This window comes from Luteimonas sp. FCS-9 (assembly GCF_001014645.1).
Lineage (GTDB): Bacteria > Pseudomonadota > Gammaproteobacteria > Xanthomonadales > Xanthomonadaceae > Luteimonas.
The window spans coordinates 1-57671 of the sequence record NZ_LASZ01000010.1; the positions used below are offsets into that span (position 1 = coordinate 1).

Genomic DNA, 57671 nt, shown 5'->3' on the forward strand with positions numbered 1-57671 from the left:
CCTGGCGTCGCGTGCGGCACGGCCGCGGGGGCCGTGGAAGTAATCCTGGATCCACGGGTGGTCGACCCGTTCGATCTCCTCGACCGGCGCCACCGCGACCACCCGCTTGTCGGCCAGCACCGCGATACGGTCACAGATAGCGTACAGAGTGTCGAGGTCGTGTGTGATGAGGAACACGGTCAGTCCGAGCGCCTCCTGCAGCGTGCGGATCAGCCGGTCGAAGGCGGCCGCGCCGATCGGGTCGAGGCCCGCGGTGGGTTCGTCCAGGAACAGCAGCGGCGGGTCGAGCGCCAGCGCGCGGGCCAGGCCGGCGCGCTTGCGCATGCCGCCCGAGAGCTGGGACGGGAGCTTGCCGACCGCATCGGCCGGCAGGCCGGCGAGCTTGACCTTCAGCAGCGCCAGTTCGTAGCGCAGCTTCTCGGACAGGTCCCCGTGGTGTTCCTTCAGCGGCACCTCGACGTTCTCGCCGACGGTCAGCGACGAGAACAGCGCGCCGTCCTGGAACAGCACGCCGGTGTGGCGTTCGATGTGGCTGCGGCTCTCCGGGTCGCGCGACAGCGCATCGGTGCCCAGGACCTCGATGCTGCCGTCCTGCGGTGCGCGCAGGCCCAGGATCGCCCGCATCAGCACCGATTTGCCGGTGCCCGAACCGCCGACCACGCCGAGGATCTCGCCGCGCCGAACGTCCAGGTCCAGCCCTTCGTGCACGACCTGCTCGCCGAATCGGTTGACCAGACCGCGCACGCGGATGGCGACGTCGACGTCGACGTCGGGATTGGGGATTGGGGATTGGGGATTCGGTGCAGGCAAAGCAGATGTCTCCGGTCGCGTTCGTTGTGCTGTTCCCAATCCCTAATCCCCAATCCCGGTTTCACCATCCCATGTGCATGAACCAGATCGCGGCGAACGCATCGAGCACGATGACCAGCGAAATGGCCTGCACGACGCTCGAGGTGGTGCGCTCGCCGACCGACTGCGCGGTGCCCTCGACCTGCAGGCCTTCCAGGCAGCCGATCAGGCCGATGACCATCGCGAACAGCGGGGCCTTGGACATGCCGACCAGGAAATGCCGCAGTTCCATCTGCTCGTGCATGCGGGCCAGGTAGGCCTGCGGCGGGATGTCGAGGCTGAAGGCGCCGACCGACAGGCCGCCGACCAGGCCCGAGACCATCGCGATGAAGGTCAGCAGCGGCAGCATCGCCATCAGCGCGAGCACGCGCGGGATCACCAGCAGGTCGACCGGGTCCAGGCCCAGCGTGCGGATCGCATCGACCTCCTCGCGGCCGACCATCGCGCCGATCTGCGCGGTGAACGCGCTCGCGGTGCGGCCGGCCAGCAGGATCGCGGTCAGCAGCACGCCGAACTCGCGCAGGAACGCGATCGACACCAGTTCGACGACGAAGATCGTCATGCCGAAATCGGCCAGCACCGAGGCGCCCAGGAACGCGATCACGGCGCCGACCATGAACGACAGCAGCGCCACCAGCGGCACCGCGTCCAGCCCGACCTGCTCCATGTGGTGCACGGTCGAGGTGATCCGCAGCCGGCGCGGGGCGGCCACCAGGCGCACGAGCTTGACCAGCAGCTCGCCCAGGAAGCTCACCAGCGCCACGACCTCGCGCCAGTTGTCGTGCATCGTGTAGCCGAGCCGCCCGAGCGCGGCCGCGAAGCCGTACTCGCGCTTGCGCGGCGGCCGGTCGTCGGCCACTTCGTCGATCGCCTCGACCAGCGCGCGATGGTCGTCGCGGAAGCGGAACGCGGCGAAGTCCAGCTTGCGCGCCTGGGCGTAGTGCTGCAGCTGCAGCACCCCGACCGAGTCCAGCCGGTCCACGCCGGTCGCGTCAATCCCACTCGCGTCGCCCGCCTCGCGCAGCACCCGGTCGATCGCGCCCGCATGGTCGAGCGTCCAGTGGCCGCGCAGCCGCAGCGTGCCGCCGTCGACGGCGTCGGCGCTGGGCGAGGCGTGGCGGGAGGCGGTCATGCGATGCGGGCGGCCGGCAGGGCAAACGGGGATGAGGATACCGAAAATGCGTGTGATGCCGCGCATCACGCGTCGCCGGCCCGCCGCGCCCATGCGATGCTGTGCCGATGTCCACGACGATCGCCTCGCTGACCTCCGCCAGCTACGCCGCACGCATCGCGTTCGTGGTCGAGCTCGCCGAGCACCTGCACGCCTACGGCACCACCGCCCAGCGCCTGGAGGGCGCGGTGATCAGGGTGACCCAGCGGCTGGGCATCGACTGCGAGCCGTGGGTCAATCCCACCGGCATGATCCTGTCCTTCAGCGATCCGCTGCGCCCGCCCGGCGACAGCGACACCACGCGGGTGATCCGCATGCCGCCGGGCGACGTCGATCTGTACAAACTGTGCGAGACCGACCGCATCGCCGAGCAGGTGATGTCCGGCGGCATGGACCTGGCGGAAGGACACGCCGCGCTGCGCGCGCTCGACGAGCGCCAGCCCGGCCGGCTGGGCAAGGCGCTGCACGTGCTGGGTTTCGCGCTGGTCGCGACCGGCGTCGGCGGGCTCTGGCGCCTGCCGTGGGCCGACATCGCGACCGCCGGCACGATCGGCCTGCTGATCGGCCTGCTCGATCTTGTCACCCGCAACGGCACGCGGCTCAAGGAGGCCGGCGAGGCGCTGGCCGGCATGCTCGCCGGCGTCGTGGCGATTCTCGTGTCCGCGTTCGTGGCGCCGCTCAACCTCAATACCGTCATCATCGCCTCGCTGATCGTGATGCTGCCCGGCATGGCGCTGACCAACGCGATCAACGAGCTGACCAGCCAGCATCTGGTGTCGGGCACGGCCCGGTTCGCCGGCGCCATCACCACGGTGCTCAAGCTGACGATCGGCACGATCATCGCGCTGGCGCTGGCGAAGATGCTCGGCGTCTCACCGAACGTGCGCGCGCTGCGCCCGCAGCCCGACTGGGTGGAGTGGGGCGCCCTCGCGGTCGCGGCGGGCGCGTTCGCGATCCTGTTCCGCGCCGGGCGGCGCGACGTGCTGCTGGTGATGGCGGCCGCCGCGTCGGGCTACCTGATCTCGCGCTGGGTCGGCGCCGCGCCCGGGCCCAACATCGGCCTGTTCGTCGCCGCGCTGGCGGTGACCGCCGCCGGCAACGGCTATGCGCGTTGGGCCGACCGGCCGGGCGCGGTGATCCGCGTGCCGGGAATCATCATGCTGGTGCCGGGCAGCAACAGCCTGCGCGGCCTGATGAACCTGGTGCAGCAGCAGAACGTCGCCGCCGGCCAGGAGGCCGCGCTGCTGGTGATGAACATCGTCATGGCGCTGATTGCCGGCCTGATCTTCGGCAACGTGCTGCTGCCGGCGCGCAAGAACCTCTGACGGGTCGCGTCCGGCGCGCGGATTCGCGCGATTTCAGCGCATCTCAGCGGGCAGCTTGCGTCCACTGCCGCGCATCCATGCGAACGCCACGCGTGCTTCGCGTGGCCGGACCGCGAAGCGGCCTTGACCGAGGGGGGAGCGGCCTCCGGCGGGCAGGCTGCTGCCTATCCGAAGGAAACTGCCATTCCCGCGCCCGGGAGAAGAACCAGAAAAAAGGCGCCGACGGCGCCTTTTTCGTTCTGCAAGCGCCCGATTACTTGATCAGGAACTCTTCGAGCTTCTTGCCCTTCTTGATCTGGCCGGCCAGCCACAGCGGCTGCTTGCCGCGCCCGGTCCAGGTCTCGGCCTTGTTGGCCGGGTTGCGGTACTTCGGCGGCACCTTGCCCAGCTTGCGGCCCTTGGCCGGGCCGGTGCGACCGGCGCGCTTGGCGGCCGGCGCGGCAGCGCCGCCGGCACCGAACAGTTCGGCGACGCTGTATCCCTCGGCCGCGGCCAGGTCGGTGAGCTTCTTGCGGACCGAGGCCAGCGGCTTGCGCTTCTTGAGCGTGGTCTTGCGCTCCTTGGCCTGGGCAATCAGGGCATCGAGCTGTTGCGGGGAAAAAGCATTGAGGTCAAACGCCATTCGTATCGGCTCCGGCTGGTTAATGGGGATACCAGTCCATTGGCACTGGCGCATCATAATCCGGATTATCCGGCGAATACAAACCGCCGCCCCGGGGAATCGGGGCGGCGGCGTCGCGCGCAGGTGAAGCCCGGGAGATTATCCGGCACCGCGCCGGAAACAGAATCTCAGCCCCGCAGCCGCGAAAACAGCGACTCGCGGTCGAGATTCTCGGCGTCCGCTGCCGCGCGCGCGCGATATTCGTACGTGCCCGACGACAGGCCGCGACCCGAGACGACGACCCGGTGCGGCACGCCGATCAACTCGATGTCGGCGAACATTGCACCGGGGCGCAGGCCGCGGTCGTCGAGCACGGCGTCGATGCCGGCGGCCTGCAGTTCGCGATACAGCGACTCGGCGGCCTCGGCGACGTGGGGCTCGTTCTTGGGGTTGATCACGCAGACCGCGACCTGCCACGGCGCCATCGCCGCGGGCCAGACGATGCCGTTGTCGTCGTGGTTCTGCTCGATCGCCGCGGCGACGATGCGCGACACGCCGATGCCGTAGCAGCCCATGCACGGCACGACGGCCTTGCCGGCGGCGTCGAGGACCTTGAAGTCCATCGCCTCGGCGTACTTGCGGCCGAGCTGGAAGACGTGGCCGACCTCGATGCCGCGCACCATGCGCAGCTCGCCGCCGTCCTCGGCGCGGTCGCCGTCGACCACGTCGCGGATGTCGGCGACGACGTCCGGCTCGGGCAGGTCGCGTCCCCAGTTGACGCCGGCCAGGTGCCAGCCGGCCTCGTTCGCGCCGAACACGATGTCGGCCATCGCCGCGACCTCACGGTCGGCGACGATCCGGATCGCGCGCCGCGGCGCGACGGGGCCCAGGAACCCCGGCTCGCTGCCCAGGTGCTCGGCGATCTCCGCCTCGCTCGCGAGCCGGTAGTCGGCCAGTCCCTCGACCTTGGCGAGCTTGATCTCGTTGACCGCATGGTCGCCGCGCACCAGCGCGAGCACGAACTGGTCGCCGGCCATCAGTGCGACCGACTTGGCGGTGCGCGCGAGCGCGATGCCGAGCAGCGCGGCGACGTCCTCGCAGGTCTTCTGGGTCGGCGTCTCGACGCGGCGCAGCGTCTCGGCGGGCGCGGGGCGCGCGCCGGGCGCCGCGGCGCGCGCGGCCTCGACGTTGGCGGCGTAGTCGGAAGCGGTCGAGAACGCGATCGCGTCCTCGCCCGAGTCGGCCAGCACGTGGAATTCCTGCGACGCGTCGCCGCCGATCGCGCCCGAGTCGGCCTGCACCGCGCGGAACTCCAGGCCCAGCCGGGTGAAGATCCGGGTATAGGCCGCGTGCATCGTCTGGTAGGACGCGGCCATGCCGGCCTCGTCGATGTCGAACGAATAGGCGTCCTTCATCAGGAACTCGCGCGAGCGCATCACGCCGAAGCGCGGCCGGATCTCGTCGCGGAACTTGGTCTGGATCTGGTAGAAATTCACCGGCAGCTGCTTGTAGCTCGCCAGCTCGCCACGCGCGAAATCGGTGACCACCTCCTCGGCGGTGGGCGCGTAGCAGAACTCCTGCGCCTTGCGGTCCTTGACCTTCAACAGCTGCGGGCCGAACTTCTTCCAGCGGTCGCTCTCCTCCCAGAGCTCGCGCGGCTGGATGGTCGGCATCAGCAGTTCGATCGCGCCGGCGGCGTCCATTTCCTCGCGCACGATGCCCTCGACCTTGCGCAGCACGCGCAGGCCCAGCGGCGACCAGGTGTAGATGCCAGCGCCCAGCTTGCGCAGCATGCCCGCCTTGAGCATCAGCTTGTGGCTGACGAGTTCGGCGTCGGCGGGGGTTTCCTTTTCGGTGCGGAGGTGGAACTGCGACAGGCGCATCGGCGGCATCTGGCTCGGGATCGGACCCGACATTGTGCCATCCGGCCGCCCGCGCCGGGCCCGCGGCTCAGCCGCAGTAGGCGCGGACCGCGGCGCGGGCCAGTTGCAACTGGTCGACGCGTTCGGACGGGGCGAGTTCGCGCAGTTGGCCGTCGGCACCGGCCTGCCGGACCGGGCCGTCGGTCTCGAGCACGGCGATGTTGTCGCGCGCGCGCTGGCACTGCGCCTGCGGGCTGCCGTCGTCGGGCGTGGCGGGCACCGGTGCGACGACGGTTCGCGTGTCCGGCGCACCCGTCGTGGCGGGCGCATCGCCGGACTGGCGGATGCTGCGCAGTTGGTAGCGCACGCCGGCCGGCGGTGGCGTCTGGGAGTAATGGCTGACGCCGGCCGCGTCCTTCCAGGTGTAGACGTCGCTGGCGAGGCCGGGGCCGGTCGAGGCCAGCAGCGCGAGGCAGGACAGGGCGAGAGCGCGGCGCATGGCGGACTCCGGAGCGGACGAGCGCGATTCCAGCATCCCCCCGCCGCGGGCGCAACCGCGCGGTGCCGGACGCGCCCGCGCAGGCGCTACACTCGCCGGATGAGCGAGACCGACCCCACGCCCCGTCGCGGCCGCGGCATCTACCTGCTGCCGAACCTGTTCACCACCGGCGGGCTGTTCGCCGGGTTCTTCGCCATCATCGCCGCGTCCCAGGGGCGGTTCACCGCGGCGTGCCTGGCGATCTTCGTCGCGGCCATCCTCGACGGCATCGACGGGCGCGTCGCGCGGCTCACCAACACCCAGAGCGAGTTCGGCGTGCAGTACGACTCGCTCGCCGACCTCATCAGTTTCGGCATGGCGCCGGCGATGGTGATGTACCACTGGGCGCTGCTGTCGCTTCGGCTCGACGGCCCCACGCTGGGCAAGATCGGCTGGCTGGGCGCGTTCCTCTACGCCGCCTGCGCGGCGCTGCGCCTGGCGCGCTTCAACAGCCAGGTCGCGACCGTGGACAAGCGCTATTTCGTCGGGCTTGCGAGCCCGGCCGCGGCCGGGCTGATGGCCAGCTTCGTGTGGACGTGCCACGAGCTGGAATTCAGCGGAGACGACCTGCGCTTCGTCGCGCTCGGCGTCACTGTCGTCGCGGCGCTGCTGATGGTCAGCCGGATCCGCTACACCAGCTTCAAGGGCAGCGGCAGCGGGCCGCGCTCGGATCGCGTGCCGTTCGTCGCGCTAGTGGTCGCGGTGGGCATCCTGATCGCGTTGTGGGTGGATCCGCCCAAGACGCTGCTGGCGGCCTCGCTGCTGTACGCGCTGTCGGGGCCGCTGCTGTGGTGCCTGCGGCGACGCGGCCCCGCGGGAGCGACGCCGTGAGCTGGGATGCGCTGCAGTGCGCCGCGCTCGATGCGCTGGGGCACGTGCGCTACCGCGCGCAGTTGCCGGGGCAGACGCTGCCCGACGACGCGCTGCTCGATGCGCTGCTGCGTGCCGCCGGCCGCAGCCGCGATGCCGAGGACGCGTTCGCGATCTACCGCAGCCTGGGCGCGCTGCACGCGTTGCGCGACGCCGGCGCCAAGCGCGCGCTGTGGCCGACGCTGCGGCGGTTGCGCGCCCGCGCCCGCTGAGCATGGACGGGCGGATCGACGCGCCCCCGTCGCCTGCGCCGTCCGTCGCGCTGCGGCCGATGCGCGAGGAGGATCTCGACACGGTGATGGCGATCGAGCTGCGCGCCTATCCATTCCCGTGGACCCGCGGCATCTTCGACGACTGCCTGCGCGCCGGCTATCCCACCTGGGTGCTGCACGAAGCCGGCACGATCCTGGGCTACGGAGTGCTGAGCATCGCCGCGGGCGAGGCGCACGTGCTCAACGTCTGCGTCGATCCCCACGCGCAGGGACGCGGCCTGGGCCGGCGCATGTTCCGCGCGCTGGTGGATACCGCGCGCAGGCAGGGCGCCCAGCGGGTGTTCCTGGAAGTGCGGCCGTCCAATCCGCACGCGATCGCGCTGTACCACGACGAGGGCTTCAACGAGATCGGTCGCCGTCCGCGTTACTACCCCGCGCACCAGGGGCGCGAGGACGCGATCGTGATGGCGCGCGAACTGCTCGATCCGTGACGCGTCCGGGGCGGCGTGTCCGCCCCGGTTCCGACCGCCGATGCCGCGGCGCCCGGCGTCAGTACAGATCCACCGGATCGACGTCGAGCGACCAGCGCGTCCGGCGCGCCTCGGGCAGCGCGTGGATCGCCGGCAGCGCCGCGTCCAGGACCGCGTGCAGGCGCGCGCGGTGGTCGGCGGCCAGCAGCAGCTGCGCGCGCCAGGTGCCCGCGCGTCGCGGCATCGGCGCGGCGACCGGGCCGTCGAGCGACAGCGTCGGCAGGCCAGCGGCGTCGCGGCCGGCATGGCCGGCGAGCAGCGCACGGGCGGCCTGCAGGAAGGCCATCGGCGGCTGCGCCTGCGGCGATTCGGCGCGCAGCAGCGCCAGCGGCGCGAACGGCGGGAAGCCGGCGGCCTGGCGCTGATCGAGCTCGCCCGCGGCGAAGGCGTGGTAGCCGCCGTGCACCAGCGTCTGCAGCAGCGCGTGCTCGGGGTGGTGGGTCTGCAGCAGCACCAGCCCCGGCTTGTCCGCCCGGCCGGCGCGGCCGGCGACCTGGATCAGCAGCTGCGCCAGTTTCTCGCCGGCGCGGAAGTCGGCCGAGAACAGCCCCTCGTCGACGCCGACCACACAGACCAGCGTCAGGATCGGCAGGTCGTGTCCCTTGGCAAGCATCTGGGTGCCGATCAGGATGCCCGGGCGGGTGCCCAGTTCGGCGAACAGCCGCTCGAGCGCGTCGCGGCGGCGCGTGCTGCCGCGGTCGATGCGCAGTACCGGCACGTCCGCGAAGCGCGCGGCCAGCAGTTCCTCCAGCCGCTCGGTGCCGATGCCCTGAGGCTGCAGGCCGAGGCTCGCGCAGTCGGGGCAGGCCGGCGGCGCGCTCTGCCGGTGACCGCAGTGGTGGCACTGCAGGCGGCGGCCGCCGGCGTGCACGGTCATCGGGTGGGCGCGCTCGGGCGTGCTGCAGCGTGGGCAGTGCGCGCTCCAGCCGCAGTCGTGGCACAACAGCACCGGCGCGTAGCCGCGACGGTTCTTGAACACCAGGACCTGGCCGCCGGCGTCGAGCGCGCCGCGGATCGCGGCGAGCAGTTCGGGCGACAGGCCGGCCTCCAGCGGGCGCTTGCGCACGTCCAGCACGCGGACCGCCGGCGGCTTCGCGCCGCCGGCGCGCTGGGCGAGCCGCAGGTGCCGGTAGCGGCCGGCCACGGCGTTCTGCAGCGATTCGAGCGACGGCGTCGCGCTGCCCAGCAGCACCGGCACGCCGAGCGCCTTGCCGCGCACCAGCGCGAAGTCGCGGGCGTGGTAGCGGATGCCGTCCTGCTGCTTGTAGCTGCCGTCGTGCTCCTCGTCGACGACGATCAGCCCGGCATCGGGCAGCGGCACGAACACCGCCGACCGGGTGCCCACGATCACGCGTGCCTCGCCGCGCCAGGCCGCTGCCCAGACGCGCGCGCGCTCGCCATCGCCCAGCCCCGAGTGCAGCGCGTGCACCGGGACGCCGAGGCGGGCGCGGAAGCGGGCCAGCGTCTGCGGGGTCAGGCCGATCTCGGGGACCAGCACCAGCGCCTGACGTCCGCGCGCCAGGCACTGCGCGATGGCCTGCAGGTAGACCTCGGTCTTGCCGCTGCCGGTCACCCCGTCGAGCAACAAGGCCGCGAAGCCGTCGGTCGCGGCGACGGCATCGATGGCGGCGCGCTGCTCCGCGTTCGGGACCGGACCCGGCTGCGGGGCAGGCGCGAGCCGGGAGGCGGCGATGGCGATGCGTTCGGCCAGGCCCCGCGCGGCGAGCGTCCTGGCCGCGCCGCGCCAGCCCGGCAGCAGCAGGTCGAGCGCGTCCTCGTCGCGCGGCGCGGCCTGCAGCAGCTCGGCCAGCCGGCGCGGGCGGGCGCCGGGCTTCAGGCCCGGCACCGCGGCCTGGCCCGTCGCCGTCAGCTGCCAGGCCCAGGCATGGGTCTCGGGCAGCGGGTCGCCGCGGCGCAGCGCGGCCGGCAGGGCCGCCGCCAGCACCTCGCCCAGCGGCGCGTGGGTGTACCGGGACAGCCAGCGCAGCGAGGCGTCGAGCTCGCCCGCGACCAGCGGACGATCGTCGAGCAGTGCGAGGGCCTCGCGCAGCTGCGGCGCGTCGCCGGCCGGCGGTCCCACGTCGGCGACCACGCCGACGAGCTCGCGCGGGCCGAACGGCACCCGCACGCGGCGGCCGACGTGCCCGGCCCCGGCCGGGCCGTCGGCCGCCGGGAGGCGGTAGTCGAACAGCCGGGGCAGCGGCACGGGCAGCGCGACGCGCAGGACGTCGGGGTGGGGGGCGGGCATGGACACCGGCGAAGTCTAGGCGCTGCGCGCGACAGGCGGCAGGCCGCCCACACGTCGGCGCGGCAAACGCCGACCCTGGAATCGGCGGAGCGGCCAGCCATCGTCCGGCCGGGCGATTCCGCAGCCCCGGTCCGCCGTCGAGGTTTGCGGGCGAAATCTGTGGCCGGGCTCACCTTCCGCCCGCAAGTGACGGATTGGAAACGGATTCCGGCTTATCCACACAAGCTGTGGATAAGGCTGTGCATGAACGCGGCGAAGGGGCCCGACATCCGGCATTCAGTGCGGTAAAGGCTTCGTTGGACAAAAAAGTGCCAAAATCAAAAATCCATTTGATATCAATCGCTTGGCCGTGAAACATTGCTGTCATGCCGCGGTGCGGGCCGGCGGGCTTCAGCCAAATGACAGCTTCGTGAGTCCTGTGCACAACGCCTGCGCCTGCCGAGCGCCTGTGGAAAGCTCGCCCGCGGCTTGTCAAGTCTCGCCTGCATCGGCCCGGCCGCTATGATGCCGGGCCCGAACCGCCCGTCCCGATGAGCCCGACCCCGTCGTCCGCCTCCGGCCACTCGCCCGCCGCCGCCGCGTTCCTGCGGGGCGTGGAGCGACGCGCCGCGATGTTCGCGCAGTGGCAATGCGGGGACCTGGATGCCGGCGATGCCGCGGTGGCGGCGACGATGGCCGAGTTCGTCGGCGGCGCGTCGAAGGTGCCGTTCGCCGAATGGCCGCGGCGGTTCTGGTCGCTGCTGCTGGCCGCGCCCGCGCTGCGCGCCCCGCGCGCGTCGGGCGCCGACGACGGACTGCCGGCACTGGACGGCCTGGCGAGCGGACCGCGGGTCGCGGTGCTGCTGCGCCTGGCCGCCGGCCTGCCCGAGCACGAGGCGGCCGCGGTGCTGGGCGTGTCCCGTGCGACCTACCGGCTCGGGCTGCAGCGTGCCCTGCCGCACCGCGACGACGGCAGCCCCGACGCCGGCGCGTGGCGTGCGCTGGCCGCGGCGGTCCAGGCCGGCATCCGCGCGCTGCCGCCCGACCGGCTCGCGCGCCTGGCGGCCCTGCGCGAGGCCGCCCTGCGCGGCCGCACGCCGGCGCTGCGCCGGTACCCGGTCGCGCGCAAGGCGGTCGCCGAGATCGAGGCGGAGGCGGTCGACGGGCCGGAGGCCGCGCGCCGCCCGCGCTGGCTGTGGCCGGCGTTGGCGACCGTGGCGCTGGCGACGCTGCTGGCGCTGGCCGCGACCTGGCGCGACGCGCTGCGCGGCGCCCCGGCCGAGGACGAGATCCGCATCGAGGCGCTGGCCGACAGCGCGCCGGCCGCGCGCTACGACGCGGACGCCGCGCTGTTGACCGAGCGCGATTTCGAACTGCTGGCGGCCCCTGACGACGCCGCCGCCTGGCGCACGGACCCGGCCTTCTTCGCCTGGCTGGCGGCGCAGCGCGAACTGCCGCAGGACCAGACCGCCGATGCACACCTGCAACCGGCCCAGACGTCCGACGATGGCGAACCGGAGATCAGCGATGCCGAGCTCTGAGCGTGCGCGGCATCGCGCGGGCCGCGTGTTCGCCCTGCTGGCGCTGGCCGGCGCTGGTGCCGGCGCCTGGGCGCTGCCGCCGGCCTTGCCGCTCGATCGCCTGCCGGAGGCCGATCGCGCACGCCTGACCGCGCGCGCGGCGCAGCTGGCGACGATGTCGCCGGACGAGCGCGACGCGCTCGTGGCCCGGCGCGCGGCCTGGGCGGCGCTTCCCGCCGCCGAACGCGCGCGCCGCCGGCTGGCGTTCGAGGCGGTGTCCGACCTGCCGGAGGCCGATCGCGCGCGGCTGCAGCAGGCCGCCGCGTATTTCGCCGGCCTCCCCGAGGACGAGCAGCAGGCGCTGCGGCTGCGTTTCGAGCAGCTCGACCAGGGACTGCGCCGCGGCTGGCTGCTCGGGCCGACGCTGGGGGCCGAGTGGCCGCAACTGCACGCGCTGTTCGCGGCGATGCCCGAAGCCCAGCGTGCGCCCGCGATCGCGGCGTTGCGCGCGGCCTCGCCGCAGGCGCGTGCCGACCTGGCGGTGCTGGCCCAGCGCACGCCGCCGCAGGATCGCGACGCGCTGCGCCGGCAGTGGCTGGCCGTGCCGGCGCCCGAACGCGACGCCTGGCTGCGTGCGCGCGTCGCGCCCTGAGCCGCGCAGCTCAGGCCGTGTACAGCGCGTAGCCGGCCATCGGGACGGCGACGCTCAGGAACAGCGCGAGGTACAGCTGGCCGATCACCGCGAACTTGACCAGCGTCCACGGCCACGATTGGCCGTAGACGCGCTTCTGCATCGCCAGCAGGTAGATCGGCAGCGACCACAGCAACAGCGTCTGGGCCCAGCCGAGCGCATGCGCCGCCCAACCGGCGTGGGGCGCGAGCCAGCCGCCGGCCAGGGCGCAGCAGAACACGAGCAGCAGGCCGAGCATCAGCGCCGCGTGGCTGTAGAGCGCGATGACGACGTGCTCGAGGTACAGCCGGCGCTGGGACACGTAGAACAGCTTGAGCAGCACCGCGAACAGCGGGACCAGGATGAACAGCGTCGTCGGCGCGGCGCCGAGCAGCGCACGGCTGAAGACGCCCGGGTCGTCGCGCATGCGCATGAGATTGCGCTCGATGCGTTCGCCCAGCGGCCCGCCGATCGTCGGCGGGCCGGGCCTGCGGGCGACGGGCGTCGCGTCGCCCGCCCCGGCGTCGTCCCGGTCCGCGCCGTCCGCCGGTCCTGCGCCGTCGCCGCCGCCCAGCGCCTCGATCCGCGCGTGCGCTTGCTGCCGGAGCAGCGCCTCGGCTTCGTCGAGCTGCGGCCGCACGCCGGGGATCGCGCCGGCGACGCGGCGGGTCTCGTCGAGGTCGGCGAGCACGTCGTCGCGGACCGCCACCACCTCGGCGACGGTCGTCGCCGCGGCGATGCGTCCGCGCGTCTCGCGGTCGAGGCTGTCGGCCGCGATGCCGAGCGTCGCGCCGTCGACGAGGAACTTCGCGACGAAGACCGTCAGCAGCGTGAGGATCACGAACAGCCGCATCGGCGCGACGTAGCGCACGCGCTGCCCGGCCAGGTAGCGCGCCGCGACGCGGCCCGGCACCAGCAGGTCGCGCAGGGTCCGGAAGATCCGCCCGTCGAGATGCCAGAACGACTCGAACACCTCCTCGATCGCGTGGCCCGTGTGGCGCACCGGACTGTGCGTGGACTGGCCGCAGCGATGGCAGAACGCGCCCTGCAGCGGGGTCGCGCAGTTCTCGCAGGCGGCCGGTTGCGGATCGCGCGCGTGGGCATCGGGCATGGCAGGCACCGGTTCGTGTGGCGGTGGAAGGCACGCGCCGATCCCGCCGGCCGATGGCCGTTCCCCCGGGATGCGCGCGATGTCCGTAAAATAGCCGCCTTGCGCGCCCCGGCGCCAGCGCACGCATCGGTTTCGTACGCGCGGCCGCAGTCGCCAGAGTCGGTCCCATGTCCTCCCCTCCCGCCCTCCCGCGCTTCGGCCACGAAGTGCGCCGGACCGCCATCCTCGCCGCACCGCTGGTCGCAGGCCACGTCGCCACCGGCCTGATCGGCTTCGTCGATTCGGTCATCGCCGGCCACCACGGCACCCACACGCTGGCCGCGGTCGCGGTGGGCACGGCGATCTTCTGGCTGCCGCTGATGGTGCCGATGGGCACGCTGATGGCGGTGCCGCCCTCGGTGTCGCAGCTCGACGGCGAAGGGCGCCACGCCGAGGTCGGCCCGCTGTTCCGGCAGGCGCTGTGGCTGGCGGCCGGCCTGGGCGTGCTGCTGTTCGGCCTGCTGACGCTGCTGGCCCCCGCGCTCGGGCCGCTGGGCATCGCGCCGGACATCGTGCCCGGGGCGACCGCGTTCCTGCACGGCATCCGCTGGGGCGTGCCGGCGCTGACGCTGTACTTCTGCATGCGCTACCTCAGCGACGGCGTGCACTGGACGCTGCCCACGATGCTGTTCGGCTTCGGCGGCCTGGCGGTGCTGGTGCCGACCGGCTACGCGCTGGCGTTCGGCTGGGGGCCGTTCCCCGAGCGCGGGGCCGGCGGCCTGGGCCTGGCCTCGGCGATCATGATGTGGCTGCAGGCCTCGGGCTTCGCGCTGTACCTCGCGGTGTCGCGGCGGTTCGCCCGCTATGCGCTGTTCGCGCGGTTCGACCCGCCGCGCTGGTCGAGGATCGGGCCGCTGCTGCGCACCGGCCTGCCGATCGGGGTCACGGTGACGATGGAAGGCAGCCTGTTCGTCGTCACCGCGCTGCTGATCGGCCGGCTGGGCGAGATCGAGGCCGCGGCGCACCAGATCGCCATCAACGTCGCCGCGCTGTGCTTCATGGTGCCGTTCGGCCTGGCCGAGGCGACGACCGTGCGCGTGGGCAACGCGGTCGGTCGCGGCCTGGGCAGCGCCGGCGTGCGCCGCGCCGGCTTCGCCGGACTGGCGCTGGTGCTGGCGACCCAGACGGTGTCGGGCATCGCGCTGCTGCTGGGCCACGACCACGTGGTCCGGGCCTACACGCAGGACGCGGCGGTTGCCTCGCTGGCCGGCGCGCTGCTGCTGTACGCCGCGGCGTTCCAGTTCCCCGACGGCATCCAGGCACTGTCGGCCGGCGCGCTGCGCGGGCTCCAGGACACGCGCGTGCCGATGTTCCTGGCGGCCGCGGCCTACTGGGGCGTGGGCATGGCGCTGGGGGCCGGCCTGGGCCTGGGGCTGGGCTGGGGCCCGAAGGGCATGTGGCTGGGGCTGATCGCCGGCCTGTCGGTGGCGGCGCTGCTGCTGGGCGGGCGGTTCCTGCGCAGCAGCCGGCGCGTGGCGATGCCGTTGCCCGGCCGGCGGTCACAGTGACCACCGGCGCATGCATTCGCCGGGCCGCCCGGGTAGGCTGCCGCGGTGGGACGGATCGCGGCCCCGCCGCCGGCGCCCGCCGCGGATCGCAGTCCCCTTACCGATGATGGAGTCGTATCGAGCATGAGTACCGTTGTGCAGCCCCCGCGCGCCCCGTTGTCGCGCTTCATCGTCGGCCTCTGGGACGGCATGAACTTCATCCGCAGGCTGATCCTGAACCTGCTGTTCTTCGGCCTGCTGTTCCTGTTCGCGCTGCTGGTGCTGCTGGCGATCGTCGGCGGCGGCTCGCGCCAGGCGCCGCTGCTCGACCGCACGACGCTGGTGATCGCGCCGGAGGGCGAACTGGTCGAGCAGTACCGCACCGATCCGTTCATGCGTGCGCTGGCCGAGAGCGGCGGCGGCGGGACCGGCGAGGTGCAACTGCGCGACGTGCTGCGCGCGCTCGAGGCCGCCAAGCAGGACGCGCGGATCGAGCGCGTGCTGCTGCGCACCGACCGACTGACGTTCTCGGGCTACGCGTCGATGCGCGAGATCGCCGACGCGCTGGCCGAGCTGCGCGCGGCCGGCAAGCAAGTGGTCGCGTTCGGCGAATACTTCGGCCAGCAGCAGTACCTGCTCGCGGCGCAGGCCGACGAGGTCTACCTCGACCCCGAAGGCGGCATGATGCTCGAGGGCCTGAGCGGCTACCGCCAGTACTACCGCGAGGCGCTGGCCGACAAGCTGTCGGTGGACATGCACCTGTTCAAGGTCGGCGAGTACAAGTCCGCCGCCGAACCCTACATCCTCGACGGCGCCTCGCCCGAGTCGAAGGAAGCCGACCTGTACTGGATGAACGACATCTGGCAGCGGCACGTGGCCGACATCGCCAAGGCGCGCGGACTGACGCCCGAGGCGATCAATGCCGAGATCGATTCGCTGCCGTCGGGCATCGCCGCCGCGCAGGGCGACCTGGCGCAGTACGCGCTCGACCACGGCTACGTGGACGGCCTGAAGACCTTCGAGGAAGTCGAGCAGCTGCTGGCCGATCGCGGCGTCGCCGACGAGGATGCCGATGGCGGCTTCCGGCAGGTCGCGATGCGCGACTTCCTGGCCCACGTCGAGCCGCGTCCCGCCGACCGCCGCGCGCAGGTCGCGGTCGTCGTCGCCGAGGGCGGCATCACCGGCGGCGACCAGCCGCCGGGCACGATCGGCGGCGAGTCGACCTCGGCGCTGCTGCGCGAGGCGCGCGAGGACGACCACGTCAAGGCGGTCGTGCTGCGCGTCGACTCGGGCGGCGGCGAGGTATTCGCGTCCGAGCAGATCCGCCGCGAAGTCGACGCGCTCAAGGCCGAGGGCAAGCCGGTGGTGGTGTCGATGGGCGACGTCGCAGCGTCGGGCGGCTACTGGATCAGCATGAACGCCGACCGCATCTATGCCGACGCGTCGACGATCACCGGCTCGATCGGCATCTTCGCGCTGGTGCCGACGTTCCCGCGCACGCTCGAGAAGATCGGCGTGCGTACCGACGGCGTCGGCACGACCCGCTTCGCCGGGGCGTTCGATCTGTCGCGCGAGCTGCAGCCCGAGGCCGGGCAGGCGATCCAGGCGATCATCGACCGCGGCTACCGCAACTTCATCGGCAAGGTCGGCGACGCGCGAGGCCGCAGCAGCGAGGAGATCGACACCGTCGCCCGCGGCCGGGTCTGGAGCGGCACGCAGGCGCTCGACCGCGGCCTGGTCGACGAGCTCGGCGGGCTGCGCACGGCGATCGCCAAGGCGGCCGACCTCGCCGACCTCGGCACCGATGCCTGGCGCGTGCGCTACGTCGAGAAGACCGCGACCCCGTTCGGGCGCTTCCTGACCGGCCTGGTCGGCAGCCGCGCCGGCGGCCTGCTGGTTGGCCACAGCGACTTTGCGCGCGGGCTGCTCGCCCGTGCGGTGCCGCGGGCCGAGCAGGACCTGCGCCTGCTCGAGAGCGTCATGACGCCGGTGCCGGGCAAGCCGGTCAAGGCGGTCGCCTACTGCTTCTGCGAGCTGTAGCGGGCCCGCAAAAAACGGTGCGCTTCCCGACGGGACGCGCTCGATCGGGGTCGGCGCGCACTGATTGGAACGTGCACGCCGACCCCTTTTTCTTCGGTCAGCGCCTGACGTCCAGGCGCCCGCTGTCGACCAGCGCGGCGACGTCGTCCGGCCCGACGAGATTGAAGTCGCCCGGCACGCTGTGCTTGAGTCGCGCCGCGCCCAGGCCGAACGCCAGCGCCTGCGCATCGGCCATCCCCGACAGCACGCCGTGCAGCACGCCGGCGGCGAACGCGTCGCCGCCGCCGATGCGGTCGACGATGCCCTCGACCGGCAACGGGTCGATCCGGTGGACAGTGCCGTCGCGGTGCACGAGCAGCGCGCCGAGCGTGTGCGCGTCCACGCTGCGGACCTCGCGCTGGGTGCAGGCGATCCGCTGCAGGTGCGGGAAGTGCGCGAAGGCGCGCGCTGCGGCGGCGACCGTGCGCTCGGCCGCCGGCAACGCCGCCTTGTCGTTCGCCGGGCCGAGGACGAGGTCCACGTCGCGGTGGTCGATGAAGGCGATGTCCGCCTGCGCCAGCAGCGCGTGCAGCAGCGGTGCGGGGCGGTCGTTCCAGGTCGCCCACAGCTTCGGACGGAAGTTGCCGTCGAACGACGCCAGCGCGCCGCGTGCGCGTGCGGCGACGAACGCCTCGGCCGCGGCCTGCGCGCCGGTCGGGCCGACCGCGGCCGTCACGCCCGAGACGTGCAGGCAGTCGATGCCGTCGAGCATGGATTGCCAGTCGTAGCTGTCGGGCGCGGCCCGCGCGAACGCCGAGTCGGCGCGGTCGTAGACGACGTCGCTGGGCCGCAGGCCCGCGCCGGTCGCCAGGAAGTACAGGCCCATGCGGCCGGCGACGCGGCGCACGCGCGAGACGTCGACGCCATGGCGACGCAGTTCGCCGAGCGCGGCCTCGCCGAGCGCGTTGTCGGCGACGGTACCGGCGAACGCGCTGTCGTGCCCGAACCGCGCGAGCGAGACCGCGACGTTGGCCTCCGCACCGCCGACGTGGACCTGCAATTGCCGGGTCTGCAGCAGCGGTTCGCGCCCGGGGGCGCCCAGGCGCAGCAGCAGTTCGCCGAAACAGAGGATGCGCTTGCCCATGGAGCGGGTGCCTTCGGTGCGGGCCGGCGCCTGGCGCCCGGCGGAACGGGAAAGTCTGTCGCGCCGCAGCATGCTTCGCAAACGGCCTTCTGATAGCGTTTGGCCCGCGGTGTCATTCCGGCGCCGGCAACACCATATCAAGCGCGCCATCGCAGTCAAGACGCGCCATACCACGTACCGGGTACCTTGGGAGGGGAACGTACATGAGGCAGTGGGTCGATTCGAAAAAGACACCGGTTACCTTGCTCGCGACGGGGATCGCGCTGGCGCTGCAGGCGGCCGCCTTCCCGGCGCTCGCGCAGCAGCCGGCGGGCACCGGCGAGCAGGCGGCCGAGCTCGACACGGTGCGAGTGGTCGGCTACCGCGCGAGCGTGGAGAAGGCGCTCGACATCAAGCGCGGCGAGGCCGGCGTGGTCGATGCGATCGTCGCCGAGGACATCGGCAAGTTCCCCGACCTCAACCTCGCCGAATCGCTGCAGCGCATTCCCGGCGTGGTGATCGCGCGCGACGCGGGCGAGGGCCGGCAGATCACCGTGCGCGGCCTGGGGCCGGACTTCACCCGCGTGCGCATCAACGGCATGGAGGCGCTGACGACCGTCGGTGCGTCCGACCAGAGCGGCGGTTCCAACCGCGGGCGCGGCTTCGATTTCAACGTCTTCGCCTCCGACCTGTTCTCGCAGCTGATCGTGCGCAAGACCGCGTCGGCGGAGGTCGAGGAAGGCTCGCTCGGCGCCACGGTCGACCTGCGGACCGCACGCCCGTTCGACTACGACGGTCTGACCGTCGTCGCCAGCGGCCAGGCGAGCTACAACGACATGGCGGCGAAGGCCGACCCGCGCGTCGCCGGCCTGGTCGCCAACACCTGGGCAGACGGCCGCTTCGGTGCCTTGCTGTCGGTCGCCTACAGCGAGCGGCAGGCCATCGAGGAAGGCAGCGGCACCGGGCGCTGGGCCAATGGACCGAGCAACGGCGGCTTCGCGCCCGGCTCGCCGTTCACCGAAGCCCTCGGCGCCAACGTCTTCCATCCCCGCTTCCCGCGCTATACCCGGATGGAGCACGACCAGACACGCACCGGCGTCACCGGTTCGCTGCAGTTCAAGCCGAACGACCGCATGGAGTTCTCGCTCGACGGCCTGTACTCGAAGATCGACGCCGAGCGCGACGAGAAGTACATCGAGGCGATCTCCTTCAGTCGCAGCGGCACCGGCAAGCCGCAGACGATCGTCCGCGACGGCGTCGTCGACGGACGCGGCGCACTGGTCTACGGCCAGTTCGACAACGTCGACATCCGCTCGGAGAACCGCCACGACGAGTGGAACACCGTCTTCACCCAGCTCACGCTCGACGGCAAGTTCGACGTTACCGACAATTTCACCCTGTCGGGCAAGCTCGGTACGTCGAAGTCGGAGCACGAGAACCCGATCCAGACCACGATCATCATGGACAAGGTCGACGTCGACGGGTACAGCTACGACTATCGCGGCGATCCCTACCGGCCGGTCCTGAACTACGGCATCGATCCGCTGGATCCGACCGGCTGGACGCTCGCCGAGATCCGCCTGCGGCCCCAGTACGTCGAGAACGAGTTCGACAGCGCGCAACTCGACTTCAACTGGAACATCAGCCCCGGGTTCCGCCTCAAGGGCGGCGTGCAGGCGAAGGACTACGCGTTCTCGACCCGCGAATTGCGCCGCAACTCGGAAGGTGCCGTTCCCGGCTTCGGCGACGGCAGCGCGATCGTGCCGCCGGACCTCACCAGCACGGGGGGGCTGAGCGGTATCGAGGGGTCGCCCGGGCGCTGGGTGATCCCCAGCTACGAGCGCATCGCCGACTACTTCGGCATCTACAGCGGCCAAGGCACCTTCGCGTTGACCGAGCGCGCGGTCAACACCCGCAGCGTCGAGGAGCAGGACCGCGGCATCTACCTGCAGGGCGAGTTCTCGACCGACCTGGGCAGCATCCCGTTCTCGGGCAACTTCGGCGTGCGCTACGTGCGCACCAAGCAGTCCTCGACCGGCATCGCGACCGCCAGCGGCACGCCGGTCGCCTCGACGGTGTCGCGCGAATACAGCGACACGCTGCCGTCGATGAACCTCGTCGCGGAGATCGCGCCTGACTTCCTGATCCGCTTCGGCGCCGCACGCGTGATGTCGCGGCCGGGGCTGGGCTCGCTGACGCCGGGCGTCACGGTCAATGTCAGCGGCGGCGCCCGGACGGTCAGCGGTGGCAACCCGACACTCGATCCGATCCGCGCCGACACCGCCGATCTGGGCTTCGAATGGTATTTCGACGAAGGTGCGATGCTCGGTCTGGGCTTGTTCTACAAGGATCTCAAGACGACCATCCAACCATTCCGAGAGGTGCGCAGCTACGCGTCGAGCGGGCTGCCGGCCAGCCTGCTCGAAGGAACGGGGGCGACTGTCAATGACGACTTTGTCTTCAGCGTGCCGCTCAACACACCTGGTGGCCCGCTCAAGGGCTTTGAGGCGAACTATGTTCAGCCTTTCACGTTCCTGCCCGGTGCCTGGCGCAACTTCGGCGTGCAGCTAAACTACACCTACGTCGACACCGACATCCAGTATGTGACGGCGAGCGGCGCGACCTCGTTGCGCGAGCGTTTGCTCGGCTCGTCGAAGACGTCATGGAACGCGACGCTGTTCTACGAGGGCGAGAGCTTCTCGGGACGCGTGTCGGCGACCAACCGCGACGACTACCTGATCCAGGTGCCGGGCCAGGAAGCGGGCTTCACCGAGGACGTGCATGGGCAGACAGGGACCACGACGATCGATGCGTCGCTGCGCTATCGCATCAGCGACCAGATCGAACTGAGCCTGGAAGGCATCAACCTCACCAACGAGCCCTCGGAAACCTGGATCGGTGCGGCCTCGCGCCTGCCGCTCGACTACAGCGAGACCGGCCGGCAGTACCTGATGGGCCTGCGCTACAAGTTCTGATCCATCGCGGTGCGATGCGACGGGGCGGCCTTCGGGCCGCCCCGTTCGTTTGTGGGGATCGGGGCAGAGCTGCGGCCGAGTTGTGTCGCCGGGCAAGCTGCGACATCGAGCTCGCCATCGACACGGCAAGCGACGGACCGCCGGCGAGCCGTCTTGCTGCGCTGCAAGATGCATCGTTCGTGTCAGCGCTGTTACCGTTCGGCCCCTCGAATGACCATCGGTGTCATTTGCATGGAGGACGCGCTGAGCGACCTCCTGTCCGAGCACGCCCTGGGGAGGAGCCCACCATGCACTGCACGCCCGATCGCCGGAAGACACCGGTTTCCCTGCTCGCCGCCGGCATCGCCGTGGCGCTGTCCGCCCCCGCGTTCGCCCAGCAGACCGGCGATGGTGCCGGCCACGTGTCGGACATGGCCGCGGTGACGGTCACCGGCTATCGCGAGAGCCTGCAGAAGTCGCTCGACGAGAAGCGCTACAGCGTCGAGCAGGTCGATGCGATCTTCGCCGAGGACATCGGCAAGTTCCCCGACCAGAACCTCGCCGAATCGCTGCAGCGCGTGGCCGGCATCTCGATCGACCGGGAGGGCGGCGAGGGCCAGCGGATCTCCGTGCGCGGCCTGGGCTCGGACTTCACCCGCGTGCGCCTCAACGGACTCGAAGCGCTGGCGACGGCCGGCAGCGGCAGCGCCGGCGTCAACCGTTCGCGCGGGTTCGACTTCAACACGTTCGCGTCCGAGCTCTTCAGCCAGGTCAAGGTCAACAAGACCCAGTCGGCGCAGATGGACGAGGGCTCGCTGGGCTCGACGGTCGACCTGCGCGGCTCGCGCCCGTTCGACTTCGACGGCTTCCGCGCCTCGGCCAGCGGGCAGCTGGGCTACAACCAGCTCTCGGAGGAGAGCGATCCGCGCGTCTCGGGCCTGATCAGCAACACCTGGGCGGACGGCCGCGTCGGCGCGCTGCTGTCGGCGTCCTACAGCGAGCGCACGATCTTCGAGGAAGGCTACAACCCGGTGCGCTGGGAGCACGGCAACCACCGCAACTCCAACCAGTCCAACGCCAACAACAACGGCACCTACGGCTTCTGCTCGCCCATGGGCTACGACCCGCAGACGCCGCGCAATCCGACCGCTGGCGAGCTCGGCAACCCGAGCAGCAACAACGGCTATGGCACCTGGGGTGTCGACGCGGCCAACTGCGGCACCGGGCTGCCGCGTCCCGAGGGCTCGCAGGCGAACATCGACGCCTACGAGACCGCGACCAACGCCTGGATCCCGCGCTACCCGCGCTACATCCGCACCAAGCACGAGATCGAGCGCCTCGGCGTGACCGGCGCGCTGCAGTTCCGGGTCAGCGACGACACCCTGCTGAGCTTCGACGCGATGTACTCCAAGCTCGACAAGGACCAGCGCGAGGATTCGCTCGGCGCCAACCTGCACCGGGCGGCCAATCTCGGCGGCAAGACCCAGATCGTCGTGCGCGAGGCCCAGGTCGACGACCGCAACCGGCTGGTCTACGGGGTCTTCGACAACGTCGATTTCCGCACCGAGTCGAGCCAGATCGAGGAATCGACCGAGTTCAAGCAGTTCAGCCTGCAGCTCGAGCACCGCTTCAACGACGCGGTGCGCCTGGATGCGACGATCGGGCATTCCTCGTCCGACTACGCGCGTCCGGTGTTCTCGATGGTCAGCTTCGACAACGCCAACCTCGACGGCTTCGTGCTCGACATGCGCGGCGATCCGCAGATGCCGAGCATGACCTTCCCGTTCGACACCAGCAGCGCCGACGCCTGGTCGTGGCTGGGCTACGGCGCGGTGCCGGTGAACGCCAACGGCACCGCGCGCGGTGCCAACATCAGCGAGGTGCGGCTCAATCCGAACTACGTGGAGAACGTGTTCGACACGGCGAAGGTGGACCTGGCCTTCGACCTCAATCCGAGCCTGACCTTTCGCACCGGCCTGGCGTGGAAGGACTACGAGATGCGCAGCGAGGAGTACCGGCACATCAGCTACGGGCGCCTGCCGCAGGCGCTGCCCGCCGGCGTGTCGCTGGGCGACCTGAGCACGACGCTCGACGGCTTCGGCAAGAACCTCTCGGGCAGCATGCCCGCCTCGTGGCTGATCCCGGACTTCGACCGCATCGCCGACCTGCTCGACATCTACAGCGGCGCCGACAACGGCGTGCCCGGCGGCGACTACCGGCTCGCGGGCATCGGCCACTTCGGCTCGTCGAACAACAACTTCGAGGTCACCGAGCGCAGCATGGCGGTCTACGGCCAGCTCGACTTCAACACCGACCTGCTCGACCGCGCGCTGCGCGGCAACGTCGGCGTGCGCGTGGTCAAGACCCAGATCGACGCGTCGGGCTGGGCCCCGTGCCCGGCCGGCGGCGAGGCTAACTGCCAGAGCTTCTTCGGCGTCGCCAGCGCGACCGCCGATGCGGGCGAGCGCCTGCTGGTCGGCACCACGGTCGGCCACAGCTACACCGACGTGCTGCCGTCGCTGAACCTGTCGTGGGACCTGACCGAGAACTTCGTGCTGCGCTTCGGCGCCGCCAAGACGATGGCCCGGCCGACGCTGACCTACATGTCGCCGAGCGTCAGCGGCGGGCCGACCAACTTCTTCGACGACGGCCGGGTGTTCTCGATCAACCTCGGCAACCCCAAGCTCGACCCGTTCCGCTCGACCAACTACGACCTCAGCGCCGAGTGGTACTTCGCCGAGGGCGCGCTGCTGTCGGCGGCGGTGTTCTACAAGGACATCGACAGCTACGTGCAGCGCACCCGCCTGCTGAGCACGTGGTCGGACCTGGGCTATGCGCTCGACCTGCTGCCGCCGGGCTTCACGCCCGAGACGATCTTCAACGTGCAGAGCTACTACAACACCCCGGGCGGCCCGCTGAAGGGCTGGGAGCTGACCTACCAGCAGCCGTTCTCGTTCCTGCCGGGCTTCTGGCGCAACTTCGGCGTGCAGATGAACTACACGCACGTCGATTCGGACATCGAGTACATGTTCAGCACCGCGGCCAACAGCAATGCCACGGTCGTGACCACGGTGACCGAGAACCAGCTGGTCAACCTGTCGCCCAACTCGTACAACGCGACGCTGTACTACGACGACGGTCGCTTCAGCGCGCGCGTGTCCACCAGCTACCGCGACGGCTACATCGGCGAGATCCTCAGCCGCGAGAACGTCTGGGACCTCGACGGCAACCAGCTGGGCACGGCCGACGTGACCGGCAAGCACAGCGTGCGCAACGTCGACTTCAACATGTCCTACAGCGTCAACGACAAGCTGAGCCTGACGTTCGAGGCGATCAACCTGCTCGACACCGCCGACCGCCGCTATGTCGACTCGGACCTGATGCTGCCCGATCGCTACACGGTGACCGGCCGGCAGTACTACGTCGGTGCCCGCTATCGCTTCTGACGCCGCCCCGCGCCGCCTGCGTCCGCCGCTGAGGCGGGCGCGGCGACGTGGCGGGATCGTGGCCGTCGCCGCGCTGCTGGCCTGCGCGACGGCGGGGGCCGGGGAGCGGGTGTTCGTCGTCGGCGACGGCGGCTTCGGCGACGTGCAGGCCGCGGTCGATGCAGCGGTCGCGGCGGCCGGGCCGGCGACGATCCGGATCGGCGCGGGCACCTGGCGCGGCGTCGTCGACGTGCCGCCCGGGGCGCCGCCGCTGCGCATGGTCGGCGCGGGCGCGACGCGCACGCGGCTCGTCCAAGGCCATTTCGCGGCCCGCATCGACCCGGCGACCGGCCAGCCGTTCGGCACCTACGGCTCGGCGACGATGTTCGTGCGCGCGGACGATTTCAGCGCCGAAGCACTGACGATCGCGAACGACGCCGGCCCGGTCGGGCAGGCGGTGGCGCTGGTGGTCGACGGCACCCGCGCGGCGTTCCGCGACGTCCACCTGCTCGGCCACCAGGACACGCTGTACCTGCGGACCGGCGGCGCGCTGGCGTACTTCGGCGACTGCCGCATCGAGGGCACGGTCGACTACGTGTTCGGCGGCGCGACCGCGCTGTTCGAGCGCTGCACGCTGCACTCGGTCGGCGACGGCTACGTCACCGCCGCCTCGACGCCGGCCGGGGCCGCGCACGGCTTCGTGTTCCGGGATTGCCGGCTGACCGCGGCGCCCGGCGTGCGCCGCGTCCACCTGGGCCGGCCTTGGCGGGCGGATGCGGCGGTGCTGTTCGCCGGCTGCACGCTGGAGGCGCCGGTGCCGGCCGAAGGCTGGCACGACTGGGGCCGACCCGAGCGCCGGGCCACCGCGCGCTTTTCCGAGATCGGCAACGACGGGCCGGGCGCCGCGATCGCGGGCCGCGTGTCCTGGCGACGGCCGGTCGATCGCGTGCCGGACGCGGCCGAGGTGCTCGCGGGCTGGAGTCCGTTCGAATGAAACGCCTGTGCCTGCTGCTCGCCGCCGCGCTGGCCATCGTGGCGCAGCTGGCGACCGCGTCGCCGCCCGCGGCGAACGATCCGGCGACCGACCCCGAGGCCGAGCGCATGCTGCAGGTGCAGACCGCGTCGGGCGGCTGGCCGAAGACGCTGGCCGGGCGTGCGCTCGACTACGCGCGGCCGTTCGACGACCGGGACCGCGCGGCCCTGGACCGGCCGGACCGTCCGGACGACGCGACGCTCGACAACGACGCGACGGTGCGCGAGATCGCGCACCTGGCCGGCGCTTGGCGCCGGACCGGCAACCCGGCTTACCGCGACGCGGCGGTGCGTGGCGTCGACTACCTGCTGGCCGCGCAGTACGCCAACGGCGGCTGGCCGCAGTTTCATCCCGACACCTCGGGCTACCGCGCGCAGGTGACGTTCAACGACTACGCGATGACGCGTGCAGTCGGCCTGCTGCAGGACATCGCCGAGGGGCAGGGCGACCTCGCCGCGTTGACGCCGGCGCGCGGGCAGGCCGCGCGGGGCGCGGTCGATCGCGCGATCGCGCTGATCCTCGACCTGCAGGTGCGCATCGACGACGTGCCGACGATCTGGGCGGCGCAGTACGACCCGGCGACGCTGCAGCCGGCGACCGCGCGCAGCTACGAGCTGCCGTCGCTGGCGACGGCCGAGTCGGTGGGCATCGTCCGGTTGCTGATGCGCCAGCCTGCCCCGTCGCCGCGCATCGTCGCGGCGATCGAGGCGGCGTGCGCGTGGTTCGCCAAGCACGGCCTGGCCGACACCGCCGTCGAGCGGATCGGCCGCGCCGGCGCCCGGCCGCGCGACGTGCGGCTGGTCGCGCAGCCGGGCACGACGACCTGGGCGCGCTTCTACGATCTGTCGCGCCAGCGGCCGCTGCTGGTCGACCGGGGCGGCGTCGTCGTCGCGTCGCTGGCGCAGCTGTCCGCCGAGCGGCGCACCGGCTATGCCTGGTATGGCACCTGGCCGGCGCCGCTGCTGCACGAGGCGCTGCCGGCCTGGCGCGCGCGTGCGGCGGGCGCGGCGCCGGCCGACAATCCGTAACGCGCGCCGGCCGTGGCCGGCGCATCGCTGTCGAGGGAGGGGAAAGGCTTGAACCAGATGTCGATGCGAGTCCTGGCGTGCGCGTGCGCGCTGGGCCTGTCCGCCGCCGCGCATGCCGCGCAGGCGCCGCGGTTGCTGTTCCACGTCTCGGCCGACCGCGGCCTGGCCGCCGACGTCGCCGCAGGCGAGGCCGTGCCCAACTTCCAGGACAAGGTGCGCCTGGTCAACGACGGCGTGCGCGGCAAGGCGATCGAATGGGACGACGACGGCGTGCTGTCGTGGGACGCGCCGGGCAACATCGACGCCCAGCGGGGCACGCTGAGCTTCTTCTGGCGGTCGCGCGATCCGGTCGGCGAGGCACCGTTCGTGATCTTCCGCGTCGGCTATGCCGACCATTCGAGCTGGGACATGGCCTGGCTGCGGATCGACTGGAACGGCCACGGCTTCGACGCGTTCGTGACCGATGCCAACCTCGCGCGCTCGCGGGTGTCGTTCCGCATGGAAACACCGCCGGCCGCCGATGCCTGGACCCACATCGCGTTCGGCTGGGACGAGACGCTGGGCGTGCGGCTGTACGTGGACGGGCACGAGGTCGCGCGCGAGGAGCGGCCGGCGAACGCGCAGGCGGGCTTCGACTACGACGCCGGGCTTGATCAGTTCGGGCTGGCCGCGCGCGTGCTCGCACCGCACCAGGTGCAGAGCCGCTACAACTTCCTGCGCGGCAGCGACTTCGACGACATCCGCATCCACGACCGCATGCTCGACGCCGCCGGCGTCCAGGCCGTGCGCGCGTTCGCGGCGCCGACCACGTCGGTCGCGCCCGCCGACCGCCACGCCGCCTGGCTGTTCCGCCACGGCTGGCAGGACGGCGCGGCGCCGCCGCTGCTGGCCGCCGCCACGACGACGATCCGCAAGGTCGAGTTCGCCGACACGCGCGACCTCAAGCAGTGGATGTGGAAGGCCACCGACGGCATCGCCGAGACCACGTGGCCCGGCGTGTACAACCGCTCGCGGCTGCGCGGGCGCAACGACTACTTCCAGCTGCCCGACTGGGACACCTACGTCGAGGGCGGACGCGCGCTCGACCTGACGCTGCCCGACGAGCCGGTCAACCGCGTCGAGATCCGCGGCGCCGCCTACGGCCGCGCGCTCGCCGGCGACGGTGCCGACACCCTGCAGCCGCTGTTCGAGCGCCCGCAGGGCGTGGTGCGCAGCGTCGACGACATCCCGGTGCGCCGCGGAGGCCACCTGCGGTTCGAGAATGTCGCGCAGGAGACCCCGATCCAGGAGATCTGGGCCTACCACGTCAGCGAGGCCGCCGAGCCGGAAGGCACGGTCCGGCAGGTCTACACAGTACGCAGCGACGCCGAGGTCGACTACACGAACCTGGCCGGCCTGCGCGCGCACATCGACGGGCGTTTCGCACCGGAGGAGCGCAGCACGGTCATCGCGCTGCCCGGTCGCGCGGCGTTCCGCACGCGGGCACCGGCGGCTGCCGGCGCCGGACCGCGGCAGCCGGTGGTACACGTGCTGATCCCGTCGGGCATCGGCGATGCGCCCGCCGCGCAGCCGCTGATCCGCAGCTGGGCGCACAGCTGGGAGAACATGTACGACGGGCTCGATGGCATCGCGATCGACCTGCCCGCGCTCGACCTGCCGGCCACGCACACCGTCGACGGCACCGGCGCGATCCCGCTCAACATCCGCGTCAAGGACCCGATCTGGCCGGCGCGCGACATGATCGACGTCTCGGTCTCCGTGCGTCCCGGGCAGGCGCGCACGCTGTGGCTGGACCTGCGCGACCGCATCCTCACCGACGACAGCCTGTGGATCAGCATCGCCTCGGCGGCGCCGGGCTTCGACGCCGCCGCGCTCGACGGCGCGCAGATCCGCATGGTCTACAAGCCGCGCGCCGAGGCGCTGGCCGAGCACGTCGCCGACCGCTTCAACCAGGTGCGCGACAACTGGGGCTTCCTGGTCGAGGAGCACACCACGTCCAAGCGCCAGCGGCTCTACGCGCGCGCCTACGCCGATATCAGCGATCTGCTGCGCGTGGACCCGGACCACGCGCTGGGCCGGCTGTACTGGACCTACATGAGCTACAACAGCCAGGGCCGGCCGCCGTTCGTGCAGCCCGAGCCGCCGGCGGGCGTGCCGCTGTGGGCGTTCCGCCAGCTCGAGGACCTCAAGGCCGTGCGGCGCTTCGTTCAATGGTGGATCGACGAGCGCCAGGTCGCGTTCGGCGATTTCGGCGGCGGCATCTCCGACGACAGCGACCTGTCGCAGCAGTGGCCGGGCCTGGCGCTGATGGGCGTGCTGCCCGACAAGCTCAACGCCTCGCTGACCGCGCTGGCCGACGCGGCCTACGCCAACGGCATGTTCGCCGGCGGGCTGTCGACGATCGAGACCGACGAACTCCACGCCTACGAGGAAGGCATCAATACCAACAGCGCGATGGCCCTGCTCAACTGGGGCGATCCGCTGACGATGACCCGGCTCATGGAGACGGTGCGCGACCTCGACGAGAAGATCGTGCTGCGCAATCCGCAGGGCCATCGGCTGTTCTCGAGCAACTGGTTCGGCGGGCGCAAGGTCTACCGCGAGCCGCGCTGGCAGTGGCAGAAGCCGTACTCGTTCCCGGTGCTGCACCCGGCGTTCGTGCTCGGCGTGTTCAATGCAGACCCGACCAGCCGGTCGATGATCACCGGATTGGCCGATGGTTATCTCGCCCACGCGTACACCGACGACAAGGGGGCCTGGCAGTTGCCCAACGAGATCAATTGGGCCACCGGCGAGCGCCGCGGCGGCGACCTGTTCGACGGCTCGGGCGGCGGCGACACGATGCACCTGTTCTGGGCGGCCTGGCGCTGGACGCAGGACGCGAAGTACCTGCGGCCGATCGAGTACCGGGTCGAGCGCAGCGGCCCGGCCGGGCTGTCGAACCTGGCGGAGAACTACGTCGACGCGCTGGACCGGCGCGGCGACTGGGGGCAGCGCCTGCTGCAGTCGGCCGACAAGGGCGAGACCGGCGTGCAGAGCGTGTTCGCCTGGCAGCAGACCGGCGACAAGCGCTATCTCGAGGCGCTGCATGCCGAGGGCATCCAGGCCAAGGCGCAGCGCGAGTACATGAACACCGAGGGCCACTGGTGGTCGGACCGGGTCGAGGCGCCGAGCGAGTTCCTGCAGCGCGCGCGTCTCGGTGGTCTGGCCCTGCGTCGCAACACCACGTATCCCGGCCACACCGTGAGTTGGCGCTTCGCCGACGACGCGCAGGCCGAAGCTGTCGCACTGCTGGTCTCGGCCCCTTCGCGCGAGGCCTTCAAGGTGATCGCCCACAACACCGGCACGCACACCGCGCACGCGGCGATGACCGGCTGGAACGTCGCGCCCGGCCGCTGGCGCATCACCAGCGGCGTGGACCGCAACGGCGACGAGACCATCGACGGCCGCGGGCAGACGCGCGAGGTCCGGCTCGAATCGAGTGCGTCGGTCGACCTGGCGTTCGCGCCGGGGGCCACGCAGGTGTTCGAGTTCGAACGGATCGAAGCCGGCACGCCGGTCGAGATGCGCGCAGACCTCGGCATCGGCCGCGGCGACGTGCGCGTGGTCGACGGCGCGGTCGAGGCGACGGTGCACAGCCTCGGCCATGCCGATGCGCCGGGCGGCGTGGCGATCCTCGAGGATGCGCAGGGCCGCGAGCTCGCCCGCGCCGAGATTCCGGCACTCGCGGCGCCGCGCGATCTGCAGCCCCGCAACGCGACCGTACGCCTGCAGCCCGGCGGGGGGCGCCTCCCGGACGGCGCACGCGTGCGCGTGGCGCTGCCCGGCGATGCCGACGAGGTCACGCGGCTCAACAACGTCGCGCCGGTGCCGTGAAACGGGACTGCCCGACGGCCGGCACTGCGCCACCACCCGCAGCGCCGGCCGCGGCAGGCAGCCGCGGCGCGGGAGATCGATCGTGCGTCCTGCGTTCGAGGGCCGGGCGCGCGGGCGTCGCTGCCTCAGGTCAACGCACGAACGGGTCGATCCTGCGGGATGCGGCCGTCGGGGTCGTGCGGCCTCTCGGCGACCTTGGCGTTGCCCAGGGGGGCGGCCCGACAGCTCCTAGAACAGCCACCAGCGGCCGGCGGCCCCGACGATCGAGTGAGGCGTGGTCTAGCGCTGCGCCGGCGCCCGCGCCCGGGCGGTCACTGCGTGCCGCGCTGCACGAACGGCGCCTGCCGGTAGAGCCGGCGCTCGCCGCCGCGCGGGTCGTCGATCAGGCGCGAAGGCGCATCGAACACCATCGTCTCGCGCCGTTCGAGCGAATACGGCGCCCAGCGCGGCAGACCGGCGTGGTTCGGGTCGCCGCTGCGCGCGAATGCCAGCAGCGCGCCCTGCATCGTCGTCGCCATCGCACGGGCGCGCGCATCGGTGCCGGTCTTCGCCCCCGGCGCATCGACGGTGCCGAACACCAGCGGGATGTCGAGGGTGTGGAAGGCGCGCAGCCGCTCGCCGCCGTGCGGGTACCAGTCCAGCTGGTAGGCCCAGGTGTTGCGGCCCTGCACGGCGCGCACCTCCAGCTCCTCGACCGCGCCGCGCCACGACCGGCCCGCGGTCGTCGCGGCGAAGAACACCTCCGACGGCGTGTAGTCCGGATACAGCCGCCGGTACTCGGCGATCACGACCGCCGGGTCGAGATCGACGAACTGCTGCGTGCGCAGCCGGTCGGGCAGCGTGTCCCAGTCCAGCGCGAAATTGGCGGGATCGTGGCCGAGGAATGCGCGCGTCTCGTCGCGGGTGTTGCCGATCACCATCGGGATGCCGGCCGACTGCGACGGCGCGTCGGGCCAGAACGGATGACGCGGCAGCGTCACCGTGTCGACGACCGGGCCGAAGTACAGGCTGCTGTCCTCCACGCGCGAGGGGTCGCGCGTGCGCTGCGCGTCGAGCAGCGCCTGCATCGGCAGCGTGCGCAGGCGTTCGACGTCCGCCGGCGCCACGCCCAGCGCGTCGAGGTACAGCCGGGCGCGCTGAGCGGCGGCCCGCGGGCCGGCCGCGGTGACCTGCTGCCCGCTCATCGTCCACGCGCGGTGGAACAGCCCGCGCGCGGCCGGCATCGCCATCAGCGTGGCGATCTTCGCGCCGCCGCCCGACTGCCCGAACAGCGTGACGTTGCCGGCGTCGCCGCCGAACTCCGCCGCGTGCGCCGCGACCCACCGCAGCGCCTGCACCAGGTCGAGCTGGCCGACGTTGCCCGACTGCGCCAGCGCCGGGCCGCCGAGATCGCGCAGCGCCAGGTAGCCGAACGCGTTGAGGCGATGATTGAGCGTGACGACCACGACGTCGCCGCGGCGGCACAGCGGGCCGCCGTCGTAGAGCGGGTCGCTGCCCGAGCCTGTGGTGAAGCCGCCCCCGTGGATGTAGACCAGCACCGGACGGCGCGCGCCGTCGCGCAGCCCGGGCGTCCAGACGTTGAGGAACAGGCAGTCCTCGCTGCCGGGGCCGTCGCCGCCGCGCTGCGGCGCGGACGCGCCGTAGTCTAGCGCGTCGTGTACGCCGCGCCAGGCCGGCGCGGGGGCAGCGGGCATGAACCGGCGCGGCGCGGTGTCGGCGCCGTAGCGCACGCCGCGGAAGACGTGCACGCCGTCCTCGATCGCGCCGCCGATGCGGCCGCCGGCGACGCGGGCGACGGTCGTGCGCGGGTTGGCCGCCAGGGCGGCGGGCAGGGCGGCGAAGGCGCCGGCGAGCGCGCCGGCCTGGAGCCAGCGGCGGCGGTGGGGGTCGGTCAGGGCGTCGGTCATGGGCGGGCGGGGCGGCTGTCGATCCAGTCGAGGGCGAGGCGGGGCCAGCGCGCCAGCGGTCCGTGCGCGTCGCGCACGCCGAAGCCGTGGCCGCCGGTGGGGAACACATGCAGCGACGCGGGTACGCCGGCTTCGAGGGCGGCCGCGTGCATCGCCAGCGCGTTGCCGACCGGCACGGCCGCGTCGTCCTGCGCATGCAGCAGGAACAGCGGCGGCGTGCGCGCGTCGACATGGCGCTCGGGCGACAGACGGGCGAGGGCGACATCGGCCGGCTCGCGGCTCGCGGCCAGCAGGCGCGCGCGCGAGCCGGTGTGCGCGAGGCCGTCGCGCATCGAGATCACGGGATAGACCAGCAGCGCGAAGTCCGGCCGCCAGTCGACCCGGTCGATCGCGTCGACCGGCGCGTAGGCCGGCGCCGGTTCGGTCGCCAGGCGCGCGGCCACGTGGCCGCCGGCGGAGAACCCCATCACCCCGATGCGTGCCGGATCGACGCCGAACTCGGCCGCGCGGGCGCGGACGATCCGCATCGCGCGCTGCGCATCGGCGAGCGGCGCGTCGGCACCCTCGACGTGGCGCGGATCGGGCAGCCGGTAGCGCAGCACGAACAACGTGACGCCGGCCGCGTCCACGAACGCCGGCACCAGCGCCGTGCCCTCCTTGTCGAGCACGACGCGCGCGTAGCCGCCGCCGGGCACGACCAGCAGCGCCGCACCGTTGGGCCGCGCGGGCGCATGCACCGTGAGCTGCGGCGTGCGCACGTCCTCGACGATCCGGTCGGGGCGCGTCGGGTCGGCGCTGCGTTCGGTGATGCGGTCGCCTCCGCCCGGCGATGGCGTCGCCGGCCACAGCGCGATCGTCGGCACGTGCGCCGCAACGGTGGCGGGCGCGGTCAGCGCCGCGTGCGCGCACAGCGCCAGCAGCAGACCCCGAAGCGGGCGGACGACGCTGCGCGACATGGGTGCTCCCCCCTTGGTCAGGATGGCCGGGCGGCGTTTTTGCCGCGCTGCACATTGAAGATGACACCGGTTTACCTTACAAGACATCCCCAGCGGCCGCGTTCTGCGGCGCAGCAACGACCAGGCCAGGAGATCGAGTTTGAACAACGGCACCGCGCATCCGACCGCGCAGGACGCACCTGCGGACACGACCCGGGGCATCGTCGACGCGTTCCTGCACGCACGACGCAACGGCGCCTCGCTTCCCGACTTCCCCGGGCCGATCCCCGACACGCTGGTCGATGCCTACGCCGTGCAGGACGCCGCGATCGCGGCCTGGCCCGACGAGGTCGTCGGCTGGAAGGTCGGCTACATCGCCGCCGAGCGGCGCGACGCCTCGGGCGACGACCGCCTGCTCGGCCCGATCTTCCGGCGCAACCTGCAGCAGGCCGGGCCGGCCACGCGCATCGCGGTGTTCTCCGGCGGCTTCGGCGCGATCGAGGCCGAATACGTACTGCGCCTGGAGGCCGACGCGCCGGCCGACAAGCTCGACTGGACGCCCGAGGAGGCGGCCGCCCATCCGGCGACGCTGTTCGTCGGCCTGGAGGTCGCCAGCAGTCCGCTGGCGACGATCAACGTCCTCGGCCCGCGCGTCGTGATCTCCGACTTCGGCAACAACAACGGCCTGGTTGTCGGCGGCGAGATCGCGGACTGGACCGGCCTGGACGAAGCCGGGCTGCAGGTCGAGAGCCGCGTCGACGGCGCGGTGGTCGGCACCGGCGGCGCGACCACGCTGCCTGGCGGCCTGCGCGCGGCGTTCGCGTTCGCACTGGCGCGCTCGGCGCGGCGCGGCCGGCCGCTGCGTCGGGGCGAGCTGATCGCGACCGGCAATGCCACCGGTATCCACGACGTCGCGCCCGGGCAGCGCGCCGAAGTGGTCTTCGACGGCCATGGCACGATCGCCGCCGACGTCGAGGCCGCCGCGCCCGATGCGCCGGAGGCCGGCGCATGACGACGCGTCGCGGTTTCCTGGCCGGGCTCGGCGCGCTGTGCGCGGCGCCGCTGGTCCCGGCCGCGCTGCGCGCCGACGACGGCGCGACCGTGCTGACCGCGACCGACGTGCACGTCGCCGGCTATCCGACGGTCGAGGCGGTGAAGTGGATCGGCGAGACGCTCGAGCGCGCGACCGGCGGCCGGGTGCGCCTGCGCCAGTACCATTCCGGCCAGCTCGGGCGCGAGGCCGAGGCGATCGACATGGCCCGCTTCGGCGCGATCGACATCACCCGTGTCTACGCCGGTGCGCTCAACAACGCCTTCCCGCTGACCACCGCGCTGTGCCTGCCCTACGCGTTCGATTCGGTCGAGCACATGCGCCATGCGCTCGACGCCGGCGTCGCCCAGACCGTGCTCGACGGCTTCGGCACCCGCGACCTGATCGGCCTTGCGGTCTACGACAGCGGTGCGCGCTGCTTCTACAACACCCGCCACGCGATCCGCACGCCCGCCGACCTGCGCGGCCTGAAGCTGCGCGTGGCCTCGTCGGACATGTTCATCGATCTGATTCGGCTGCTCGGCGCCAATCCCACGCCGATGTCGCTCGGCGACACGTTCTCGGGCATGGAGACGCACATGATCGACGGCGCCGAGAACAACATGCGCAGCTTCCATTCCAGCCGCCACTTCGAGGCGGCGCGCTACTGGTCGCAGAGCGAGCATTCGTACGCCCCGGACATCCTGCTGATCTCGCGCCGCTCGCTCGAATCGCTGGCGCCGGCCGACCGCGACCTGCTGATCGACACCGCACGTGCGTCGGTGCCGGTGATGCGCCGGCTGTGGGACGCGTCGGAAGGCGCGGCGCGACAGGCCGTCGCCGACTACGGCATCGCCTTCAACGATGTCGACACCACGGCATTCCGTGCCGCCGCCGCGCCGCTGCGCGAACGCTACCTGCACCAGCCCGAGCTCCAGGCCCTCTACGCGCGCATCCGCCAGTCGGCCTGACCGCACACGTCCCGCCAAGAACGGAATCCACGATGTCCGAAGACACGACCCTCTCGTCCGATGGCGCCCCCAGGCGCGCGCTCGACCGACTCGCCGACGTCGTCATTGCCGTCGCGGCGATCGCCCTGTTCGGGCTGGTCGTCGTGCAGGGCTGGCAGGTGTTCGCCCGCTACGTGATCAACGATTCGCCCAGCTGGACCGAACCGGTCACGCTGTTGCTGCTCAGCATCGCGATGAGCCTGGGCGCGGCCGCCGGCGTGCACACCAACCGCCATTTCGGTTTCTTCCTGCTGCAGGACCACATGCGTCCGGCGATCCGTCGCCTGGTCGATCTGGTCGTGCCGCTGATCGTGCTGTCGATCGGCGCGGTGCTGGCCTGGTGGGGCGCGGTGCTGCTGCTCGACGGCCTGCACATCAAGGCGGCCGGCGCGCGCCTGCCGCAGAGCATCAACTACCTGCCGCTGTCGATCGGCGGCGCGCTGATGGCGCTGTTCTCGCTCGACCGCTTCATCGGCGCGCTGCGCGCCGCGCCGGCCGGGGAGGGCCGCTGAGATGGGTATCGCGATCCTGTTCTTCGTCTTCGCCGTCCTGCTGATGCTCGGCGTGCCGGTGGCGTTCGCGCTCGCCGCCGCCGCGCTAGCGACGCTGCTGTATCTCGACCTGCCGTCGATCGTGCTGGTGCAGCAGGTATCGGCGGGCATCGGCTCGGCCTCGCTGATCGCCATTCCGCTGTTCATCTTCGCCGGCGAGATCATGATGCGCGGCGGCATCTCCGAGCGCCTGATCTCGCTGGCCTCGTCGTTGGTGGGACGCATGCGCGGCGGCCTGGGCCAGGTGTCGGTGCTCTCGTCGCTGTTCTTCGGCGGCGTGTCGGGCTCGGCGATCGCCGACGTGTCGGCGGTCGGCGGCACGATGATCCCGCAGATGGTCAAGCGCGGCTACGACCGCGATTTCGCGGTCAACGTCAGCATCACCGCGGCGCTGGTCGCGCTGCTGGTGCCGCCGTCGCACAACCTGATCCTGTTCACGGCCGCGGCCGGCGGCGGGCTGTCGATCGCCGACCTGTTCGCGGCCGGCATCGCGCCGGCGTTGCTGATGACGGTGGCGCTGATGCTCACCGGCTACCTGGTCGCCCGCCGGCGCGGCTACGGCGTGGAGATCTTCCCTGGCTGGCGCGCGGTGCTGGTGCGGCTGGTGTCGGCGCTGCCGGGCCTGGGCCTGGTCGCGCTGATCTTCGTCGGCATCCGCATGGGCATCTTCACCGCGGTCGAGAGCGCGGCCGTGGCGGTGGTGTACGCACTGCTGGTGACGATCGTGCTGTACCGCCAGCTGCGCCTGGCCGAGTTCCGGGCGACGATCGTGCACGCGGCGCGCAGCACCGGGGTGATCCTGTTCGTCATCGCCACCGCATCGGTGTTCGGCTGGTTGCTCGCCTACCTGCAGGTGCCGTCGGCCGCGGTCGATTTCCTGCAGTCGTTCGCGCACAGCAAGCTGGCCGTGCTGCTGATGATCATCCTGGTGCTGCTGCTGCTCGGCACCTTCATGGACCTGGCGCCGCTGATCCTGATCTGCACGCCGATCTTCCTGCCGGTGGCGCGCGCCTACGGCATCGATCCGATCCATTTCGGCCTGGTGCTGGTGCTGGCCGGTGGCCTGGGCCTGGTGACGCCGCCAGTGGGATCGGTACTGTTCATCGGCACGGCGATCGGCAAGATCAGCGTGGTCGAGAGCATGCGTTCGATCTGGCCCTTCTGGATCGCGGGCCTCGTGGTGCTGTTGATCGTGGCGCTGTTCCCTGGCCTGTCGCTGTGGCTGCCGGGGGTGCTGCGCGCGGGCTGAGGAACCACACGCCGGGCCTGCCCGCCGGGGCCGGAACGTTACGTCGCCCGCCGCGCCTCGGCGCGGCGCGCGGCGGCCCGGGCCCAGCGCTCGGCGACCTGCGGCGAGGTCAGGCACGCGACGTCGTCGGTGACCGTCGTGACCGCGCGTTCGAGCAGCTGGATGTCGGCCTCGTGCTGGCGCGCGACGTGCGGATCCTCGAAGAAGATCGCGCGCCGGCAACGGCGGTCGAGCACCAGGTCGGCGATCTGCGCATCGCCGCCGAGCGGCCCGCTGTTGAAACGCTGCGCCCACGCCTCGCCGACCGGCCAGCCCCGGCGCCAGGCCAGTTCGTTGAGACGCTGGCCGGTGGTGCCGGTGGCCACGCGCGCGTCGAAGCGCGACAGCAGTTCGAAGTGGCGATCGACGAAGTCGAGCATCTGCGGCTTCATCGCGTCGTGCGCGATCAGCGCGACGGTCTGCGCCTCGAACGCGTGCAGGTCGTCGGCGCCGGGATCGGGCGGCAGGCGGGCATGGATGCGCTCGCATTCGATCCAGTCGCGCGCCGAGGCCACGGTCGACAGGAACGGCTTGCCCTGGATCACGCACTGGCGCTTGAGCGCGACCGCCTCGGGGAAGATCGACGAGGGGTCGACCGGATCGATCAGGTAGACCACGCCGTCGAGCGTGCGACCGTCGCCCAGCCCCACGACCTCGGCGACGAGCTTCATCAGCCCGCCCTCGCGGCCGTAGGGGTAGCGGTGCAGCCCCGCGTGGCCGTCGAGCGCGCGCTGGCGCGCGATCGCGTCGAACGTGCGGCCGACCACGTGCAGGGCGATGTCCAGCTCGCGGATGCCCGCGCCGCTGGCCTCGAGCCAGCGGAACAGCGCGGCATCGCGGTCGGCGTGGTGGCGTCGGTTGGCGGCGAGTCCGAGTCGCATCGGGGCTCCGGGGCAGCGGCGGGAGCGCTGCACGCTAGCACGGTCTGGCGCGCGTGCCGCAGTGCAGGATGCACGCAGCGGCGCGCTCTGCTACGGTCGATTGACCATCGGTGTCATCGACGCGTCGCGTCCCGTGCACCCTCCCGTTCACGCCACCCCCGAGGAGAAGCGAATGCGTTCGCGCCGTTCCCCGTTCCTGGTCGCCGTCTGCGCGGCCGGGCTGTGCCTTGCCGCAGGCGTCGCCGCCGCGCCGCCCGTCCCGTCCGCCGCCGTCCCCGCCAGCCAGGCCTGGGCGCGCGGCATCGAGCACCAGCGCAAGGCCGACCTGGGCGACGGCACGTTCCTCAACCCGGTGTTCGCAGGCGACCGTCCCGATCCGTCGGTGCTCAAGGACGGCGACGACTACTACCTCACGCTGTCCTCGTTCGACGCCTATCCCGGCCTGCCGGTCTGGCACTCGCGCGACCTGGTGAACTGGCAGCCGCTGGGCCATGCGATCACCAAGAACGTCGGCTCGATCTGGGCGCCGGACATCGTCAAGCACGAAGGCCGCTACTACATCTACTTCCCGGCGCGCACCGGCGGTACGGAAGGTGCGGAACGCAGCAACTACGTGGTCTGGGCCGACGACATCCGCGGGCCGTGGAGCGAGCCGGTCGACATCGGGCTGGGCCGCTACATCGACCCGGGCCACGCGGTCGGCGAGGACGGCAAGCGCTACCTGTTCCTGAGCGGCGGCGACTACGTGCAGCTGTCCGACGACGGCCTGTCGGTCGTCGGCGAGCCCAGGCACGTCTACGACGGCTGGCAGTATCCGAAGGACTGGGACGTCGAGGCCTACGCGCAGGAGGGTCCGAAGATCCACAAGCGCGGCGACTGGTACTACATGACCACCGCGGTGGGCGGCACCGCCGGCCCGCCGACCGGGCACATGGTGATCACCGCGCGCTCGCGCTCGATCCACGGCCCGTGGGAGAACTCGCCGCACAACCCGATCGTGCGCACCGTCGACCGCAGCGAGCCGTGGTGGTCGCGCGGCCACGCGACGGTGATCGAGGGCACCGACGACCGCTGGTGGATGATCTACCACGGCTACGAGAACGGCTACTGGACGCTCGGCCGCCAGGCGCTGCTCGAGCCGATCGAATGGACCGACGACGGCTGGTTCGTGGCCAAGGGCGGCGACCTCGGCCAGCCGCTGGCCAAGCCCAGCGGGACCTCGGTCGGCGAGCACGGCATGGCGCTGTCGGACGATTTCCGCGGTGGCCGCCTGGGCCACCAGTGGTCGTTCTTCGACCCGGCTCCGGACGAGTACGCACGCCTGGCGTTCGGCGACGGCACGCTGACGCTGCAGGGCAAGGGCCGCACCCCGCGCGATGCCTCCCCACTGACCGCGATCGCCGGCGACAAGGCCTACCAGTTCGAGGTCGAGATGGAGATCGAGCCGGGCGCGGTCGGCGGCGCGCTGCTGTTCTACAGCGACCGCCTGTACGTCGGCGTGGGCAGCAACGGCGAACGCACGATCATGCACCGCTACGGTCTGGAGCGTCCCAGCGGCGGCCTGCCGCCGGGCAAGGGCGGCAAGCTGTGGCTGCGCGTCACCAACGACCGGCACATCGTCACCTTCCACACCAGCGCCGACGGCCGGAGCTGGGAGAAGTACCCCACGCAGATGGAGGTCTCGGGCTACCACCACAACGTCGCCGGCGGCTTCCTGGCGCTGAAACCGGCGATCTACGCCGCCGGCGAGGGCAAGGTGCATTTCCGCGATTTCCGCTACCGCGCCCTCGACTGAACGCGGTCGGGCGGCGCACGGTGGGGCCACGGAACTGCCGCTAGAATGGAAACCGCACGACAACCGGCCCCTGGGGGACCACGGATGCCCGCAGAGAAGACCACAGCCCGGAGCGGCGCCACGCCACAGCGCGCGGCCACGATCAACGACATCGCCCGCCTGGCGGGCGTGTCGAAGAAGACCGTCTCGCGCATCATCAACCACTCGCCTCTGGTGCGGCAGGACACGCGCGAGAAGGTCGAGGCGCTGATGCGCGAGGTCGGCTACGTGCCCGACCCGCTGGCGCGCGGCCTGGCGTTCCGGCGCTCGTTCCTGATCGGCATGGTCTACGACAACCCGACCGCGCAGTTCATCGTCAACATGCAGTACGGCGCGCTCGACACGCTGCGCGACTCGGGCTACGAGCTGGTCGTACACCCCTGCGACAGCCGCAGCCCGAACTACATCGACGGCGTGCGCCGCTTCGTGCAACAGCAGAAGCTGCACGGCGTGATGCTGGTGCCGCGCGTGTCCGAGGACCAGGCGCTGGCCGAGATGCTGGCCGAGATCGGCTGCCGCTACGTGCGCATCGCCGCGGTGTCGATGGACGCGCCCGAGCGCATGGTCGTCACCCACGACCACGACGGCGCGGCCGAGGTCGCCGACTACCTGCAGTCGCTGGGGCACCGCGACATCGCGATGATCACCGGGCCGCGCGACTACCGTTCCTCGATCGAGCGCTCGACCGGCTTCGTGTCCGGGCTCGAGCGCCGCGGCGTGGTGCTGCCCAAGGCCCGGATCGTCGAGGCGGGCTACACGTTCGAGTCGGGCGTGGCCGCGGCCGAGAAGCTGCTGGGCGCGAAGAAGCGCCCGACGGCGATCTTCTGCGGCAACGACGAGATGGCCGCCGGCGTCTATCGCGTGGCGATGCGCGCCGGCATCAGCATCCCGCGGCAGCTGTCGGTCGTGGGCTACGACGACAGCCCGCTGGCCTCGCGGCTGTGGCCGCCGCTGACCTCGGTGCGCCGCGACACCCGCGACACCGGCCGGATCTCGGCGGCGATGCTGCTGCAGCCCGAAGGCGCGCCGCGTCAGCTGGCGAGCGTGCGGCCGCACCTGGTGGTCCGCGACTCCTGCCAGCCGCCCGGCTAGGGCGCCATCCCGTGCCCGGGCGGATGCCGCGGGCGGGTGACGGCGGCGCCCCGGGGCGTGCGTCGGGGCCGGTGCCCGGCGCGCCTTTCGGGGCCGGACGCTTCCCAGACACGACATCGGACGCGCTGCCGAACCGGTTTGCGGCGGCGCGGTATGACACCGGTTACCGAAAGACCTAGAATGCCCGTTCCCGACGTACCGCCGCTCGGAGCCGCCATGTACCAGAAGACCTATCACGCCACCCATCCCGGGGTGATGCAGGGCATCGACAACGACGCGCTGCGCGATCTGTACCTGCTCGACGGTCTGTTCGCCGACGACGCGATCCGCCTGAGCTACACGCACTACGAGCGCTTCGTGATCGGCGGTGCGGCGCCCGTGTCGCAGTCGGTCGCGCTGCCGGTGCAGACCGAGCCGGCCTCGGCGGCGGGACGGCCGTTCCTGGAGCGCCGCGAACTGGGCGTGGTCAACGTCGGCGCCGGTCCCGGCACGGTAACCGTCGACGGGACCGCGTACGCGCTCGCGCCCAGGGACGGGCTGTACGTGCCGATGGGCAGCGCGGAGGTCGTGTTCGCGTCCGATGACGCCGCCACGCCGGCGAAGTTCTATCTGGCGTCCACGCCCGCGCACGCGCGCTTCGAGACGAAGAAGATCTCGATCGCCGACGCGGTGCCGCTCGAGCGCGGATCGCTTGCGACCAGCAACGAGCGCACGATCTACCAGTACATCGTGCCGGCGACGTGCGCGTCCTCGCAGCTGCTGCTGGGCCTGACGATCCTCAAGCCCGGCAGCGTCTGGAACACGATGCCGCCGCACCTGCACGACCGGCGCAGCGAGGTCTACTTCTACTTCGACCTGGGTGCCGACGAGCGCGTCTACCACTTCATGGGCGAGCCGCACGCGCAGCGCCACATCGTCGTCGCCGACGGCGAGGCGGTCGTGTCGCCGCCGTGGTCGATCCACATGGGCGCCGGCACCTCGAACTACTGCTTCATCTGGGCCATGGGCGGCGAGAACCTCGACTACACCGACATGCACGTGCTCGACATCTGCCAGCTCAAGTGACGTTTCCGCCGCGCCGCGCGCGGCATCCCGCCACCGCTCCACAGGAGAGTTCCACCATGACGAATCCGTTCAGCCTCGAAGGCAAGGTCGCGCTGGTCACCGGCGCCAACACCGGGCTGGGGCAGGGCATCGCGCTGGCGCTGGCGCAGGCCGGCGCCGACATCGCCGCGGCCGGCATCCAGCCGCCGAGCGAGACGCAGGCCAAGGTCGAGGCGCTGGGCCGGCGCTTCGTCGCCATCGAGGCGAACCTGATCAGCATCGAGCCGGTCGAGCGCGTGTTGCGCGAGACGCTCGATGGCTTGGGCCGCCTCGACGTGCTGGTCAACAACGCCGGCCTGATCCGCCGTGCCGACGCGGTCGATTTCAGCGAGCAGGACTGGGACGACGTGATGAACGTCAACATCAAGTCGGCGTTCTTCCTGTCGCAGGCCGTGGGCCGCCACTTCATCGCCAACGGCGGCGGCAAGATCATCAACATCGCCTCGATGCTGTCGTTCCAGGGCGGCATCCGCGTGCCGTCCTACACCGCCAGCAAGTCGGGCATCGCCGGCATCACCCGCCTGCTGGCCAACGAGTGGGCCGGCAAGGGCATCAACATCAATGCCATCGCCCCCGGCTACATGGCGACCGACAACACCGCGCAGCTGCGCGCCGACGAGGCCCGCAACCAGGCCATCCTCGAGCGCATCCCGGCCGGTCGCTGGGGCGAGCCGTCGGACCTGGGCGGCACGGCGGTGTTCCTCGCCAGCCGGGCCTCCGACTACGTCAACGGCGCGGTGATCCCGGTCGACGGCGGCTGGCTGGCGCGCTGATCCACGCCCGTTTTCCGGCGGGTCCGCCACGGCGGGCCCGCCGCGCTTCCCTTCGAACACGCAAGAGAGACACGCAATGAAAATCGCACTGATGCAGGAATTCAGCCAGGCCGCCAAGAACCCGGTCGTGCTGGAACAGCTCCAGACCGTTGCCGCCGATCGCGGCCACACGGTCTTCAACGTCGGCATGGACGGCGACAACGACCACCGCCTGACCTACATCCACCTGGGCATCTGCGCCGCGCTGCTGCTCAACGCCAAGGCCGTCGATTTCGTCGTCGCCGGCTGCGGCACGGGCCAGGGCGCGATGATGTCGCTCAATGCCTGGCCGGGTGTCTACTGCGGCTACTGCATCGAGCCGACCGACGCCTTCCTGTTCGCGCAGGTCAACAACGGCAACGCGCTGGCGCTGCCGTTCGCCAAGGGCTACGGCTGGGGCGCGGAAATCAACATCCGCTACATCTTCGAGAAGGCGTTCGACGGCGAGCGCGGACAGGGCTACCCGGCCGAGCGCAAGGAATCGCAGATGACCAACGCCGGCATCCTGGCCGACGTCAAGAAGGGCGCGTCGAAGGACTTCGTCGAAGGCCTCAAGGCGATCGACCAGGAACTCGTGAAGCAGGCCGTCGGCGGCGAGCGCTTCCAGAAGGCGTTCTTCGACAACGCCAAGGACGAGGCCATCGTCGCCTACGTCAAGGGCGTGCTGGGCCGGTAAGCCCCGCGCGACACCAACGCACGACGCAGGCCGCCGCCAGGGCGCGGCGGCCTGCGGTTCGTCCCCGATTTCCGGCGGAGCGCCCTCACGATGAAACGTCTGTTGTCGCTGCTGCTCCTGGGTGCTGCGGGCACCGCGCTCGCCGCGCCCCCCGCAGCGCATCGCATCTTCATCGCCGGCGATTCCACCGCGGCCACATACGGTCCCGAGCGCGCGCCGCAGGCAGGCTGGGGCCAGAAGCTGCCGGACTGGACCGCCGACGGCTGGGAAGTCCGCAACCACGCCGTGGGCGGGCGCAGCACGCGCAGTTTCATCGACGAAGGCCGGCTCGACGCGATCGCCCGCGAGATCGGCGCAGGCGACGTGCTGCTGATCCAGTTCGGCCACAACGACGCCAGGCGCGAGGACACTGCGCGCTACACCGATCCTGCGACCGACTACCCGCAACTGCTGCGGCGCTTCGTGGAGGTCGCGCGCACGCGCGGCGCCACGCCGGTTCTGATCACCCCGGCCGCCCGAATGCTCTACGACTTCCGTTCGCTGCTCGACACGCATGGCCGCTACACGCTGGCAATGCGGGACCTGGCGACCCGCGAGGGCGTGGCGCTGATCGATCTCGATGCCGCGTCCAGCGACTGGATCCGCGCGCATGGCGAGGACGGCGCCAAGCCCTATTTCATGTTGACGCAGGGCAAGGCCGACGGCACCCATTTCAGCGAGGCCGGTGCCGATGCCATCGCCTGCCTCGTCGCGGCCGGCTGGCGCGGCATCGATGCCGAGGCGCCGGTCAAGCCCGTGACCGCGGCCGAGTGCGAGGCATTGCCGGCACCGGCCGCAGCGGCGGTGTCGCCATCGGTCGTCGTGCAGGAGCGCCACATCGCGATCGAACAGCCCGGCCCGCACGACGGGCTCGGCACGACCACGGCGTATCCGTTCTTCGACGATGCCACCGGCCTGGACCTGGTGTTCCGCAAGCGCGCGCTGCATCCCGGCGCGACCATCGGCGACCACGTCAACGACAAGGACGAGATCTACTACGTGCTGTCGGGCCGCGGGCGACTGGTGCTCGGCGACACCGTGCGCGAGGTCGGCCCGGGCGATGCGATCCTGACCCGCGACGGCGACCGCCATGCGCTCGACCAGGTCGGCGACGAAGACCTGGTGATCTTCATCGTGTACCGGCCGGTGCGGCTGAGGGATTGCGGGGACAGGCCCGTGCCCCCACCCGACGCGCGTTGCGCGTCGACCTCCCCCGCGGGCGGGGGAGGTGGGATCGCGACAAGCTGAGTCGCCGCGCCGCTCCTTCCCCACGCTGCGCCGGCGGAGCCGGCGTCGCCCTCCTCGCGGGCGGGGGAGGTGAGATCGCGGCGCACCAAGTCGCCGCGCCGCTCCTTCCTCACGCTATGTCGGCGGTGCCGGCGTCGACTCTCCTCGCGAGCGGGGGAGTGAGATCGCGGGATGCTGAGTCGCCGCGCCGCGCCGCTCCTTCCCCCGTAGAACGGGGGAAGGCTGGGATGGGGGCGCCCTTCGCGTCAGCGTGTCGGCGCTGCGCGTGGCTCGGTGGGTTTCTCGGTGGGCGCGTCGGGCGGTGGTGTGCAGGCGGCGAGGCCGAGCAGCAGCGCCGTGACCCACATCGTCAGACGGAGGCGGCTCGCGGTCGGGGCAAAGCGGCGGAACGTCGGCATCGTGGCGGTCTCCCCGATGGCAGGCTCGGCGGTATCCTACGCGCAGTCGAATCGAGGACGTGTCGATGGATCCGCAGCGCTGGCGCCTGGACGGGCAACGTGCCCTGGTCACCGGTGGCAGTGCCGGCATCGGGCGGGCGATCGCGCGCGAGCTGGCGGGTTTCGGCGCCACGGTGCTGATCGTGGGCCGCAATGGCGACGCACTCGAGGCCACGCGCGAGGAACTGCTGGAAGAGTTTCCGCAGGCCGACGTCCGTGCGCTGATCGCCGACGTCGTCGACGAAGAGCAGCGCGGCGAGATCCTCGACTGGGTCGAGGACCAGGGCGAGGGGCTGAACATCCTCGTCAACAACGCCGGCGGCAACGTACCGCGCGCGGCGACCGAGTACGGCGAGGACGAGTGGCGCGAGATCTTCGAGATCAACGTGTTCAGCGCGTTCGAACTCACCCGCCTGGCGCACCCGCTGCTCACCCGCCACGCCAGTTCCAGCGTGGTCAACGTCGGTAGCGTCTCGGGCATCACCCACGTGCGCACCGGCGTGGTCTACGGCATGAGCAAGGCCGCGTTGCACCAGATGACGCGCAACCTCGCCGCCGAATGGGCCGAGGACGGCGTGCGCGTCAACGCGGTCGCGCCGTGGTACATCCGCACCCGGCGCACGTCCGGGCCGCTGGCCGATCCCGACTATCTCGACGAGGTGCTGTTGCGCACCCCGATGGGCCGCATCGGCGAGCCGGAGGAAGTGGCCGCGGCGGTTGCGTTCCTGTGCCTGCCGGCCGCCGGCTACATCACCGGCGAATGCATCGCCGTCGACGGCGGGTTCCTGCGCTACGGCTTCTGAGGCCCGGCGTATCGCGCGAGGCGGCGCGCCGGCGCCGCGGGCTGTGCTGCGGCGGCGCTCAGGTGGCGTCGGCCGCGCAGGTGCTGCCGTCGCGGAGCGCGCGCAGCCGTTCGTAGGCCTGCCGCAACGCGTCGGCGGTGGCGCGGTCGGCGTAGCGCCAGCGGAATTCCGCCTCGCGCAGCCGGGCGTCCCAGGCCTCGCACAGCGCGTCGGCAGCCACCGCCTCGCAGGTGTCCTCGACGCGTTCGCAGGCCTGGCCGGCGCCCATGCCGGGCAGGCCGCCGATGCCCACCGTCTGCATCGGCCGGCAGCGTGCGGGCGGCGCGGCCTCCTCGCGCCATGCGATGTGGCCGTCGTAGCTGCGGCAGGCGTACAGCGGGGGCGGCGGCGCGAGCATGGCCGAGGGATCGACGGACGGGGCGGCCGGCGCGTCGCGAGGGGCGCGCGGCGTCGTTGCGGGTGCCGGGCGGGTGGGCGCGACGTAGGCGGGCATCGGTGCCGCGATCTCGACGACCCGGCGCTGCTGTTGTTGCCCCGCCGCGCACGGCGTGCCGTTCTGGAACGTCACCGCGCCGTCGGCATCGGTGCAGCGGTAGATGACGGTGTCGGCGGCGGCCGCGCCGACGGCGAACGCCGCCAGCAGCGCCGTGGCCGCGGCGCGGGTGGCGTGCCCGCTCATCGCCCGCAGTCCTGGCCGAGGCGGGCGTTGATCGCGGTCTCCTCGCCGCGAAGTCGCGCGCGTTCGCTCGGCTGCGCGTTGAAGAACCGGCGCCGGATCTCCTCGCGGCGGTCGGCGAGCAGGCTGCAGACCTCCGCCTGCGGCAGTGGCCGGCAGTCGTCGCGGATCCAGGTGCCGGCGCCGCCGTAGCCGCCGCGCACCGGCCTGCGGGCGTCGATGTCGACATCCAGCCGGCCGCCGCCGGTCCCGGCCTCGACGCCGATCCGCGTCGACGGCCCCCGTCGCGGTGGTCCGTAGCCCATCGTCCACAGCGGCACCCAGCGCGGATTGCCCTCCGACGAATCGCTGGTGTATTGGCTGCCGTCCGGACGCACGCAGCGGTACATCGGCATCGGCGGGCGGACCACGACGACCTGCGGAGGCGGGGGCGCGGGTGCGGCTGCCGCGGTCGTCGCCGGCACCGCCGGTCGCGGCGCCGGCACCGCATCGACCGGGCGCGTCATCGTGCGCACCTCTTGGCGATGGCCGTCGGTGCACGGCGAGTCGCGCAGCGCGACCTGCCCGCGCGCATCGGTGCACCGGTACACGACGACGTCGTCGCGGGCGGCGGCCGGGGACGAGACGCCGGCGGCGCATGCGGTCAGGACGAGGAGGCTCGGGACGAGGCGCATGCCGCCATGATGCGACGCCGTGCCGGCGCGCGAAACCGCCCGCGGACGCGCGGTCTCTGCTGCGCTGCAGCATGTAATCGATTTCATGCGGTGTTAGCGTCCGCGCCACGCATGAATGGGCCTCGCGGATGGCTGGGGTGGAAAAGCGGATGCCGCGGCGCCGAGGGGGCGGCGAATCGCTGGATCGGACGTGCCGCCGCGGGCGGCGCGCCGCACTGCGCGTGGCCGGGCGACAGGCGCCCGATCGCGGGGCCGCCGGCCGATGGACGCGCCTGTGCGGTGGGATTACGATGCGCGCCGGATCGTGACCCACGTCCGCCTTCCGGGATCCGGCGAGCGGGCGAATGCCGCGGTCTCCGGCGTTCGCCGCGACGCGCCCCAGCGCGCCCCGTGGCCTGCGCGATCGGTGGAGACCGATCCGGCCTGGAGCGGATGCGGACACGCATCGGCGCTCTTTCCCGCGACGTCCTGGAGTCTGGCGCGTCGGCGTCGTCCGGTCCGCAACGCCCGCTGCCGCGCGCAGCGCACGTCCGGTCGCCGGCCCGCCGATGGTCCGGGCCGTTTCCCGTTTCCGCATGCACCGGTCCCGCACCGGCGCATGCCTGCGCACGGACTCGCCGTTCCGCTGTCTCGTCCCACGTCGCTGTCCTGTTCTTTCCTACTACCGAAAAAGCCCCTGGAGGGGATGTCATGAACGCTACCCGTTCGCCGCACGCTCCCAAACCCGCCCTGCTGGCCTGCGCGCTGGCCGGCTGCCTGGCCGTCGCCGCGCCCGCCTTCGCACAGTCCACCAGCGCCACGCTGCGCGGCCAGGTGACCACGCAGGCCGGTGCCGAGGCCGGCGCCACGGTGACCGCGACCAACGTCGCCACCGGCGCGGTGCGCCGCGTGCAGACCAACGCCAACGGCGCCTACACGCTCGCCGGCCTGCCGCCGGGCACCTACCGTGTCGAGGCCGGCGGCCAGAGCGAGACCGTCACCGTGTCGGTGGCCTCGTCCGTGACGCTCGATCTCGTCGGCGCGGCCGCGCAGGCCCCGGCCAGCGGCGAGGTCACCGACATCGGCGGCGTGACCGTCACCGCGCCGGCGCTGCGCGAAGTGCGCACGCCCGAGGTCGGCAACACGATCTCGCTGCGCCAGATCCAGCAGCTGCCGCAGGCCACGCGCAACTTCCTCGAGTTCGCCGACACCGTGCCGGGCATGCAGTTCAAGATCGACGCCCAGGGGCGCGCGACGCTGCGCGCCGGCGCGACCAACACCAGCTCGTCGAATCTCTACATCGACGGCGTGAGCCAGAAGAGCTACGTGCAGCAGGGCGGCGTCGCCGGCCAGAACGAGAGTCCCGGCAACCCGTTCCCGCAGCTGGCGATCGGCGAGTACAAGGTCATCACCTCCAACTACAAGGCCGAGTACGGCCAGGTCAGCGGCGCGGCGATCACCGCGGCCACGCGCTCGGGCACCAACGAGTTCGAAGGCGAGATGTTCTACCGCTTCACCAACGAGCGCATGCGCGCAAAGCGTCCCGACGAGGCCGACAAGGACGACTCGCAGGTCAAGGAATACGGCTTCGCGTTCGGCGGTCCGATCGTCGAGGACCGCATGCACTTCTTCGTCGCCTACGAGGGCAAGGAGAACGTCTACGCGCGCTCGGTGCAGCCCGACGCGGCATCCGGCGACGCCTACCTGCGCCTGCCCGAGAACCTGCGCAGCTACTACGGTGCGACCACGCTGCCGTTCGAGGAGGACCTGTACTTCGCCAAGCTCAGCTGGGACATCGGCGACAACGACCGCCTGGAGCTGAGCGGCCAATACCGCGACGAGGACGTGGTCGGCAACGTCGGCGGCGTCAGCACGCCCGAGCACGGCGATGCGCGCATCAACGAGGACAAGCGCGTCAACCTCAAGTGGATGCACTACGGCCAGAGCTTCTACAACGAGCTGACCGTCAGCCAGCAGGATTCGCAGAATTCCAGGCTGCCGGTCTCCTACGGCAACGGCATCAGCTACAAGGTCATCAACCGCATCCCGACGGTGCAGGAAGCCACGCTGCTGCAGGTCGGTCCGGCCAGCGGCTTCAGCCAGCAGGCGCAGCGCCAGAAGGGCTGGTCGCTGCAGAACGACCTGACCTTCAACAGCTTCGAATTCAAGGGCGAGCACACCATCAAGGTGGGCGTGAACTACCGCGACATCGACCTGGAATCGAGCGACGGCGTGGCGGTCAATCCGCAGTTCGAATGGGAGGTCGACGCGGCGACCGGCCAACTCGCCACGCAGCCCTATCGTGTGGTGTTCATCGCGCCGTTCGAGACGCCCGGGCTGACGCCGGTCGTGCAGACCTCGGCCAAGCAGTACGGGTTCTACATCCAGGACGACTGGCAGGTGAACGACCACCTGATGCTGAACTTCGGCGTGCGCTGGGACTACGAGGACGTGCCGGCCTACACCGATCACGTGACGCCGCAGGCGTTCGTCGACGCGCTCTACGCCGCCGATCCGCAGAACCCCGGCCAGCGCTGGGTCGACCGCTGGATCAACGGCGGCATCAATGCGATCAACCCGCTCGACTACATCAGCACCGGCGGCAACCGCGAGAACTTCAAGGACGCCTGGGCCCCGCGCGTGGGGTTCTCCTACGACCTGGGCGCCGACGAGCGCCACGTGATCCACGGCGGCGCCGGCCGGTCCTACGACCGCAACCTGTTCCGCGATCTCGCGTTCGAGCGCCACAAGGGCTCGATCTCGCAGGTGCGCCTGGAGTTCGCCGATCCGGCGACCGGCCAGTGCCTCACGCTCTCCGGACCGTCCTGCGTGGCGTGGGATCCGGCGTTCACGGGCGGCTCGGAGGTGCTGGCCGGGATCGGCGGCGCCCGCAACGCGGCCGAGGCGTACCTGCTCAACAACGACCTCAAGACGCCCTATACCGACCAGTTCAGCCTGGGCATGAGCAACCAGGTGGGCGAGTGGCTGACCGACGTCACCGTGCAGCGCATCCTCGCCCGCGACGGGTTCGGCTACACATTGGGCAACCGCTATCCCGACGGCGACTTCTTCGGCGAGACGGGTGGCCCGCCGTGGGGGGCGTCCGACCGCGTGCCGACCGGCTTCGGCGGCGTGATCCTGGGCGACAACGGCGTCGAGCAGCGCAGCACGCAGATCCTGCTGTCGGCTGACAAGCCGTACACGAAGGCATCGGGCTGGGGCGCCAACATCGCCTACACCCACACCCAGGCGCGCCAGAACAGCCGCAACAACGACAGCCAGTTCGACTACTTCGACAAGGCGCGGCTGCAGTACTTCCCGTTCGTGAAGTCGAGCAACCAGCCCAAGCACCGCCTGTCGGCCTCGGCCTCGGTCGACGGGCCGTGGGGCGTGACCTACGGCGCCAAGCTCGTGCTCGAGACCCCCAATCCGATCAACACCGTGGCCTGCTACGGCGCGGACGGCTGGGACGGTTCGACCTGCCAGCTCGTCGGCTTCGTGCCGCCGGGCAATGGCAGGTTCCTGGTCGGTGGCGACATCTTCAGCTACCGCACCGTGGACCTGCAGGCGACCAAGGAGTTCGTGCTGGCCGGCGACACGCGCCTGACCGCGCGCGTCAACCTGCTCAACGCGTTCAACTTCAAGAACTTCGACAGCTACGTCTACGGCGGTCCGGACGGCGCCAACAACTACTTCGGCCAGGACGGCCAGCTCGACACCGGCTACGTGTCGGTCAACCGCAACGCCGGGGTCTTCTACTTCCCGCGCACGCTGACCGTGGAGCTGGGCCTGAAGTTCTGAGGCGGGCTGCATCGACGCAACGGACAACGGGGCCTTCGGGCCCCGTTCTTCGTTGCGGCGTGGCGTCGGGCCCCTGCGCGGCCGCGTCGCCGGGCGTGCGGGCCCGGCCGATCAGATCGCGTCGAGCGCCGACCGCGCGATCTCTCCGCCGGCCTGCCGGCGCAGCATGCGGGCGATGCTTGCGGCCGCGTCGCGGCCCTCCTGCACGGCGGTGACGACCAGGTCGGCGCCGCGCACCGCGTCGCCGCCGGCGAACACCCGGTCGTGCGCGGTCTGGTACGGCAGCCGGCGCTCGCCGCCGACGCGGATGCGGCCGTTGCCGGTGCCCTGCGCCTCGATGCCGTGCGGGTCGAGCCAGGCCGGCACCACCGGCGAGAAACCGAATGCGATGATGACCACGTCGGCCTCGAGCGTCGACTCGCTGCCCGCGACCGGCACCGCCGCGCGGCGGCCGTTCGCGTCCGGTTCGCCGAGCCGGGTCTCGATCATGCGCACGCCGGCCGCGTGCCCGGCCGCGTCGGCCTCGATCGCCAGCGGCTGGCGGTTGAACAGGAACCGCACGCCTTCCTCGCGCGCGTTGGCGACCTCGCGCGCCGAGCCGGGCATGTTGGCTTCGTCCCGGCGATAGGCGCAGGTCACGCTGGCCGCGGCCAGGCGGATGGCCGAGCGCACGCAGTCCATGCCGGTGTCGCCGCCGCCGAGCACGACCACGCGCTTGCCGGCAAGCTTCGGCAGCGTCAGCGTGTCCTCCCAGCCGGCGATCGGCCGGCCCCAGGTGTCGCCGCCGGTGACGATGCGGCCGTTGTGCACGAGGAACGGCAGCGCCGGCAGCACGCCGGGCAGGTCCTGGCCGGCCAAGCCGCCATCGGTGTAGCGGTAGGCGCCGGTGCCCAGGAACACCGCGTCGAAGTCTTCCAGCAGCGCGGCGAGCGCGACGTCGCGCCCGACCTCGACGCCGAGCCGGAACGTCACGCCCATGCCTTCGAGCACCTCGCGTCGCCGGGCGATGACCGCCTTGTCGAGCTTGAAGCTGGGGATGCCGAACTGCAGCAGCCCGCCGATCTGCTCGTAGCGGTCGAACACGACCGCGCCGATGCCCGCGCGCACCAGCCGGTCGGCGCAGGCCAGGCCGGCGGGGCCGGCACCGATCACCGCGACGCGGCGCCCGGTGGCCACGACCTTCGACAGGTCCGGCCGCCAGCCCTGCGCGAACGCGGTGTCGACGATGTACTTCTCGACCGCGCCGATCGTCACCGCGCCGAAACCGTCCTCCAGCGTGCACGCGCCCTCGCACAGCCGGTCCTGCGGGCACACGCGGCCGCACATCTCCGGCAGCGGGTTGGTCTCGTGGCACAGCGCCGCGGCCTCGTGCACGCGCCCTTCCTGCACCAGCTTGAGCCAGTTGGGGATGTAGTTGTGCACCGGGCACTTGGCCTCGCAGTACGGGTTGCCGCAGTCCAGGCAGCGGTCGGCCTGGTGCTCGGCTTCCGATGGCCCGAAGCCGCCGTAGAGCTCGTTCCAGTCGCCCGCCGTGCGCAGCGCCAGCGGCACCCGCGCCGGCATCTCGCGCGGTTCCTCGAGGAAGCGGAAGATGTCGTGTTTCATCGCAAATCTCCCCTGTAGGAGCGGCGCTTGTGCTGGCATCCCCTGTTCGGGGACGCGCGAAGAAGCTCTACCGGTAAAGCCCGATCGCGCGCAAGCGCGCTCCTACAGAAGCGGATCGTCCTCACGCGGCGCGCCTCAGGTCCTCGGCCAGCGCCGCCAGGCTCGCGGCCTTGGGCTTGACCAGCCAGAACTTGCCGACGAAGTCGCGGAACTCGTCGAGGATGCGCGCGCTCCAGGCGCTGCCGGTCAGCCGGGCATGGGCCTCGATCAGGTCGCGCAGGTGCGAGCGGTAGTTGTCGAAGGCTTCGGGGGTGACGCGCAGGATGTCGATCAGCTCGTGGTTGTAGCGGTCGACGAAATCGCGGTCGAGGTCGAGCACGTAGGCGATGCCGCCGGTGAAGCCGGCGCCGAAGTTCAGGCCGGTGCGGCCCAGCACCGCGACCGCGCCGCCGGTCATGTACTCGCAGCAGTGGTCGCCGGCGCCTTCGATCACCGCGACCGCGCCGGAGTTGCGCACGCCGAAGCGCTCGCCCGCGCGGCCCGCGGCGTACAGCTCGCCCCCGGTCGCGCCGTACAGGCAGGTGTTGCCCAGGATCGGCGTGAGCCGCGACTCGAACGCGCTGCCGGCCGGCGGGCGCAGCACGATGCGGCCGCCGGCCATGCCCTTGCCGACGTAGTCGTTGGCCTCGCCCTCGAGCTCGAGGTGCAGGCCGCCGGCGTTGAACGCGCCCAGGCTCTGGCCCGCGGTGCCGCGCAGGCGCAGCGTCAGCGGCCTGTCGGCCATGCCGGTGTTGCCGTGCACCCGCGCGATCGCGCCCGACAGGCGCGTGCCGATGCTGCGGTCGGTGTTGCGGATCTCGAAGTCGTGGGTGCCGCCGTCGCCGCGCTCGATCGCCTTCGACACGCGCGCATCGAGCGCGGCGGCCAGGCCGTCGGGCGGCGCCTGCAGCGCCGGCGCGCCGCAGTAGGCCAGCGGCTTGTCGGGATCGCGGCGCAGCAGCATCGACAGGTCGATGTCGACGTGGTCGCGCGTGCGCCGCAGATGCTGCTCGAGCAGATCGGTGCGGCCGACGATCTCGTCGAGCGAGCGCGCGCCCAGCGCCGCCAGATGCTCGCGCACGTCCTCGGCGACGTTGCGGAAGAACGCCTCGACGCGCTCGGGCAGGCCCTTGTAGTGGTGCTCGCGCAGGCGCGGGTCCTGCGTCGCCACGCCGGTGGCGCAGTTGTTGAGGTGGCAGATGCGCAGGTACTTGCAGCCCAGCGCGATCATCGGCGCGGTGCCGAAGCCGAACGTGTCGGCGCCCAGCAGCGCGGCCTTGACCACGTCCAGGCCGGTCTTGAGCCCGCCGTCGGTCTGCAGCAGCACGCGGTCGCGCATGTCGTTGAACTGCAGCGCCTGGCGCGCCTCCGACAGGCCCAGCTCCCACGGCGCGCCGGCGTAGCGGATCGAGCCCAGCGGGCTGGCGCCGGTGCCGCCGTCGTGGCCGGAGATCGTGATCAGGTCGGCGCCGGCCTTGACCACGCCGGCGGCGATCGTGCCGACCCCCGCGTGGCTGACCAGCTTGACCGAGATCAGCGCCTGCGGGTTGACCTGGCGCAGGTCGAAGATCAGCTGCGCCAGGTCCTCGATCGAGTAGATGTCGTGGTGCGGCGGCGGCGAGATCAGGCCGATGCCCGGCTTGGCGTAACGCAGCCGCGCGATCAGCGCGTCGACCTTGCTGCCCGGTAGCTGGCCGCCTTCGCCGGGCTTGGCGCCCTGGGCGACCTTGATCTGCAGCACCTCGGCGTTGATCAGGTACTCGGGGGTCACGCCGAAGCGGCCCGAGGCGATCTGCTTGATCTTGCTGCGCCGCTCGCTGCCGTAGCGCGCCGGGTCCTCGCCGCCCTCGCCGGAGTTGCTGCGCCCGCCGAGCCGGTTCATCGCGATCGCCAGCGCCTCGTGCGCCTCGGGCGAAAGCGCGCCCAGGCTCATCGCCGCCGAGTCGAACCGGCGCACGATCGCCGAGACCGGCTCGACCTCATCAATCGGCACCGGCGCAGCCGCGGCGCGCGGTCGCAGCAGGTCGCGCAGCGCGGCCGGCGGCCGGGTGTCGACGAAGCCCGAGTAGCGGCGCCAGTCCTCGCGCGCGCCGGTGACCACCGCGCGCTGCAGCGCCTGCACCACGTCGGGATTGAACTGGTGGTACTCGCCGCCGTGCACGTAGTGCAGCAGGCCGCCGGGCTCGGGCAGCGCGGTGTCGTCCCAGCCCTGCGCGGCGAGCGCCCGGGCGTCGGCCTCGAGGCGTGCGAAGCCGGCGCCGCCGATGCGGGACGGCGTGCCCTCGAAACACAGCGCGACGACCTCGGCGTCGAGGCCGACGATCTCGAACAGCTGCGCGCCGCGGTAGCTGGCGATGCTGCCGATGCCCATCTTCGACAGGATCTTCAGCAGGCCCTTGCGCACGCCGCGGCGGTAGCTGCGGCCCAGCTGCAGCATCTCGTCGCCGGCCTGGGTCGGGATCACCCCGCGCCGGCCCAGCGCGTGCAGCGTCTGGTAGGCGAGATAGGGATAGACCGCGGTCGCGCCGTAGCCGATCAGGCAGGCGACGTGGTGCGGGTCGCGCGCGGTGCCGGTCTCCACGACCAGGTTCGCGTCGCAGCGCAGGCCGGCGCGCACCAGGTGCAGGTGGATCGCGCCGGTCGCCAGCAGCGCATGCACCGGCGCGGTGCCGCGCCTGGGATAGCGGTCGCTCAGCAGCAGGATCTCCACGCCCTCGCGCACCGCGGCCTCGGCCTCGGCGCACAGCCGGCGCAGCGCGGCCTCCAGCGTCTCGTCCTGCCCGAAGTACAAGTGCAGCAGCCGGTTGGCCTGCTCGAAGCGCGGCAGCGCGAGCAACTGCCGCAGCTTGCGCTGCGAGAGCACGGGCGAGTTCAGCAGCACGTGGTGCACGTTCTCGGCGCGGTCGAGGAACAGGTTGCCCTCGCGCCCGATCTGCGTGGCCAGGGTCATGACCCCGCCCTCGCGCAGCGGGTCGATCGGCGGGTTGGTGACCTGCGCGAACGCCTGCCGGAAGCCGTCGTAGAGCGGGCGCACGCGCTGGCTGATCGCCGCCATCGGCACGTCGTCGCCCATCGAGCCGATGCCTTCCTGCTCGGTCTGCGCCAGCGGCCGCAGCACCGATTCCTGTTCCTCGCGGGTGAGCTGGAACAGCTTCTGGAACGCGAGCAGGGTGTCGGCCGGGAAGGGTTCTGCGGCCAGCGCCGGGTCGATCAGCTCGGTGTGCAGGTAGCTCATGCCGCGCTTGAGCCACTGCTTGTACGGCGCGCGCGCGCGGTTGACCGCGTCGATCGCGTCGTTGTCGAGCAGCGTGCCGGCGGCCAGATCGATCGCGATCATCTCGCCCGGCCCGAGCTTGCCCTTGGCCTTGACCCGCTCGGGCGCGACGTCCCACACGCCGGTCTCGGAGGCGATCACGAAGATGCCGTCGTTGGACAGCGTCCAGCGCGCCGGGCGCAGGCCGTTGCGGTCGAGCGTGCAGGCCGCGTGCCGGCCGTCGCACATCACCACACCGGCCGGACCGTCCCAGGGTTCGGAATTGATCGCGTAGTACTCGTAGAACGCGGCGAGGTCGGCGTCCTTGTACTCCAGCGACTGGGTCGCCGGCGGCATCAGGATGCGCATGGCCTGCAGCAGGTCCATGCCGCCGAGCAGCAGCCACTCAAGCATGTTGTCGAGCGTCTGCGAATCGGAGCCGTGCATCGTGACCGGCGCGTCGAACTCGCCGATGTCGAGCAAGGGCGATGCCCACACGCCGCGGCGCGCCTGCGCCCAGCGCCGGTTGCCCTCGATGCTGTTGATCTCGCCGTTGTGCGCCAGCCGGCGGAACGGATGCGCCAGCGGCCAGCGCGGCAGCGTGTTGGTCGAGAAGCGCTGGTGGAACACCACCGTGACCGCGGCCAGGTCCGGCCGTGCGAGGTCGGGGAACAGCTGCGTGAGATGGCTCGGCAGCACCATGCCCTTGTAGCCGAGCAGGCCGGGGGTCAGGCCGACGACGTAGAAGTCCTCCACCTCGCGCAGCGCCTGCTCGGCGCGCCGGCGCGCCAGGTACAGCGCGCGCTCGAATGCCGGCGCATCGTCGCCGTCGGCCTCGACGAACACCTGCTCCACGCGCGGCCGCGACGACAGCGCCAGGCGGCCGAGCGCGGCGGTGTCGAGCGGCACCTCGCGCCAGCCCAGGGTGCGCACGCCCAGCGCCCCCAGGCGCGTGGACAGGACCTCGCGGCATCGCGCGGCGGCCGCCGCGTCGTGCGGCAGGAACACCATGCCGGCCGCAACGCGCGAGGCGGCGGCCGGGAACCCGGATTCGGCGGCGAGCGTGCGCACGAAGGCCTCGACGCCGACCAGCATCACGCCGCAACCGTCGCCCGACAGGCCGTCGGCCGCGATGCCGCCGCGGTGCGCCATGCGCGCGAGCGCCTGCAGCGCGCCGTCGACGATCTCGCGCGAGCCGGCGCCACCGATCCGTGAGATCAGGCCGAAGCCGCAGGCATCGCGTTCGTCGGCGGGGTCGTAAAGACCCCGAGCCGGGGGGAGGTCCCGCATCGTCGTCATCGCCGTCCGGTCAAGGGAGCAGGGCCGGCGCGGGGATCGGAGCGCGGGGGGGACTGCATCGCAACGCGTCCACGCCGGGCAGCCGAATAGAGCACAGTTTGTGCAGTGCGGCAACACGCCGCGCCGCGGATCCGGGACGTTTCCGATGCAACCATCGGCGCGGGCGCAGCCGCCCGGGAACCGGCGGTGGGTGGGCCTTCAGCCGCGCAGCACGCGGCCCGTCGCGGC

General features: G+C 71.9%; 41 protein-coding genes and 1 pseudogene (1 of these 42 running past the window's edge). 25 read left to right on the plus strand and 17 right to left on the minus strand.

The genetic code is table 11. The annotated features are described in order from the left end of the window. Together WQ56_RS10130 and WQ56_RS10135 are read right to left on the minus strand one after the other, a co-directional pair. Positions 1-810, minus strand: an 810-nt coding sequence (locus WQ56_RS10130) for an ABC transporter ATP-binding protein (RefSeq protein ID WP_047137094.1), incomplete at its 3' end; no start/stop codon positions are given. Positions 811-871: 61 nt separating this feature from the next. Continuing rightward, positions 872-1981 (minus strand): ABC transporter permease, encoded by a 1110-nt coding sequence (locus WQ56_RS10135; RefSeq protein WP_047136999.1) that lies wholly within the window; start codon positions 1979-1981, stop codon positions 872-874. 107 nt (positions 1982-2088) lie between these two features. Between WQ56_RS10135 and WQ56_RS10140 the strand changes: the two genes are divergently transcribed. Beyond that, positions 2089-3345, plus strand: a complete 1257-nt coding sequence (locus tag WQ56_RS10140; RefSeq protein ID WP_047137000.1) for a threonine/serine exporter family protein — start codon at positions 2089-2091, stop codon at positions 3343-3345. Positions 3346-3598: 253 nt separating this feature from the next. Here the strand turns inward: WQ56_RS10140 and WQ56_RS10145 are convergent, their stop codons facing one another. From WQ56_RS10145 to WQ56_RS19080, 3 genes are all read right to left on the minus strand, one after another. After that, positions 3599-3967 carry an H-NS histone family protein gene (locus WQ56_RS10145; RefSeq protein ID WP_047137001.1) on the minus strand — a complete coding sequence of 123 codons (369 nt, stop codon included), beginning with the start codon at positions 3965-3967 and terminating at the stop codon, positions 3599-3601. Between the two features lie 167 nt (positions 3968-4134). After that, positions 4135-5829 (minus strand): proline--tRNA ligase, encoded by a 1695-nt coding sequence (locus WQ56_RS10150; RefSeq protein WP_047137095.1) that lies wholly within the window; start codon positions 5827-5829, stop codon positions 4135-4137. 67 nt (positions 5830-5896) lie between these two features. Further along, the gene (locus tag WQ56_RS19080) at positions 5897-6307 is read right to left on the minus strand and encodes a DUF4124 domain-containing protein (RefSeq protein WP_047137002.1); all 411 of its coding nucleotides are present in this window, start codon (positions 6305-6307) and stop codon (positions 5897-5899) included. Positions 6308-6406: 99 nt separating this feature from the next. Between WQ56_RS19080 and pssA the strand changes: the two genes are divergently transcribed. Genes pssA through rimI form a run of 3 tightly spaced genes read left to right on the plus strand, consistent with a single transcriptional unit; the run spans position 6407 to position 7919 of the window. Continuing rightward, the gene (gene pssA / locus WQ56_RS10160; protein ID WP_047137003.1) at positions 6407-7177 is read left to right on the plus strand and encodes a CDP-diacylglycerol--serine O-phosphatidyltransferase; all 771 of its coding nucleotides are present in this window, start codon (positions 6407-6409) and stop codon (positions 7175-7177) included. Next, entirely contained in the window at positions 7174-7428 is a 255-nt protein-coding gene (locus WQ56_RS10165) for a hypothetical protein (protein ID WP_047137004.1), read from the plus strand. The genes pssA and WQ56_RS10165 overlap by 4 nt, the downstream gene beginning before the upstream one ends. Positions 7429-7430: 2 nt before the next feature. Further along, complete coding sequence (gene rimI / locus WQ56_RS10170; protein WP_047137005.1) at positions 7431-7919, plus strand: ribosomal protein S18-alanine N-acetyltransferase; 489 nt, start codon at positions 7431-7433, stop codon at positions 7917-7919. Between the two features lie 58 nt (positions 7920-7977). On the opposite strand, the gene WQ56_RS10175 is transcribed toward rimI, so the two are convergent. Continuing rightward, a complete protein-coding gene (locus tag WQ56_RS10175; RefSeq protein ID WP_047137006.1) occupies positions 7978-10206 on the minus strand; it encodes a primosomal protein N' in 2229 nt (742 codons plus the stop codon). 530 nt (positions 10207-10736) lie between these two features. On the opposite strand from WQ56_RS10175, the gene WQ56_RS10180 reads away from it, so the two are divergent. After that, on the plus strand, positions 10737-11726 hold the full coding sequence (locus WQ56_RS10180; protein ID WP_052772956.1) for a hypothetical protein: 990 nt from the start codon (positions 10737-10739) through the stop codon (positions 11724-11726). After that, a complete protein-coding gene (locus tag WQ56_RS10185; protein ID WP_197076475.1) occupies positions 11713-12357 on the plus strand; it encodes a DUF3106 domain-containing protein in 645 nt (214 codons plus the stop codon). Before WQ56_RS10180 ends, WQ56_RS10185 begins: the two co-directional genes overlap by 14 nt. Before the next feature lie 10 nt (positions 12358-12367). On the opposite strand, the gene WQ56_RS10190 is transcribed toward WQ56_RS10185, so the two are convergent. Further along, a complete protein-coding gene (locus tag WQ56_RS10190; protein ID WP_047137007.1) occupies positions 12368-13486 on the minus strand; it encodes a DUF3667 domain-containing protein in 1119 nt (372 codons plus the stop codon). A 167-nt stretch (positions 13487-13653) separates the two neighbouring features. Between WQ56_RS10190 and WQ56_RS10195 the strand changes: the two genes are divergently transcribed. Both WQ56_RS10195 and sppA read left to right on the plus strand, forming a co-directional pair. Then, a complete protein-coding gene (locus tag WQ56_RS10195) occupies positions 13654-15033 on the plus strand; it encodes an MATE family efflux transporter (RefSeq protein WP_047137008.1) in 1380 nt (459 codons plus the stop codon). A 123-nt stretch (positions 15034-15156) separates the two neighbouring features. Continuing rightward, positions 15157-17052, plus strand: coding sequence for a signal peptide peptidase SppA (gene sppA, locus WQ56_RS10200; RefSeq protein ID WP_047137009.1), 1896 nt, complete (start codon positions 15157-15159; stop codon positions 17050-17052). 97 nt (positions 17053-17149) lie between these two features. Here the strand turns inward: sppA and WQ56_RS10205 are convergent, their stop codons facing one another. Continuing rightward, the gene (locus WQ56_RS10205) at positions 17150-18175 is read right to left on the minus strand and encodes a sugar kinase (RefSeq protein WP_047137010.1); all 1026 of its coding nucleotides are present in this window, start codon (positions 18173-18175) and stop codon (positions 17150-17152) included. A gap of 203 nt (positions 18176-18378) precedes the next feature. Here WQ56_RS10205 and WQ56_RS10210 point away from each other — a divergent pair, with 203 nt between their 5' ends. From WQ56_RS10210 to WQ56_RS10230, 5 genes are all read left to right on the plus strand, one after another. After that, positions 18379-21129: a TonB-dependent receptor gene (locus tag WQ56_RS10210; protein WP_047137011.1), complete on the plus strand. Its 2751-nt coding sequence runs from the start codon at positions 18379-18381 to the stop codon at positions 21127-21129. A 287-nt stretch (positions 21130-21416) separates the two neighbouring features. After that, positions 21417-24554 carry a TonB-dependent receptor gene (locus WQ56_RS10215; protein WP_082132334.1) on the plus strand — a complete coding sequence of 1046 codons (3138 nt, stop codon included), beginning with the start codon at positions 21417-21419 and terminating at the stop codon, positions 24552-24554. Between the two features lie 58 nt (positions 24555-24612). Next, a complete protein-coding gene (locus WQ56_RS10220; RefSeq protein WP_052772958.1) occupies positions 24613-25527 on the plus strand; it encodes a pectinesterase family protein in 915 nt (304 codons plus the stop codon). Then, entirely contained in the window at positions 25524-26594 is a 1071-nt protein-coding gene (gene pelA, locus WQ56_RS10225; protein ID WP_047137013.1) for a pectate lyase, read from the plus strand. The genes WQ56_RS10220 and pelA overlap by 4 nt, the downstream gene beginning before the upstream one ends. A gap of 63 nt (positions 26595-26657) precedes the next feature. Continuing rightward, a complete protein-coding gene (locus WQ56_RS10230) occupies positions 26658-30470 on the plus strand; it encodes a LamG domain-containing protein (protein WP_231583399.1) in 3813 nt (1270 codons plus the stop codon). Positions 30471-30781: 311 nt separating this feature from the next. Here WQ56_RS10230 and WQ56_RS10235 read toward each other — a convergent pair whose 3' ends face one another. Next, positions 30782-32377 (minus strand): carboxylesterase/lipase family protein, encoded by a 1596-nt coding sequence (locus WQ56_RS10235; protein WP_047137015.1) that lies wholly within the window; start codon positions 32375-32377, stop codon positions 30782-30784. Next, positions 32374-33333, minus strand: a complete 960-nt coding sequence (locus WQ56_RS10240; RefSeq protein ID WP_047137016.1) for an alpha/beta hydrolase — start codon at positions 33331-33333, stop codon at positions 32374-32376. Before WQ56_RS10240 ends, WQ56_RS10235 begins: the two co-directional genes overlap by 4 nt. A gap of 199 nt (positions 33334-33532) precedes the next feature. Between WQ56_RS10240 and WQ56_RS10245 the strand changes: the two genes are divergently transcribed. The 4 genes from WQ56_RS10245 to WQ56_RS10260 are packed head-to-tail and all read left to right on the plus strand — an operon-like array spanning position 33533 to position 37152. Then, positions 33533-34324: a 2-keto-4-pentenoate hydratase gene (locus WQ56_RS10245; protein WP_047137099.1), complete on the plus strand. Its 792-nt coding sequence runs from the start codon at positions 33533-33535 to the stop codon at positions 34322-34324. After that, on the plus strand, positions 34321-35313 hold the full coding sequence (locus WQ56_RS10250) for a TRAP transporter substrate-binding protein (protein WP_047137017.1): 993 nt from the start codon (positions 34321-34323) through the stop codon (positions 35311-35313). Before WQ56_RS10245 ends, WQ56_RS10250 begins: the two co-directional genes overlap by 4 nt. 32 nt (positions 35314-35345) lie before the next feature. Then, on the plus strand, positions 35346-35864 hold the full coding sequence (locus WQ56_RS10255) for a TRAP transporter small permease (protein ID WP_047137018.1): 519 nt from the start codon (positions 35346-35348) through the stop codon (positions 35862-35864). 1 nt (position 35865) lies between these two features. Beyond that, on the plus strand, positions 35866-37152 hold the full coding sequence (locus WQ56_RS10260; RefSeq protein ID WP_047137019.1) for a TRAP transporter large permease: 1287 nt from the start codon (positions 35866-35868) through the stop codon (positions 37150-37152). A 38-nt stretch (positions 37153-37190) separates the two neighbouring features. Here WQ56_RS10260 and WQ56_RS10265 read toward each other — a convergent pair whose 3' ends face one another. Next, positions 37191-38072 (minus strand): methylglyoxal synthase, encoded by an 882-nt coding sequence (locus tag WQ56_RS10265; protein ID WP_047137020.1) that lies wholly within the window; start codon positions 38070-38072, stop codon positions 37191-37193. 172 nt (positions 38073-38244) lie between these two features. Between WQ56_RS10265 and WQ56_RS10270 the strand changes: the two genes are divergently transcribed. From WQ56_RS10270 to WQ56_RS10295, 6 genes and pseudogenes are all read left to right on the plus strand, one after another. Then, positions 38245-39867 carry a family 43 glycosylhydrolase gene (locus WQ56_RS10270; RefSeq protein WP_047137021.1) on the plus strand — a complete coding sequence of 541 codons (1623 nt, stop codon included), beginning with the start codon at positions 38245-38247 and terminating at the stop codon, positions 39865-39867. 84 nt (positions 39868-39951) lie between these two features. Further along, positions 39952-40998 (plus strand): LacI family DNA-binding transcriptional regulator, encoded by a 1047-nt coding sequence (locus WQ56_RS10275; RefSeq protein WP_047137022.1) that lies wholly within the window; start codon positions 39952-39954, stop codon positions 40996-40998. A gap of 216 nt (positions 40999-41214) precedes the next feature. Further along, positions 41215-42063: a 5-dehydro-4-deoxy-D-glucuronate isomerase gene (kduI, locus tag WQ56_RS10280; protein WP_047137023.1), complete on the plus strand. Its 849-nt coding sequence runs from the start codon at positions 41215-41217 to the stop codon at positions 42061-42063. A 56-nt stretch (positions 42064-42119) separates the two neighbouring features. Then, positions 42120-42875, plus strand: a complete 756-nt coding sequence (kduD, locus tag WQ56_RS10285; RefSeq protein ID WP_047137024.1) for a 2-dehydro-3-deoxy-D-gluconate 5-dehydrogenase KduD — start codon at positions 42120-42122, stop codon at positions 42873-42875. Positions 42876-42951: 76 nt separating this feature from the next. Then, positions 42952-43590, plus strand: a complete 639-nt coding sequence (locus WQ56_RS10290; RefSeq protein WP_047137025.1) for an RpiB/LacA/LacB family sugar-phosphate isomerase — start codon at positions 42952-42954, stop codon at positions 43588-43590. 90 nt (positions 43591-43680) lie between these two features. After that, a pseudogene (locus tag WQ56_RS10295) lies at positions 43681-44781 on the plus strand (GDSL-type esterase/lipase family protein); the annotation flags it as partial. A 341-nt stretch (positions 44782-45122) separates the two neighbouring features. Here WQ56_RS10295 and WQ56_RS18685 read toward each other — a convergent pair. Beyond that, the gene (locus WQ56_RS18685) at positions 45123-45275 is read right to left on the minus strand and encodes a hypothetical protein (RefSeq protein ID WP_156170501.1); all 153 of its coding nucleotides are present in this window, start codon (positions 45273-45275) and stop codon (positions 45123-45125) included. 65 nt (positions 45276-45340) lie between these two features. Between WQ56_RS18685 and WQ56_RS10300 the strand changes: the two genes are divergently transcribed. Further along, entirely contained in the window at positions 45341-46117 is a 777-nt protein-coding gene (locus WQ56_RS10300) for an SDR family oxidoreductase (protein WP_047137026.1), read from the plus strand. A 58-nt stretch (positions 46118-46175) separates the two neighbouring features. On the opposite strand, the gene WQ56_RS10305 is transcribed toward WQ56_RS10300, so the two are convergent. Both WQ56_RS10305 and WQ56_RS10310 read right to left on the minus strand, forming a co-directional pair. Continuing rightward, positions 46176-46796, minus strand: a complete 621-nt coding sequence (locus WQ56_RS10305; protein WP_047137027.1) for a hypothetical protein — start codon at positions 46794-46796, stop codon at positions 46176-46178. Continuing rightward, positions 46793-47467, minus strand: a complete 675-nt coding sequence (locus WQ56_RS10310; RefSeq protein WP_047137028.1) for a DUF4124 domain-containing protein — start codon at positions 47465-47467, stop codon at positions 46793-46795. The genes WQ56_RS10305 and WQ56_RS10310 overlap by 4 nt, the downstream gene beginning before the upstream one ends. A gap of 690 nt (positions 47468-48157) precedes the next feature. On the opposite strand from WQ56_RS10310, the gene WQ56_RS10315 reads away from it, so the two are divergent. Next, a complete protein-coding gene (locus WQ56_RS10315) occupies positions 48158-51247 on the plus strand; it encodes a TonB-dependent receptor (protein ID WP_047137029.1) in 3090 nt (1029 codons plus the stop codon). Between the two features lie 111 nt (positions 51248-51358). On the opposite strand, the gene WQ56_RS10320 is transcribed toward WQ56_RS10315, so the two are convergent. The 3 genes from WQ56_RS10320 to WQ56_RS10330 form a co-directional block, all read right to left on the minus strand. Further along, positions 51359-52852 carry an FAD-dependent oxidoreductase gene (locus tag WQ56_RS10320; protein WP_047137030.1) on the minus strand — a complete coding sequence of 498 codons (1494 nt, stop codon included), beginning with the start codon at positions 52850-52852 and terminating at the stop codon, positions 51359-51361. Positions 52853-52973: 121 nt separating this feature from the next. Beyond that, complete coding sequence (gene gltB / locus WQ56_RS10325) at positions 52974-57434, minus strand: glutamate synthase large subunit (RefSeq protein ID WP_082132343.1); 4461 nt, start codon at positions 57432-57434, stop codon at positions 52974-52976. Between the two features lie 207 nt (positions 57435-57641). Then, on the minus strand, positions 57642-57671 hold the 3' end of the coding sequence (locus WQ56_RS10330) for a Sua5/YciO/YrdC/YwlC family protein (protein ID WP_047137032.1). Its footprint extends 540 nt past the window's final position; the window shows 30 of its 570 coding nt (coding positions 541-570); the start codon falls outside the window, past its right edge — the gene reads right to left on this strand; its stop codon occupies positions 57642-57644.

What these genes read in the sequence shown, in the direction of transcription:
- WQ56_RS10135 (WP_047136999.1), bottom strand. Translation starts at nt 1,981, where the DNA reads ATGACCGCCTCCCGCCACGCCTCGCCCAGCGCCGACGCCGTCGACGGC.
- WQ56_RS10250 (WP_047137017.1), top strand. Translation starts at nt 34,321, where the DNA reads ATGACGACGCGTCGCGGTTTCCTGGCCGGGCTCGGCGCGCTGTGCGCG.
- pelA (WP_047137013.1), top strand. Translation starts at nt 25,524, where the DNA reads ATGAAACGCCTGTGCCTGCTGCTCGCCGCCGCGCTGGCCATCGTGGCG.
- WQ56_RS10190 (WP_047137007.1), bottom strand. Translation starts at nt 13,486, where the DNA reads ATGCCCGATGCCCACGCGCGCGATCCGCAACCGGCCGCCTGCGAGAAC.
- WQ56_RS10260 (WP_047137019.1), top strand. Translation starts at nt 35,866, where the DNA reads ATGGGTATCGCGATCCTGTTCTTCGTCTTCGCCGTCCTGCTGATGCTC.
- WQ56_RS10195 (WP_047137008.1), top strand. Translation starts at nt 13,654, where the DNA reads ATGTCCTCCCCTCCCGCCCTCCCGCGCTTCGGCCACGAAGTGCGCCGG.
- rimI (WP_047137005.1), top strand. Translation starts at nt 7,431, where the DNA reads ATGGACGGGCGGATCGACGCGCCCCCGTCGCCTGCGCCGTCCGTCGCG.
- WQ56_RS10230 (WP_231583399.1), top strand. Translation starts at nt 26,658, where the DNA reads ATGCGAGTCCTGGCGTGCGCGTGCGCGCTGGGCCTGTCCGCCGCCGCG.
- WQ56_RS10145 (WP_047137001.1), bottom strand. Translation starts at nt 3,967, where the DNA reads ATGGCGTTTGACCTCAATGCTTTTTCCCCGCAACAGCTCGATGCCCTG.
- WQ56_RS10300 (WP_047137026.1), top strand. Translation starts at nt 45,341, where the DNA reads ATGGATCCGCAGCGCTGGCGCCTGGACGGGCAACGTGCCCTGGTCACC.
- WQ56_RS18685 (WP_156170501.1), bottom strand. Translation starts at nt 45,275, where the DNA reads ATGCCGACGTTCCGCCGCTTTGCCCCGACCGCGAGCCGCCTCCGTCTG.
- WQ56_RS10150 (WP_047137095.1), bottom strand. Translation starts at nt 5,829, where the DNA reads ATGCGCCTGTCGCAGTTCCACCTCCGCACCGAAAAGGAAACCCCCGCC.
- WQ56_RS10265 (WP_047137020.1), bottom strand. Translation starts at nt 38,072, where the DNA reads ATGCGACTCGGACTCGCCGCCAACCGACGCCACCACGCCGACCGCGAT.
- sppA (WP_047137009.1), top strand. Translation starts at nt 15,157, where the DNA reads ATGAGTACCGTTGTGCAGCCCCCGCGCGCCCCGTTGTCGCGCTTCATC.
- WQ56_RS10205 (WP_047137010.1), bottom strand. Translation starts at nt 18,175, where the DNA reads ATGGGCAAGCGCATCCTCTGTTTCGGCGAACTGCTGCTGCGCCTGGGC.
- WQ56_RS19080 (WP_047137002.1), bottom strand. Translation starts at nt 6,307, where the DNA reads ATGCGCCGCGCTCTCGCCCTGTCCTGCCTCGCGCTGCTGGCCTCGACC.
- WQ56_RS10320 (WP_047137030.1), bottom strand. Translation starts at nt 52,852, where the DNA reads ATGAAACACGACATCTTCCGCTTCCTCGAGGAACCGCGCGAGATGCCG.
- WQ56_RS10180 (WP_052772956.1), top strand. Translation starts at nt 10,737, where the DNA reads ATGAGCCCGACCCCGTCGTCCGCCTCCGGCCACTCGCCCGCCGCCGCC.
- pssA (WP_047137003.1), top strand. Translation starts at nt 6,407, where the DNA reads ATGAGCGAGACCGACCCCACGCCCCGTCGCGGCCGCGGCATCTACCTG.
- WQ56_RS10210 (WP_047137011.1), top strand. Translation starts at nt 18,379, where the DNA reads ATGAGGCAGTGGGTCGATTCGAAAAAGACACCGGTTACCTTGCTCGCG.
- WQ56_RS10140 (WP_047137000.1), top strand. Translation starts at nt 2,089, where the DNA reads ATGTCCACGACGATCGCCTCGCTGACCTCCGCCAGCTACGCCGCACGC.
- kduI (WP_047137023.1), top strand. Translation starts at nt 41,215, where the DNA reads ATGTACCAGAAGACCTATCACGCCACCCATCCCGGGGTGATGCAGGGC.
- WQ56_RS10185 (WP_197076475.1), top strand. Translation starts at nt 11,713, where the DNA reads ATGCCGAGCTCTGAGCGTGCGCGGCATCGCGCGGGCCGCGTGTTCGCC.
- WQ56_RS10290 (WP_047137025.1), top strand. Translation starts at nt 42,952, where the DNA reads ATGAAAATCGCACTGATGCAGGAATTCAGCCAGGCCGCCAAGAACCCG.
- WQ56_RS10255 (WP_047137018.1), top strand. Translation starts at nt 35,346, where the DNA reads ATGTCCGAAGACACGACCCTCTCGTCCGATGGCGCCCCCAGGCGCGCG.
- kduD (WP_047137024.1), top strand. Translation starts at nt 42,120, where the DNA reads ATGACGAATCCGTTCAGCCTCGAAGGCAAGGTCGCGCTGGTCACCGGC.
- WQ56_RS10175 (WP_047137006.1), bottom strand. Translation starts at nt 10,206, where the DNA reads ATGCCCGCCCCCCACCCCGACGTCCTGCGCGTCGCGCTGCCCGTGCCG.
- WQ56_RS10305 (WP_047137027.1), bottom strand. Translation starts at nt 46,796, where the DNA reads ATGAGCGGGCACGCCACCCGCGCCGCGGCCACGGCGCTGCTGGCGGCG.
- WQ56_RS10315 (WP_047137029.1), top strand. Translation starts at nt 48,158, where the DNA reads ATGAACGCTACCCGTTCGCCGCACGCTCCCAAACCCGCCCTGCTGGCC.
- gltB (WP_082132343.1), bottom strand. Translation starts at nt 57,434, where the DNA reads ATGCGGGACCTCCCCCCGGCTCGGGGTCTTTACGACCCCGCCGACGAA.
- WQ56_RS10270 (WP_047137021.1), top strand. Translation starts at nt 38,245, where the DNA reads ATGCGTTCGCGCCGTTCCCCGTTCCTGGTCGCCGTCTGCGCGGCCGGG.
- WQ56_RS10235 (WP_047137015.1), bottom strand. Translation starts at nt 32,377, where the DNA reads ATGACCGACGCCCTGACCGACCCCCACCGCCGCCGCTGGCTCCAGGCC.
- WQ56_RS10240 (WP_047137016.1), bottom strand. Translation starts at nt 33,333, where the DNA reads ATGTCGCGCAGCGTCGTCCGCCCGCTTCGGGGTCTGCTGCTGGCGCTG.
- WQ56_RS10215 (WP_082132334.1), top strand. Translation starts at nt 21,417, where the DNA reads ATGCACTGCACGCCCGATCGCCGGAAGACACCGGTTTCCCTGCTCGCC.
- WQ56_RS10310 (WP_047137028.1), bottom strand. Translation starts at nt 47,467, where the DNA reads ATGCGCCTCGTCCCGAGCCTCCTCGTCCTGACCGCATGCGCCGCCGGC.
- WQ56_RS10275 (WP_047137022.1), top strand. Translation starts at nt 39,952, where the DNA reads ATGCCCGCAGAGAAGACCACAGCCCGGAGCGGCGCCACGCCACAGCGC.